Raw genomic sequence first — 42,324 nt, 5'->3', positions numbered from 1 at the left:
GTGACCTTCGACGTCACGCAGGGCCAGAAGGGTCCGCAGGCGGAGAACATCACGGTCGTCGCCTGAGCGACGCCGTGTGCGTGGTCCCCGGCTTTGGCCGGGGACCACGCGTTTCGGCGGCCACGATGCACCTCCAGCCCTACGGCGAAGTCCGCCGCAACATGGGTAGACGGCTCAAGCTCGCCACACCGGAACCGGAGCCCGCCGACCCCGTCCTACGCACCCCGGCCACCGGCGGGTTACCTGGCACCTGGTCGGCCGCTCGTCAAAGGCACCCCAGCCGGGGGCGGTGCGATTCATGGGTGGTCGCCTGTGAGACACCCGCCCGCCCGGCAGCTCACCTGCGGCGATCAGGTTTAAGTCCGCGTTGTCCGCGCCACGGTCAGGCGCGGGACGGCCGACGGACGCCAGACACGCGGCGGCGTCCCGCCGGGCGGGGATGCCGCTGAGCACCATGGCGGCTGCGCCGTTCAGGCCACCTAGCGGCGTGACATAACAGTGAAATCGCTGGGACGCGTCCGGTACAACCGGCGCGGCACATACGGCGTCATGAGTGTCACACGGCCAATGAGCCGATCTGCGCAGCAAGAAGGGCAACCGCGATGTCATCTCCACTCACGCTCCGGCGAGTATTTCTGGCCACTGGGCTCACCTGCGTTGCGGTGCTCGCCGCCGGCTGCAGCGCGGGCTCAGCCACCTCCTCCGGTGGCACCGCTGCGGCCACGGCTGCCGGCGCGTCGGTCACGAAGGCGCCAGCAGCCACAACGCCAGCAGCCACAACGCCGACCGCGGCCAACACGGCTCAGGCCGGCAGTACGGGCACCAATACCCAGGCACAACCGGCCGGAACGACGCCCAGGCGCACCGCCGCCTGCCCGACCCGTTATCTGAACGCTAGACCTGGTATCAGCCAGGGCACCGCCGGCAGCGTCTACCAGGTGATCGACTTCACCAACATCTCCCAGACCACCTGCACCCTGTATGGCTACCCCGGGGTGTCATTCGCCGGCGGCAGCCCGGTCGATCAGATCGGCCAGGCCGCCACACGGAACACCACGGCCCCCCGCGCGCTGGTGACGCTGGCTCCGGGAGCCACTGGCAACGCCCTGCTGCGGATCTCAAACGCCGGCAACTACCCTACGACGCAGTGCCACCCCACCCCCGCGCAGTACCTGCAGGTCTACCCGCCGGGCCAGACGACCCCGATGTACGTCGCGTACAACTCGACGGCCTGCGCCGGGACCGTCGGACTCCTGAGCGTCAGCGCGGTCCAGCCGGGCTCGGGAAGTGCGTCGTAGTACGCCGGACCAACGGCGGTGCCCCGGCCACCGGGCCACGGCGCGGTGCGCTGCGGTGCGGTGACCGTGTACCCGTCGCCCGTTCGCGGGCGCGGACAACAAGGCCCTGATACAGGGCTTTCTTGGTGGGTTGGCCACCGTTGGCCCATGCCGTCCATAGAGCCCACCTGGACGACGAGCGCTGCGTTGCGGACTGGCAGAAGTGCAGGTTCAGGCGCCTGCTTGGGCTCCCGGAGGTCCGGCTTTCCCGGTTCTGGCGCATCTTGCCCCGCCCATTTGCCGGGTGTGCACTCGTGCGCCTCTGCGTAGGTGGTAGGGGGCGTCGGGGTGGGGGAGCATGTGCGCAGTTGTTGCTCGTTCGTGAGGGATCGTCATGGGTTCCATCCGCCGCGCTGTGCCGCCGGTGCTGCTCTCCTGCCTGCTGCTGGCCGGCTGTTCGCACGTTTCGTCCTCCGGGTCGGGCACCGCGGGGAAGGGCGGAGCGTCGGCGGCGGGGCCGTCGGGGACTGCCGTACCTGCTGGAGTGGCGAAGATCGCGGTGGGTGCGGGGCCGCAGGCGACGTACACGGTGCAGCAGCAGCTGCCCGCGGGCAGTTGTCACTACCGGTACGACAAGGGCGAGCCCCTCGAGGACCTGGCATGCACTCCGGGCGCGATCTCCCCGGCGGCGACGCAGGCGAACCTGGCCACGACGATCTGCCGGAAAGGCGGCTACACCAAGAACATCCGGCCGCCGGAGGCGATCACCCGGAAGGAGAAGCAGGCGAACGCCGCCGCCTACGGCTACAGGGGCAGCCTCGGGGGATGCTGAGTACGATCACCTGCTTTCCCTTCAGCTCGGGGGGCGACCCGAACGACGCCCGCAACTTGGCGCTGGGGTCAACAACAAGAAGGACCCGGTGGAGACGAAGCTGCACACGGCCGTCTGCTCCGGGAAGGTCACTCTGGCGGCTGCGCAGCAGGCCAACGTTAGCGACTGGACCACTGCGCTCAGCCGGCTCGGCCTCAGCTGAGGGCTGCTTCTGCTTCACGAATTGGGTGCGTGTCGGCCGTCGGTGTGGGAACGTGGGGCCGGCTGGGCCCGTCGCTCTCCCCCGTGCGACGGGCCCAGTTGTCGTTGGACGGTGGCGTGGCCGCGCACCCGTTCAAGTGCGCCCCGGCGGACCGCAGGCATGGGGCTGCTCTGCAGGGTTGTGCCCATGGGACCAGTCGGTGAGGCGGTCGCGAGGCATGGAAATGGGGCGCGCGGGCGGGGTGTGCGCCGGGCGGTGCCCGGCGTTCACCGCAGGCCGGTAACCGCGAAGAAGAGAGAGCGGGGAGTCCTGCCCCGGCCACCGGTTCCGAGGCCACCGGCCGGACGGACTCCCCACCATGACGCCATTCGGAAAGGGACGTCTCCCGTGAGCCCTAGCTCCCGCCCGCCCCGCGCGGGCACGAATCGCCTCACCACCGCCCGCGCGCGGGTCACCCGTCATCGGCGCGCCGCGCTGGCCCACATGCTGCGCGGTGCCTGCTACGGCATCGGTACCGGAGCCATCGGCCTCGCCTTTATGCGGGTAGAGCAGCGCCTTTGGTGATTCGGGGGCGTAGTGCCCCGGGCTGCAGCAGTGCTTCGGATTCCTGCGACTGAGGGCAGCTATCGTGTTGGAGCAGGGTAAAGGCGTCTCAACAAACCTCTGGTCAGACTGTGGTGAGGAAGCCCTTGACCGCGTCTGCGAAGCCGACCGGGTCGTTGGCGTACACGAAGTGGTCCGTCTCCAGCTCGACCAGGCGCGTGCCGGGTCGCCGGTCGACCGTCTGCTCCGCCTGGTCGGCCGTCAGCACACCACCGATGGCTCCCCGCACCAGCAGCGTTGGGCAGGTGGAGGCGATCCAGTCGGCTCAATGGTCGCGGTGCACCCGCTCCTCAGAGTCGTAAATGTCCTGGGGGTGGAAATGCTGATCGGTGGAGTGCTTGCGCCGGGTGGACTCTTTTTCTGCTTCGTTGGCCTGATCTATGCATAGAGCGAACTGAGAGGCACACCCGGGCGGACGTGTACCAGGACCGGCCTGCGTACACGTGGGACGACGACGCCGACACTGCGATCTTGCGCGACGACCGCGACCGCGTCGACGCCGTCTCATGGGGCCACGACCGCGACCACCGCAGAGACGATCGTGGCCGCCGCGGCTGGCACCGCGGTGGCGAGGGCGACCATCGCGGCGGATACCGTCACTGACCTCATGGCCGACGGCACAGCCGCCTGCCGGTGAGCGGGCCTCCGCTGGTGGGCCGACCATCCCAGGCGGCCCAGCTCTTTGCTGCAGAGTTCCGCCGCCTGCGCCTCATCCGTGAGGCACGGGAAGGGTCGATCGCTAGACGTCGCGTGAGGGAACGCGGGCTGAAAGTTCGACGGCGAAGTGGCGGGCCTGGGCTCCCCAGTCGTGGTCCATCGTGCCGAAGTGCTGCAGGACGTCCAGCAGCTGATGCGCCTCGGTGAGAGTGAGCAGCGGCAGGCGCGGCTCGTACAGCTCCGGCATACCGAATGCGAGAAGTTCGTCCATGCAAGGCGCAACGGACACACCCTGCGCCGGTCACGCCAGCCGGCCAACCCCTGAACAGGCATTTACCCCGGCTCGCGGCCCGCGAGCTGCGCTCAGATCAGCGCCAATCCCGCCTGCTGAATGTCGGCCGCCCTCAACGGGAGTGGAGTTCGGCTTCATGGCTTTCGAACAGTCGCCGGACTCTGCGCCTCCTGAAGTGGTGAACAGGTGGTGCTCGTTCGCGTGAACGAAGCCACCGGCATGACGTACTGCCGGGACATCGCTGAGATCCATGACGCCGTGATCCACCTCTTACAGGAAGGCCGGCGCCGTATCCGGCTCGCGGAGCAGCTGGGCGACGACGTCCTGGGGAAGGAACCCTGGCGCGTCGGCCCACGGCTGGTGATCCTGCTCGAAGAGGTCAACGCCATCATGGCGCAGCTCAAGCGCTACTGGGAGCGGATCCGCTGGAGCGGCGACCCGAAGGTCTCCCCGGCCGTCGACGCACTCGTCGAGATCCTCGGCAGGCACGGTCTTCCACTCGGATCATGGGGCGTTGAGAACTCCATGATCTTCGAAGCCCGTGCGCGGGCTGGCGCCGGCACCGGTGACGCGCAGCGCGCACCTGCGCGAGCTGCCTGGCCTCCCTCGACGAACAGCGCTGTGGGCAGGTCGGACAACGCCTGGATCCGCACCTAACCGAGTGCCGGAGGGTGCTCGGCTGGACGGCGCCCCCAGGCCGAGATCAGCGGCGCGAGTGTCAGGTCGAGTTTGCCCGCGTGGATGGCGGCCAGGTGCGCGTCGATCTCGGCGTCGTCGGCCAGGCCGGCCGCGAGCAGTTCGCCGCGCACGTGCCGGATGGTCGCCGCCTCCAGCCGATCGCAGGCCGGCCCGCCGACCGGGAAAGAGCCCGCCGCGGCGACATCTACCAAGCCGGCCTCACGCAATGCCCGCGGCAGTGTCCGGCCGTAGCGCAGGTCCGCGCCGCGGCGCGTCAGCAGCTCCCGGACCGCGTCGCGCAGCCGGTTGGCCCGCCGCTGCGCAGGGTCGCTGTCGTCCAGGCATGCCAGTGGCTGCAGAGCGGTATCGGCGTCCTCGACCAGCAGCCAGCCGCCGGGCCGTAGCGCTGCCGCCATCGTGGCCAACGCGCGAGCCCGGTCGGGCACATGGACCAGCACGAGCCGGGCGTGCACCAGATCGAACGTCCCCGGCTCCGGGGGCGGATCAGCGGCGACGTCGTGCTGGCGCACCTCGTACCCGTCGCCTGCCTTCAGCCACGACGGGTCGATGTCCGTGGCCAGCACGTGCCCGGTCGGACCGACGGCCGCCGCGAGCGCCTCCGGGATACGGGGGCCACCGGCCCCCACTTCCCAGCAGCGCGAGCCAGCCCTGACCCCCAGTCGGTCGAAGTGCCCGCGCGTCACACCGTCGAACAGCTCGGCCAGCCAAACGAATCGCTCGCCCGCCTCGGCGCGCGCATTGTCCAGCAGGTACCCGCGGGCGGGAGCGGAGTCTCCACCGAGCGCGGTAGTCCCGCCTATCAGATCCGGTCGGCCACCGACGTGCGGGGGCCGGGGCAAGGAGGTCATGACTACATGGTCAACCTTCCCAGGCCACCAGCGCCACGACGACGGGAGAGGGACGTCTCACACAGCCAGCGAACCCCGCACGTCCTACAGCACGGTTCTGCACCGTGACGCGCCGGAAGGGGTACATGTATTCGGCCAGCACACCAGGCACGGGACAGCGCGCTGACCGGACGGTCGGCTATGGCGGGCTCGACCTCGTACCGGACGCCTTCGATCACGACTAAAGTCGGGGCCAGCGGATCCAGCAGATGTACGTCCCCGTTCGTGACGGGTGGTATCTCTTCTCCAGTTCGGGGTCCAGGGCTGAGACCGCACACACCGACACTGTCTTACTCCTAAGACTTCCCACCCGGCAGACCGTCATGAGCCGGACACCATACGGCTACGCCGAAGTCCTGCCTGACCGGCGGAGGCAATCGTCGCGCACCGCGCGGATCACCCTCAGACCGCCTACGCCGCCATAAGACGTCGTTTCATTTGGTGAGTCGGCGGTGGCAGATGAGGGCTGCTGCTATGCCGACGAAGGCGAGGAAGTGTTCCGGCTTTCGCTCGTAGCGGCGGTGCAGGCGTCGGCAGCCGGCCAGCCATGACACGGTCCTCTCGACCACCCAGCGGTGACGGCCGAGCCTTGTGGAGGACTCGATGCCCTTGCGGGCGATGCGGTGCCGAATGCCTCGTTCACGGAGCCATTTCCGCAGGTGGTCGTAGTCATAGCCCTTGTCGGCGTGGAGCTTGGCGGGGCGTCGGCGGCGGGGCCCGCGGCGGGAGCGGATGGGCGGGATCCCGCGCACGAGTGGCTTCAGGCCGAGGCTGTCGTGCATGTTGGCGCCGGAGATCCCCAGTGACAGGGGCAGTCCGCTCCGGTCCGTGATGAGGTGGATTTTCGATCCCAACTTGCCACGGTCGGTCGGATTCGGTCCGGTCAGTGGCCCCCTTTTGTGGCCCGGACACTGACCGAGTCGATCGCGCACCGTGACCAGTCCAGCTCACCACAGCTGCCGAGTTCGTCCAGGATGACGCGGTGGAGCCTGGCCCAGACCCTGTCCCGGCTCCACTGGGCAAAGCGTCGGTAGACAGTGGGCCAGGCCGGTCCGAACACCGGCGGCAACTGCCGCCAGGTACAGCCCGATGTGGCCACGAAGATGATCGCAGCGAGCGTTTCGCGATCACCCGCCCGACGTCGACCCCCGCCCTGGGGACGCTTCACCTCCGTCGGCGGCACCACCCGCCGGAACAACACCCATAACTCGTCCGGCACGAGCCGCTCAACCAGATCCGTCATGCATGATTCAACGAACGATCACACCAAAAGAAACGATGTCGTAGTGCTGTGATCCGTCGACCTCCAGGACGACGCGCTGTCCATGAGGCAGCAACAGGAGAAAGTCGATGCGGGAACGCAGCAACGCCTCCGGGCCGCGTTCTTGAACGGTCCTGTGGTCCCAGTGCAGCCAGACTTCGGGCAGGAGGGCGGGATCCCCGGGGGAGGGTCCGAGAATCTGGTGGTAGGCGATGAAGAGGTTCTTCTGGCCCTCTGAGTTGTCCGGTGAGCTGTTGAGGAGTCGTTGGTATAGATTCCCCCTGGCCTCGGTCTCATTGCTGATCTCTTTGATCGGGTCTCTCAGCGTCACCGGACGCATCCCGTTCAGCAGCAGGTCCTCCACCTCCTCGAAGGACAGGTCTCCGTCCTCGGATATCCAGAATCGGTCCAGAAGCCGCAGGAAACGGTCGTGATGCTGGGTCAACTCCGACAGGTCCAGGGCGCGCGCCAGCTCACGGCGGGCCTTCTTGGGTATCTCGGGCGGTGCGTCCTCTGCACACAGCAGGTCCTCGAGTTGGTAGCGGCGCGACGGACTCACATGGACGTGGCTCTGTTCCAGGATGCGTCGGGTGACCTGTGACAGGTCGGCATCGGGTACCTGGCTGAAACTCAGCTCGATCCGCTCGCGCTTGCTCCCAGCATCATCAGGGACCGGTCGCATCCCCAGCTGTTCGAAGGCCGGGTTTAGCTCCCGGTGCGTCAGGCTGCCAAGCCCTGCGGGACCTCGCCGATCAGTGTGCGCAGCGCTGAACGATTCCTGCTGTCGACCATGGCCAGATGGTCGCAGAAACCGACAGGATCCGGCATCGGCACCCGCACCCAGGCGATGGGCCAAATCGCGTGCGTCTGGGCCACGTCACACGACGTCCACCCGTGTCCTCTGGGCAACCGCCTTGGTCCCACTGCCGGGCTGACGGCGGACGGGAGCTGATGGCGAGGGCGGCGGGGTAGAGCACCTGGCGCCCGTAGCGGGCGCGATCGGCGACGGCTTCGATCGCGAGGGGTTTGTCGTCGCCCGCCTCAAGGATGAGCTGCCGGGTGGCCCGGTCGGCGGGCCGGAGCGCGTCCGCACGTAGGGCAATGCTGCGAACCCGGGCGCGCTGGTGACCGAGGGAGTCGTACACCGCGTATGCGGCCCGGTAAATCCCTGCAGGTGTCGCGCGTGTGGCGTACGGTGGTGTCACCGACGCGGGGTGGAGCAGCTCGGTAGCTCGCTGGGCTCATAACCCAGAGGTCGCGTGGTTCAAATCCCGCCCCCGCTACGAGCGAAGGGCCCGGCAGCAGCCGGGCCCTTCCCCGCTTTCATCGGCTGCTGGCACATTTTGGGCTGGGCCGGGGGCTTCGCAGTTATGCCCACTTCATACCCAGCTCCCGTAGTCCGTTCAGTTGCTCTTGGGTGAGTTTGTCGCGCCTCGCGCAGGTGTTGGAGATCCACACTCCCAGCCGCACAGATACGGGGTCCGTGTCGCCGTCGACGGTGATCTGTTCGGCCTCGGGCCCAGCCCTGCTCGCCGTCACCGCTGCCCGCACACCGGCGCAGCACTTTGCCCGGCCGAATTGCATTGCTTCTGGTTTCGATGCCGGTCCACCCTCTCAGCACACCTTTATTTTGAAGAGAGGTTCCGATGAACGGCTCGCTCAACTTGCCCAATGGCAACACACTCTGACTGGAGGGAGCCCCCAAGGACCTGCGGCTTCAGCCCGTACTCGGTGGCGCCCGCATCGAGCTGTCCCTCCGCACGTGGGCAAACCAGGCGGCCACGCCGCAAACCAATCTTCTGCTCTCGGCGACGCTGCTGGTGGGCAAGAACCCGAGCCAGGACCTCCGGGAACTGGCCTTGGTCTCCGTGCAGCAGGCAGTCGGCGTCACGGTCTCTCCCAGCCAGACGGTCTTCGTCGGCCACGTGAGCAGCCAGGCCCTGCTGGAGACGGAGGAATTGCGTGCTGGCGGCGCGCTGTGGCTGGTGTTGCGAGATCTCCGCGGCATGTCGGTAGGCGGCGATCCAGTCGGCTTCGAGCTCTCGTCCGGCGGCGACCTGCAAGTCGAGGTCTTCTCGGAGCAGTGGAGCACCCAGATGGAGAAGGTCAGCGCGGCCTCGTACATCGACGTGATGGTGCCGGTCACCGACGATCCGGAGCTGCAGAAGGTGGCGGGAAGATTGCGGACGGCGCGCAGCTACATCCGCGACGGCATCGTCAACGCGGTCGCCGCCGAGCTGCGCCAGGCGCTCGACGCGGTCCGTGTCGCCCACGACACCAAGAAGCTGGCGCCGGCGATCCGGGACAAGAAGTCCCGGGACCGCAGCGTCTCCGAGCGCTGGATGCTGGAGGTGGAGGACACTTACTCGCACCTTAGCGCCTTCATCCACGACAACGAGGAGGCCATCGCCGGTGCCGCACTCGACCGGGCCCAGGCCGTAGAGCTCCTGGCGAACGTCGCAGGCAAGGTGCACCGGCTGGCAGCGGACCGTCGGGCTCAGCTGATCTGACCTGCCAGTTCGCTGGAGCCGCCACTCGAGCATGGGCCATGCAGGGGGTCAGGGCTAGGCTCCAGCGTCATGACAGAGCCTCCGCTTGCCGCTGCCCGTATCGACGACGGTCTGAGTAGCGGGGTGCCCCGCGTACTGGAGGTGCCAGCGCTGGCCTCGCTCTACCTCCAACCGTTGACCCCTACCGGTCAGGTGGAGCGGGGCAGGGCGGCGACCGGGTTCGTCGTGCGCAACAGTGCGGCTCGTCCCTTCCTGGTGACGAACCGCCACGTCGTGACCGGCCGGGACAGCAAGAACAACGACAAGGTGAAGGACGGAGCGAACGTCTCGGCGATTCGAGTGCTGCTGCACAGCGCCGGCAGCTTCGGGGAGTGGATCGCGCTGGTCCTGGAGCTTGGTGACGAGGAGGAGCGACCGCTGTGGCTCGAGCATCCCGAGCACGGATGGAAGGTGGACGTGGTCGCCATCGCGCTGCCGGACTTCGTGGAGGAGAAGGCCGACCTGATCGCATACAGGCCGGGGGGCCCGGCTCTGGCTCGGATGGACCTGACGAGTGAGCTGCATGTGATCGGCTTCCCGGTGGGCTTCGACCCGTTCCGGACTCATGCCGCACTTGGCGTCTGGGCCCGCGGCACGATTGCCTGGCCTCCCAGCTTGGACTGGGAGGACCTGCCCTGCACTCTCATCGACTGCCGGGCCAGGCCGGGCCAGTCCGGATCGCCCGTGGTCTTCTACGCTGACGAGCTGGCCCGGTACCGGGCGGCCGATGGTGAACTGCGATCCGGCCCGGCTTGGGACCTCATCGGGATCTACAGTGGCCGCACCCACGACGACAGTGATATCGGCATCGTGTGGAAGCGCTCGGCAATCGAGGACATCGTGGAGCGCGGTCGACGCCCCCCGGCCTGGCGGCCTGGCGACGAGCACACCGGTCGGCCACGGGTCACCCCGCTGGTCGATGGGGTTGACGCCGCCGGACTCGCTGAACCCGACTTCTACGTCCACTCGACCGCACCAGCATAGTGAGTGCCTGCAAGCCCGAGGCAGCCCGGGCGGCCCCGCCCCGACCCGAGCAGATTCACCGGGTCGGGCGGGGCCGTCCGGGACGACGCCCATCGCGGACAGGACGATGCCCGCCGTGCGGCAGTCCCGGGCGACGGCGGCACCGTCCACGCCGACGGCAGCGATCCACGCCTGCATCTCCTCGGGCCACAACCCCACCCGGGCCCAGGCCCGCGCCCGGCACCTCAGCTCGGAGGTGCGCAGGTGCGGGGCCCGGCGGCTGACCAGGGTAAAAGCGTGGGACTCCAGCGAACGTCCATCGCCGCGGCGGCGGCCTGACCGGTCCGTGCGCCGCCGGGCAGCGGCGGCGCGGGCTGTGCGCCGGCGGACCGCGGCGAGGTCGTCCGCCAGGTTGAGGCCCTCGCGGGCGGCGATGGCTTCAGCGGTGTCGGCTGGCGCGCCGGTCCTGGCAGGGGCGAGGCAGTCGTAGACGGCCTGCAGTTCCGGGTGATCCAACTGCGCGACCATCTGGTAGTCGACGTGGCGCACAACTGGAGGGGCAGCCGCTGACCGCCTGATCGACCGCGGTTGCGGCATGTTGGAGGAGCCAGCTGGTGGGCGCGGCCCGTGGGAGCGGGCAGCGCCCACATCGGCCCGTCGCCGGCGGGCACAGCTCGGTCGCCCTGCGGCGGGCTGTGCGCTACGGCGAAAGGGCCGGCCGTGCCCGCTGCCTCAGCCGCGCGCCTCCGTCTACCTGCCGACCTACCTGAAGACCGGCTACGGCCTGAGCCAGGCGGACGCGGCGAACCGCATGGCCGGCTTCGTGCTGCTGGCAGTGGTGATGCGCCCGGTGGGCGGCTGGCTGTCGGACCGCATCGGCCCGGTGCGGGTGCTGGCCGGTGTTTTGGCCGTGGTGTTCGCCGGAGCCGTCGTCCAGTCGTTCACGCCGGATCTGGCCCCCATGGGCACGATCGCGCTCCTGGCGATGGCCGCCGCGCTTGGCGCGGGCAGCGGCGCTGTGTTCGCCCTGGTCGCTCTGCTGGCCCCGGCGAACAAGGTCGGCTCGGTCACCGGTGTCGTCGGCGCTGCGGGCGGACTGGGAGGCTTCGTCCCGCCGTTGGTGATGGGCTCGCTGTACGGCGCCTACGGCTCGTACGCGATCGGTCTGGCCCTGCTCGCGGTAGTGGCGGGCGCAGCCCTGGCCTTCACTGGCACGGGCGTGCGCCATGCGCTCACCCGCTGCGTCCCTGCCGCTCACGTCCACTGATCGGGACAGGACCGCAACGATGTGTGAGTACTGCGGCTGCCAGGCTGTGGAATCCATCGGCCGGCTGACCAAGGAGCACGAGACGGTCGTGAACCTCATCAGCCGCATCCATGACGCCCACCGCAACGGTGAGGTCACACGCATGGCTTGGCTACCGGCAGTAAGCGGCCTGCAATAGATCCGGGCCAGCGGCAATCCCGCCCCGACAAGCCTAACGAGCTGCCCGTCCGCAAAGCCACCTGGCTGATCACCGCGCACCCCGACAAGATCGACGAGAACAACGCGCTCAAGCTCAAGCTCAAGCTCAAGCTCAAGCAACTCCGCTCCCGTTGCCCGGAATTGGGAGTCGTCACCGACTGCGTACAGGCCTTCGTAGGTGGATCAAGGTGAGCCGTTCACGTGCGCCAGGATGGTCTCCTCAGAGACGCCGACCTTCCGGGCCAGGGCCAGCGACCTGTTGCGGAGGTCGGATGCCTCAGCTGGCCTGCACAGTGCATCAAGGCTGACAGCGCTCCCCATCAAGCTCAGAGCCTGGAAATACTCATCACCTATCCTCAGACTGACCCCGTGCTGCTCTTCGAAGTGGCGTAGCGCCCTCTCGTGTTCTCCGGTGCTGCGATGCAGGATGGCTATGTTCCCGAGGAGGATGGCTTCACCACGCGCTTCGTCCGCTGCCCGAAGGTCGGCTATTGCTTTGGTGTAGTGGTCTAGGGCCCCGATGTAATCGCCCACCAGGTGGCGAAACCATCCAGCGTTCAGGTGAATCACGCCACGGTGCCGCTGGTTGTCGTCCACGTTCTCGATCACGGCCAGCGCCTCGTCGTAGACGGCGACAGCTGCATGGTAGTCCCGGCGCGCCTCGTGAATCAGGCCGATGTCGGCGAGGGCGCCCGCTTCAAGTCTGCGCTCACCGGTGGAGTGAAGGAGTTCGACCGCCGAACGCAGGTGGGTCTCGGCATCCTCCAGGTGTTTTAGTTGGCTGTACGCAACACCCATTCCGTGATGGGCTCGGGCTTGGGCGTACTGGTTGCCCAACTCGTTCCCGGCGGCCAGCGCGAGGGCATGACTTTGGACGTATTCCTCCAGCCGCCATCGAAGCAGGAAGTGGCCCTTTTGGTGGAGCGCGATCCGCCATACGTGCTCAGGCAGTCCATTGGCCGCGGCCCAACGGATCACAGAGCCGAGGTTCGCCCCCTCCTCGTCGAGCCAGGTTAGGGCCTGCTCGTATGTCTGGAATTCGAGCGGGGACACGGTGGCTCCGGAAGGCTCGATCTCCGGCAATTCCACGGTCCTGATCGCGAGGGCCGCACGGTATGTCGTGTGGAGGTACCAGTCGGCGAGTCGTCGTCGTGAAGCCTGGCGCGCATCCGGCTCGTCGTCGCTGCTGAGCTCGGCTACGAAGAGCCGGAGAAGGTCGTGCAGCGCGTATCGTCCAGCGCTCCTTAGCTGAAGCAGGTTCTCGTCGACGAGGGTTTCCAGCATCGCCTCCGCCTGCACGAGACCAATGCCCTGCAGGGCCGCCGCGGAGGCAGCGGTGAAATTGGCGCACGGATGCAGCCCGAGGCTGCGGAATAGCGCCCTCAGCGGTTCGGGGAGGCTGCGGTAGGAGAGGTCGAAGACCGGGCGTATCGCGCGGCCGCCGGCGCGGATCGCCTCCAGCCGGCCGGTCTGCAGCCGGTCGGCCAGCTCCGCAAGGCTCCAGGCAGGGCGGGAGCGTAGCCGTGCCGCGGCCAGGGCGAGGGCCAGCGGGAGGCGGTCGCAGTACTCGACGATCCTGGCGGCGGCTTCGGGCTCGGCCTCCACGCGGTCGCGTCCCGCGATTCGCATCAGCAGGTCCAGTGACTCGGCTTCGGAGAAGGTATCGATCAGGTGGGGGGAGACGCCGTCGAGGCCGGCCAGGCTGCGGCGGCTGGTGATGAGGACCAGGCCGGTGGGACTGGATGGGATCAGGTCGCGGACCTGGTCCTCGTCGGCGGCGTTGTCGAGTAGAACCAGCGCGCTGCGTTGACGCAGTCGGTCGCGGTACATTGCCGCCCGCTCATCGCGGCTTGCGGGGATCCGTTGGGCGGGCACGCCCAGATGCCGCAGGAATGCCTCCAGCACCGCGGACGGGTCTGCGGGCGGGAGCTCGGGGTCGAAGCCCCTGAGGTTCACGTGGAGCTGGATGTCCGCGAAGTGGCCCGCGCGTACCAGTTCGTGGGCGGTGTGGATGGCGAGCTGGGTCTTACCCACCCCGGCCATTCCCTCGATCGCGGAGATGACCACCGTGTTCGCGTGCTCACCGTCGTGACGGTGTGTCGCCGCTTCGATTAGGCGGGCGATTTCCTGGGTGCGTCCGGTGAACGTCGCAAGATCCGTGGGGAGCTGACCGAACACCCCGACTGGGCCGCCGGTCTTGGCCAGCCGGTGCACCGTGATGCATGCCTCGCGCCAGCGGCTGACGGCCTCGTCGTTCAGGCCGAGGGCTCGGACGATCGCCACTACCAGGTCCAGATCCAAGCGGCGCCGCTCGACCTTGAAGGCGTCCACGACCGTGAAGGGCGAGACGACGCGCGGGGGCCGCATGAGCGGTCCGACCCGTTTGGCCAGCGACCGGTACGACGGGGTCCCTGCCCACGCACGCAGTTCACCCAGCAGACCGATGAACTCCGCCAGATCAGTTGCCTGGCCCGGATCTGGCATTCCGCCCCGCAGATTGCCCACGACGCCCCCCCCTGCGAAGTCGTGCCCCTGACAATCCGAGTCTAGGAGGCGGGTGTGTGGGGTTGTGTGGGAAACGGGACTTCATCAGGCCACCTCGGCCAGCCTTGATCCGTCAACAGCGGGCTCGCTCGCACGCTAAGGGCGCTGACTGAACCAGCTCAGATATGCCCTCTACCTGTCACTATCTCCGAAGGAGCAACCGTGAAGATCGGACGCACGATCAAGTTCGCTGCGGCAGGGATTGCCGCAGCAAGCCTCGTCGCCGTCTCGGCCAGCACTGCGTCAGCAGCCAGCCTGGGCGGGGATGCGTTCGCCGGCAACTGCCATGCGTACATCCTCCCCTACTCTGACATGTACGCCTACGGTCACGTCGACGGGCCCGCCAACGAGTGCAAGGTGGACCTGTGGCAGGTGAACACTCAGACCGGCGGCCGCACGCACACCGGCTGGGGAGGCGGGGTGAACACGTGGCCGGAGTACCACAACGACGGTGTACACAAGCTCTACGTAGAGGTCTTGGACATCAACACCAACCAGGTTGGCTGGGGTCCTCTGGTCTTCTGATCTGCCCGAGCTGAGGGAGAGTGAGCATTCTCCTCCCTTGGGGCTGGTACGCATCCAGGTGCCGGGCCGGAACCGTGCCGGCCCGGCACCAATGATGGGGGCCAAGGTGCTCGTCCTGTCGGACGCGAACGGACTGCCCCTGGTCGTCGGCGTCTCGGCTGGCAACACCCAAGACAGCGAAGGCCTGAAGCCCATGGTGGCGGGTCACCAAACGAGACACGACCCGAATCGCGGCCGCCACTTCAAGCCCGAGCGCCTGCACGCAGACAAAGCCTATGACCGCCCGGACCTGCGGAAATGGTTACGCGGCAAGCGCATCGGCGTCCGTATGGCCCGCAAAGGCATCGAGTCCAGCGAACGATTGGGCCGTCGCAGGTGGGTGATCGAGAGGACGATGTCGTGGCTGTCCGGATACCGCAGACTCAGCCCCGCTACGAGCACGATCCCCGCAACTACCTGGCCCTTCTCGGTCTCGCCGCAGCCATGTGCTGCTACAAGCGACTCGTCCGCCTCACCACGTAGGACACGGTCTTAGTGCTCCGGCAGGGCTTCGATGTTTTGTCTGTTCGGAGGGTGGGTGGTGGGTCCTGGTGGGTTGCTCTGGGTCCAGCGCGCGGTCAGTCGGCTCAAGCGCCGCTCAGGCGGCCGTGGCTAGCCTCCCATCGCATCGCACGGCTCACCGCTCCACCAACCACCCTGAGGAGATCGACATGAGCGCTGCCACCCTTCCGGTCCTGGTCGACACCCAGCTCGATGACCTCTTCGATCTGGACGTCCGCATCGAGTTGGACGACACCCACTCGGCCGAGGCCGCGTTTACGTCCATCACCTGTTCTTCGTGTTATCCCACCTGGTGTTGCTGAGCGCGGCTGCCGACCGGCGCCGGCACCGCTTTCCGCACTCCCGTAAGACCGACGGCGCACGGCTCGGCACTCCACCAACCACTCTGAGGAGATCGACATGAGCGCTGCCACCCTTCCGGTCCTGGTCGACGTCCAGCTCGATGACCTCTTCGATCTGGACGTCCGCATCGAGTTGGACGACACCCACTCGGCCGAGGCCGCGTTCACCTCCGTCTCCTGCAGCTTCACTTGCTGGTCCACCTTCCCCACTCAGTGCGGCTGCTGAGCCGGGCCGCAGGCCGGCTCCGTCCACCGCGTACGCCCGACGGAGCCGGCAGCTGAGGGCCCACGGGCCGGGGCTCCCAAGGCTGTCGGCCCCAGGCCCACCCGCGCGTCCGGCCGCCACCGCGCCCGACGCGCCGACCACGCCAGGGACCGCCACCGAGGGACTGCCACCGATGCCGTTGCCGCCCGCCCCCCAGCCGCTCTTCCGCACCGCGCCGGTCGCCCTGCTGCGAGCCCCGAGCCGCAGCTACGAGCACCGCGCCGCCTGGGCCGCCGCCTCTTCCACCGACCGCGCGGCCTGCGAGCAACTGCTGAGCGGTGCGGCCGGCGACGGCGTCTTCATGGACGCCCTACGGGTCGCCAGCCCCAGTCTGGCGAGCCTCGTGGCCGCGAGCACCGACCACACCGGGCTCGCCGGTCGCACCGACGCCCAACTGCGCCGCGCTGTGGTCTCCGTGCTGCGCTACGAGATCCGGCTGCGCTCCCGTTGCACCCCGTTCGGGCGCTTCGCCGGCGTCGCCCCGGTCCGCTTCGCCACAGCGGCCGACGGCCCGGCGGCGAAGGTGTCCTGGTCCGGCCCGGCCCGCAGTCGTACCCGGGTCGATCTCGACTGGCTGCTGCGCGTGGTCCAGCACCTCGAGCAGGACCGCGACCTGCTCCCTCACCTGAGCCTGCACGTCCATGCCGGGACCATCCCGCGCGGCGGCCGGCTGGTGACGGCCGCGCCCTCCAACCCCGGTGCCACGGCGGGCGACAGCACCCGCAGCGAGGTCTCGGTCCGGCTCACGCCGGTGGTCGCCGCCGCGCTGGAACTGGCCGCCGCCGGCACGACCGGCAAGGAGGCCGCCGCGGAGCTGGAGCGGCGCTACCCCACGGCACCACCCGGCGCGGCCGCCGCCCTGCTGGCCACGCTGGTCCGCCAGGAGTTCCTGATCACCGGGCTGCGGCCGGTACTGGACGGCGGCGACCCGCTCAGCCGTGTGATCGACGTACTGACCGCCGCAAAGCGGTCCGCCGGCCGGCCGCTGCCGCTACTGGCGGCCCTGCGCGCGATAGCCGCCGACCGCGACCGCTACGACGCCGCCGCCACCCCGGGCGAGCGCGGCGCGGTGCTGGCCGCGCTGGAGGAGAGGATGCGTCAGCTGGCCGACGCCGACCGGCTGGTCCACGTCGATCTGGCGCTGGATGCCGAGGTGCGGCTGCCGCACACGGTCGCCGAGGAGGCGGCCCGCGGGCTTGGCGTGCTATGGCGGCTGTCCGTGCCCGGCCCGGCACCGCTGCGCGGCTACCACCGGGACTTCCTGGAGCGCTACGGACCCGATCGGGTCGTCCCGGTGCTGGAGGTGCTGGACGACACGGTCGGCCTCGGCGCGCCGGCCGGCTACACCTGGCCGGCCTCGTCCCGCAGCGAGGACCCGGCACCGCGGCCGGCCCGCGAGCTGGAGCTGCTGCTGGGCCGCCTGGCCGCCGAGGCGATACGCGACGGCGCCCGGGAGGTGGTGCTGGACGACGACCTGGTGGCGCGACTGGCCCCCGGTCAGCCGGACCGCGAGCTGCTGCCACGCTCCTGCGAGCTGTTCTGCACTCTGGTCGCCGCCAACGAACAGGCGCTGGCCGAGGGCGACTTCCTGCTGGTCGGCGGTGGCGGACCGGGTGCGCTGGAGGCCGGCGGCACCTACGGCCGGTTCGCCGGACTGGCTGGCTCGGTCAACGAGGAGCTGGCCGCCTTCGCCTTCCCCGAGCAGCCGGACGCGATCCACCTCGCTGTCGCCTACCAGCCGCGGCTCACCCGGGCGCTGAACGTCGCCAACAGCCCACGCACCGCGGAGCACGAGGTGACCATCGGGCTGCCGCCAGACCCCGCCGCGACCGCCGTACGGCTGGACGAGATCGGCGCGGCCGCCACCTTCGAACACCTGTATCTGGTGCACCTGCCGACCGGGCGCCGGTTGCTGCCGCACGCCCACCACGCGATGGACCTGCGCGGCCAGGCGCCGAACGCCGCCCGCTTCCTGATCGAGGTCGGTCGGGACGCTCACCGCTCGTATGCGCCCTGGGACTGGGGACCGGCCACCAGCGCGCCGTTCCTGCCCCGGGTGCGCTACGGCCGGGTGGTGCTCGCCCCCGCCACCTGGCGCCTGGACGAGCTGCGCGAGCACACCGGGCTCGACCCGGCCGGCTGGGCCGAGGCGGTGCGGCACTGGCGGGAGCGCTGGCGGGCGCCGCAGCAGCTGGTGCTGACCCGCGCCGACCTCCGGCTGCCGGTTGACCTGTCCGAGTCCTGGCACCGCGAGCTGCTGCGCGACGCGCTCTCCAAGGACCCCCATCTGCTCGCCGTCGAGCTGCCCGGCGGGCAGGAGCGGGCCGACGGCTGGCTGCGGGACGCCGAGGACCGGGCGCACCACTGCGAACTTGCGCTGGCCTTCGTCCGGGAGCCGACGGCCGCGGCGCTCGCCCCCGCCGCACCCCGGGTCCCGGCGGTGCGTCCGGCCGAGCCGCGGCTGGCCGAGCCCGGCGGCGAGTGGCTGTACGCCAAGCTCTACCTCGCGGGCCGGCAGGCGGACTCCTTCCTGACCGAGCAACTCGCCCCGTTCCTGGCTGAACTACCCGATTCAGCCCGCGAGTTGATCGACCGATGGTTCTTCATCCGGTACCGGGACCCGGACGACCACCTCCGGCTGCGGTTCCACGGGCCCGCCGACAGCCTGTGGCCGGAACTGCTGCCGCCGCTGCACACCGCGGTCCGGCAGTGGACGGCCCAGGGACTCGTCGGGCGGTTCATACTGGACGGCTACGACCCTGAGTGGGAGCGCTACGGCGGCCCCGAGGCCCAGGCGGCCGCCGAGCGCTTCTTCGCCGCGGACAGCCGTACCGCGCTCACCATGCTGCAAATCGCCCGGCAGGCCGACAGCGGGAGCGGTGACGTGCCGTGGAACAAGGAGACGCTGGCCGCGCTGTCGCTCGCCGCCATCGCTCACGCCTTCGGCCCGCCGCCCGCGGTGAACGCGCCGACGCGCTACCAGGAGCCGGGCGCAGCCTGGCTGGTAGGCACCGCCGCCGGCGAGCAGCCGCCCGCGGGCTTCCGGATTCACCGGGTGCAGTGGTTGCGGCTGATCGACCCGGCAGGCGGCTGGCCCGCTTTGGCCGAGCATCCGCTGGGCGACCGGCTGGCGCAGGCCCTGGCCGACCAGGCCGGACATCTGCGCGCCTACCGCGAGCAGTTGGACGCCCTCGCCGCCCGCGGCGCCGACTGGTCGCCGCTGCCCGGGGTGCTGGCAAGCCTGCTCCACATGTCCTGCAACCGGCTGCTCGGGCCCGACCGGGAGGCCGAGCTGCGCGCACACGCCCTCGCCCGCGCCTGCGTGACCGCAAACGCCGACCGAAGGAAGCACCAGCGGTGACCACAGCAGCAGTGCCCGGCAGCACCGAGCGTATCGCGGCGGCCGTCGACCGGGTGGCCGACGCCCTCACCGACGACCCGCGCCCGACCGGCCCCGCGGTCGCACTGGAAGGCGGTTCCGGCGTCGCCCTGCTCCTCGCCGAGCTGGCCCGCCGCGATCCGGGCCGGCTGCCCGCCGCGCACGGCCGACTGAAGGCGGCGGCCAAGGCCCTGACCAAGACGGCCTCGTTCGGCGTGCATCACGGCCCGGCCGCGGTGCTGACGGCCGTTCAGGCGGCTGCCCGGGTCGGCGGTCACTATCCGGGCCTGCGCCACACCCTGACCGCACACGTCGCGGCCGAGCAACTCGCCCGCCTCGCGGCCGAGCCCGCCGGACCAGGGGTGTCCTGGTCCGGTTACGACGCCATCACCGGCACCGCCGGCGTCGGCCGGGTGCTGCTCGGTGCGGTCACCGACGGCGACGCCGAGGAGCGGGCCGCGGCCGAGCCCGCGCTGCGCGCCACCCTCGCCCACCTCGTTGCGGTCAGCCGACCGGTGCGGATGGACGGCCATGAGGTGCCCGGCTGGTGGGTGCCCGGCCACCGCCAGGCGACCGAGGCGGACCGGGCCCGCTTCCCACGTGGTGATCTCAACCTCGGGACAGCCCACGGCATCGCGGGCCCGCTGGCGCTTCTCGCCCGCAGCGCCGAGCTGGGCGTGGCGGTCGACGGGCAGTCGGCCGCCCTGCGACGGATCGGCGGCTGGCTGGCAGAGCGGGCCGACCGCGACGCTTACGGGCCGTACTGGGAGCGGCGGCTCCCGCTGGACGACGAGTTGGCCCGGGCCCGCGGCGAGCGCCCCCTGCCCTCCTCGCCCCGCACCGGCGCCGCGGGCGCCGCCTGGTGCTACGGCACGGTCGGCATCGCCAACGGCCTGCTGCGCGCGGCCCGGGTGACCGGCGAGGAGACCTGGAGCCGACTCGCGCTGGCGAGTAGCCACGCGGTGCTGGCCCGCCCAGGCACCCTGGACGGTTTGAAGGGCCCCACTGTCTGCCACGGCGAGGCTGGTTTCCTGCAGAGCCTGTGGAGGCTCGGGCAGCAGGCCGCCGACCAGACGCTGCTCGACCACTGCGACCGGCTGGCCGACCGGCTCGCCGCAGCCTGGGATGAGCAGGCCGACTACGGCTACCGGCACCTCGCCGGGCCCCGCGGCGCCACCGGCCCGCAGCACGGCCGACCACTGGCCGAGGACAACCCCGGGATTCTGGAGGGCGCGGCCGGCGTGACCGCCGCACTGCTCTCGGTGCTGCCCGGCGCGGGCGGGCCGGGCAGCGAAGAGCACGAGCCCGTCTGGGACCGCGTGCTGCTTCTGTCCTGATCGGGTCCGCACCGCGCGGGCACCCCGAGACGCCTTCACCGCTTGTCCGGCCCCTGAGGCAACACGGAGAGTTGACGCGCACCCGAGGGCCGGAGGTCGTGCGCGATGTCCCGTCCCTGATGGCCCATCAGCCCACTGCAGTCACCACGAAGCCCTGAGCAGGCAATGATCACGGCACCTGTGCCTGCCCCCCTCCGCCCGCAGCCTCCCCGCCGCTTCTCTGCAAAGCGTCGAACGCTGCTCAGCCGATCCGCGTGCGCAGGTGCTCCAGCGCCGCTTTCAGCGCGTCCCCGGCCGCGACGGCCAGGTCGGGCTCGACACCGATGCCTTCTGAGTTGGTGCCGGTGACCGGGTTGATCGCGCGGGCGGCGGGAACGGTCACGGTAACTTGCGGGGCGAGCGCAATACGGTCCGTAGGGTGAGCGCCCCCGCGGGTGGTCTGGCCGATCAAGGTGGCGCGCCCCAGCACCTTCAGGTTGTAAGTCAGCTCCTCTCCGCCGGAGAAGGTGAGGTCGCAGGGCAGTACGGTGACGGTGCGGTCCAGGTAGCGCGGTGCGGCCAGGTGCCCGAGGGGCCAGTACTGGCGGGTTGAGCCAGTGGCCCGCTCGTAGAGGTCGTTCAGGTGCACCCCGTCGTCAGCGAAGAAGTAGCTGCACCACAACTGCACGCCCTCCGGTGAGCCGCCCCGGCACTGCCGCAGGTCGATGACCAATGCCTTGGTGGGAGCGAGCAGTTGCATGGCGGGGGCGGTCGCGGGACCACCCAGATCGGCGGGGGCGATCATGCGCAGGTCGAGGTAGCCGATGTTGTCGTCGAGCTGCTCCACCCGCCGGCTGTCGTAGTTGCTCTCCCTGGCGTACTGCGCGAAACGGGCGCGAGCGACGAACTCCGGCTCCTCGTCCATCGACTGCGGCTCCTCGGTCCACAACAACCGCAAATGACTTGTCAGGACAGACATTCTGGAGGTCGTCCGTGACTCGCTCTGGCGTCCCGGCGGTAGGGCCGGCCGGCACCTATTGGGTCCGGCATCTGGCGCCTCGGGCTCAAGGTATCCGCCCGGCAGGCCACACTCCGCCCCTTTCGCGGGGTGTCTTGCAGTTTCACCGGCTGCACCGCTGGGAGTCCGGTGCAGCCGGGCGGGCGGTCCCGCAGGCTGCGTGGGTGTCTGCGGGCTGCGCAGGCGCCGCCGGGGAACCGGGCCCGCTACCCCGCCCGCCCTGGTGACCATCCTGCCGCCTGCCCGTGTGCTGGCCGGCCGTGGCGCGCCAGCACCGCCTCATTGGTTGCCCGGATGATTCACAGACGTTCACTGCGAAAGGCTCGACACCACCGCGGTGATCACAGTGGCCGTGGAGATGCCGACTATGACCATCCGCGCGGTGAAAGACGCAGGTCGCTTGGTTCGGTGTCCCCATCCCGCGGCACCGTTTTGATCGTCGGCCTCTGGCCGGTACCAGTAAGCCCCCAGCAGAGTTGCACAGGGGTCCGCGTTGCCGTAGCGAGCAGCCATGTATGACTCAACGAACGATCAAGGGATCCGAAACAGCTGCCGATTGATCATCACCGCAGCCGGTGGTGCCGATCTTGATCACGGCCAGCGAGGTGCGCCTCAGGCGCTACCGGCGGAGATCCAGGTGGCTGGTCAGGAGGCGGTGGGCATGGCGCGGGCCAGCGGCGCCAGATTTCCGTGCAGGGCGGTGTGCAGGGCGGCCGCGAGTTCGCGGGCCCGCTGCTCGATGGCCACGTCGTACAGCGCGAAGTAGACCGGTGCCGCGGAGGAGTCCGAGCGGATGTCGCCGGGCGTGGATCAGCTGGATGACCGCGGTCTGGACGGCGTCGTACACCGAGTCGGGCACGGTGTGCTGCGGAGCCGTGATCATGTCGGCCTTCACCTCCCAGCGCTCGCTCAGGGACTCGACGGCGACGAATACAGCAACCTGCTGCTTGGCCTGCCGGTATGCCGCTTTTGAAGGCCGCGATGCCCCGTGGCGTCGGGGATGAGGTCCAAGGGGCAGGGGGTCGGCAGTGCCTGCATACGAAGCATCGTGCCAGGCCAGGGGTGCCGACGCGGGCGTTGGCATGGGCCCACGCCCCGCCGCTGGAGGCTCCCGAGCTGGAGATCTCCGACAGCCGCCGCCTTCGCGGCAGCGGTATCCAGAAGGGGGAACGCCTTCTTGAACGGTTCGCGCCCAGCCGCTGAGCCGAGGCGCGTCATCGTGGGAGGCGGGCGTGGATGATCTTGCCTTCCCCGGGGCCGGGGGCGATGGTCACCTTGTTGGCCAGGCGCCGGACCAGGGGCCATCCGAACCCGCCGGCGTCGCTGTTGAGGCGGGGGCACGTTCCTGCAGGGGTGCGGGGCTGAGGTCGCTGACCGCGACGGTGATCGCGTCGGTGGTGGCCACGAGGTGGAGGGTGTACCGGCCGCCGCCGTGGCGCACGGCGTTGGTGGCGAGCTCGGAGACCACCAACGCGAGGGTTTCCGCTATCCCAGGGGGCGCAGCCAGCTCCAGACCGTCGGCGAAGGCGCGGGCGACATCACGCGCGCGGGCAATACCGGCGGGGTTGTCTCCCTCCACCATGACAGGCGCCCTGGGGGCTTGCCTGAGCGCCGTGTCCATGTCGGTCATGCGCCACCACCCCGCATTGGATCGGTTGTGCCGCCAGGCCCGGCGTGTGCCCGCAAGGCGGGGCTTCAACCCGCAACGACACTCTTCCGGGTGTATTCGCGACAGGAGTGCATGCACCGACGCAAAAGAAAACCTGTCGCTGTCACAGTAGACATTCGCCCGCCGCAGTACTACCGTCTTCTTCGTACCAGGAAGTCGAAGTGAGCGCGGCAGACATGAACTGCCCGCGCACGCACGTCAGACAGGACGCGGCCCCCCGGGGCCGCGAGCAGTACCCGCGTTATCCAGCAGTACAACCCGTGTAACCGAAAGTAAGGAGCCAAGGCGCCATCAGGATCGCCCGGGCGAGCAAGTCCGCCCGGGTAGCGCAGGCCCCGGATTGGAAGGTGGTTCCCGGTCACGCATCAGCGATCCCCGCAGCCCCGCCCTCCCAGGCGGAACCTGCGGACACAGAAGGCCGGCGCAGTTCGCCGGTAGATGGTGTTGAAAGCTCGGGGCCCGGGCGCCAGGACGGCACCCGGGCCCCCCGACGCGTCCCCGGAAGAAGAGGTCTATGCCCCCTGCCAGTTCCCGTCCCGTCGGCCCTCTCGATGATGACGACTACCCCGCCTACACCATGGGCCGGGCCGCCGAGATGCTCGGCACCACCCCCGCCTTCCTCCGCACACTGGGCGAACACCGCCTGATCACCCCCCTGCGCTCCGAAGGCGGCCACCGCCGCTACTCCCGCTACCAACTGCGCATCGCCGCCCGCGCCCGCGAACTCGTCGACCAGGGCACCCCCATCGAGGCCGCCTGCCGCATCGTCATCCTCGAAGACCAGCTCGAAGAAGCCCAGCGCATCAACGAGCAGCTGCGCGCACAAGGCCACCAGCCGCAGCCGAAGACCTCAGCTTGATAGGTCCGCTACCGGGCCCGCATCCGTGTCGCAAGCGTCCAACCGGTGCGGGGAGCGCGTGCCGCGCCTGAACGGAGGGCTCCGAGGTACGCGCGTTGCGTATGGGCCCGGGGCATTCAGGGAGAGGGCGGTGGGCATGGACGAGGCTGCCTGAAACCGAGACCGCCCTCAGGTGGTCTGCCGGCCGCTGGTTACCGCGTCGGCGGCGTACGAGGGCTGCCCCGCTGACATCACCGCCGCCCGGCATCTCGCCTGCGGCTTCCTGACCCGCATGCAGGCAGACCAGGATCTTCCGGTGTCCGGCCGGGCGATGGGCATGGTGCAGTTGGTCGTCAGCGAGCTGGTCACCAACGCCTGCAAGCACGCGCCCGGGCCGTGCCTGCTCGATCTGGAACTGGACGGCGGCACCATCAAGATCACGGTCTGGGACAGTGAACCGGTGCTTCCGGTGGCACAGGCCGCCGATCCGGGCGGGTGGGCCAGCACGACCTGGATCGTCATGGCCGTGTGCCAGGACTTCGAGGTCTACCGACGCAACCGGTCGGCAAGCGCACGGCTGCGTCGGTGATGCTCGCCGACGACCCCGGCGGAGACGTCTCGGGCCGCCACCGCTGACCCATCTTTTTTGGGGCCTGTCAGGATGTTGCCCGGACCAGGCCGCCCTGCTCTGGCCGCAGTTGCCCTGGTGCAAGGGTCGGAGCGGACCGCGGTGTCCGCCTCCTCCATCGTCCGGCCGACCGATGCTCCTGGCACCAGCCGCTGTGCACCAGGGAGGGCCGCTGGCACGGCTCGGTCGCCATCGATCCGGGTGAGTCGCTTCTGTGCCTGGCCGCTCGTTGGGCTGTGCGCGGATGCTCGCCATGACAGCGCAGAGCCCTGCGCGCCCCGGCCGGGGTCTTCCGGCTTCCGGCGGAATCCGATGATCACAGCAGTGCCACCCGGCGGGCACGTGGGAAACTGCGGCCGAAGGTGTGGGACGGACGCACGATGATGGTCACCATCGCAGTGACCATAGTGATCCTCGCGGTGGTGTCCGTCGCCGTGCGTGACCTTTCGGGTGAGCGTCTATGAGCTGGTCGGGGAGTCGGTGGTGCGGTGCTGTCGCGCCGTGCCGGCCAGCTTCCGGCAAGGCAGCAGGATGACGAACGGGCGGGTGGACCGGCCGGCCCCAGCCCCAGGCGCCTGTGCAGCCCGCAGGATCGCCCGCCCGACTGGACCGTACTTCCAGCGGTGCAGCCGCACCCGTGCGCCGCATGCCCAGACGGGAAACCGCTCGGGACGTGAAGGCCGCTTCTGCCCCCGGGCCCCATGCCGACCGCGCATCCGCGTGTAGACATCCTCGCAGGTTGGGGTCCCCCTGGACACACACCCCGTCTGCTTCGCCGAACGGGGGCGCCGTGCATGCCCTGCGTGGAGCTCCGCAGACCGGCCCTCGGCTCCGTCCGCAAGGGTCCGGGGGCTTCACGCTTCACGGGGTTGAAGTGCCGCGTTTCGGGTCGCCTGGTGGGGTGTTGTTGCCTGGAGGAGGAGCAGGGCGATGTCGTCCTGGTGTGGGGTCGGGGGGCAGTGGTTGATCAGGGTGTCGGCGAGGGCGTCGACGGTTTGGTGGGGTGCCTGTGCGAGGCAGGTGACGAGGTCGGCGGTGGAGTCGTCGATGTCGGTGCCGGGGGTTTCGATCAGGCCGTCGGTGTATAGGGCGAGGAGGGTGCCGGGTGGGAGCGGGATCTCGGTGGTGGGGTAGGTGGTGTCGGGGTCGATGCCCAGGAGCAGGCCGGGGGGCAGGTGGAGGATCTCGGTGTGGCCGTCGGGGTGGCGGATCAGAGGTGGGGGGTGTCCGGCGGTGGCGAGGCGGACGCGGTGGTGTGCGAGGTCGAGGTGGGCGTACAGGCAGCTGGTGAACAGGCCGGGGTCGAGGTCGATGAGGAGACGGTTGGTCCGGGCGAGGGCTTCGCCGGGGGGTGTGCCGGCGGTGGCGTGGGCGTGGACGGCGATGCGGACTTGTCCCATCAGGGCCGCGGCGGTGATGTTGTGGCCCTGGACGTCGCCGATCGCCGCGGCTGCGGATGCTTCGCCGCAGGGGATGAGGTCGTAGAAGTCGCCGCCGATGTCGATGCCGTGGCCGGCGGGCTGGTAGCGGGCGGCGGCGTCCAGGCCGGGGATCGTGGGGAGGGTGTGGGGCAGCAGGCCGGTTTGCAGGGTGTGGGCGAGCTGGTGCTTGATGTCGTAGAGGCGGGCGCGGTCCAGGGCCTGGGCGATCAGTCCGGCCAGGGAGGCCAGGATGGCGCGTTCTGGCGCGGGGAAGGGGCGGGGCCGGTCGTAGCCGAGGATGAGAGTGCCGACGGTGCGGCCGGAGGCGATCAGGGGCAAGGTTGCGCAGGCGGGCAGCTCGTCCTTGTGGATGGCTGGGGGGTAGGCGCGTTTGAGGTCGGCGAAGGTGGCGTAGAAGCCTGGGTCGCCCGTGAGCAGGGCCCGGACGGCAGGGGTGTCGGAGGCCAGGCGCTGGGAGTCGAAGATTTCGGTGAGTTCGGCGCTGAAGCCGCAGGTGCCGATGACGCGCAGCCGGCCTTCTTCCGCGGTCAACAGGGCGAGGGCTTGGGGGCCGAATCCGGGGACGATCTGGTCACAGGCCAGCTGGACCACGTCGTCGGCCCTGACGGCCTGCGTGAGGCCGGCCGCCAGGTGCGTGAGGTGGTACAGGGCCGTCGCCCCGACCTCTGGCGCCGGTGGCGTGTGCTGCCACGGCATGGTGGGCTTGGCGTGCTCGGCCGGGATCGGGGTGATCTGGATGCTGATGCCGCTGTCGTCCGGGTGGAGCTGGAAAAACAGCCACTGGTCCGGCGGGCACAGGATGGTGCAGGAGGTGGGCCAGCGGCTGACCACCGCCGCCCGGTACCGGTCTTCGAAGAGGGGGTTGTGCAGCCACGGCAGGCTCTCCCAGGGACGGCTGCCCAGCAGAGCGCCGACCCCCGCGCCGAGCAGGTCGCCGGCCGCGGTGTTGATGAAGGTGACCCGCCCGTCCAGATCGAGTGCGCAGCAGCCCTGCGGCAGCCGTTCAGCGAAGTCGAATGCGGCCGGTGCCTCGCCCGACACCATGCGGCCGGAGCGCACGGGAGCCAAGACCCGCGGCTGGTCTGCGGGCAACAACGGCTGCCCTTGCCCGGCAGCCTGCTGCAGGAGCGCACCCTCGCACTTGCAGCACGTGTCCAGCGCATCCCGTTCACGTGAGCTCAGCTGCGGCGGGTGCCAGATGGGCCACAGCAGTACCAGGGCCCCCCTCACGCTGGTGCCACAGCTGACTGGGGCGGCAGCCAACATGAATTCGTAGGGCAGCACGAGCGCGAGCTGGGGGTAGTAGCGTGCCACCTGCTCTTGGCTGCTCAGCCACACCATGCGCCGTTGTCGTACCGCGTCCGCCGCCGGCAGGGGGGCGCCTACCGTGACCCGCGCCCAGGGGGCTGCGATCTGCTGGGATACCCCCGATATCACCGTCAGCTGCAGCACCCGCTCACCGGGCGGCAGCAGATACAGCAGACCCACCGAGGCACCGGTGTCCCGCATGACGTCGGCCAGGGGAGCATCGAGCTGCTCCAGGGCAGAGCTGGAGCCAGGGGTGAAGTCGGCAAGCTGCGGCACGCCCGTCACCTCCTGCGGACGCCGGAAGGAGTAGGACGCGTGCGCGCGCAGCGAGCGCGAGGGACCTTGCCACCGATCCCAAGTCCGGCACGGATCTGTGCCCAGCCGGCGCGGGGCCCCCGGTCGGCTGGCACCGCCGCTCGCACCAGCTGCCAGGTCGCCTGCCGATGCGCCGGCTTGCGGCGCAGGCGGTAATGCCTCATCGGCTCCTGCGGCGCAGCCCCACACCAGCCGCACAGAGCGTCACCCATACCCGGACCCTACGCCCACATCCGGCGACGGTCGCGCGGCGAGGCGAAAGTCGAACAGAGTCCAGGCCGGGGACAAAGTGCGTGCCTGGCAGGCCTGTGCGCCCCCAACACGGAGGGGATCTTCCCCCCGCTGGCAGGCCCAGCCCCCGACCGCCGCCGACCACGACATAACCGGCGCGCTGACCGCCACCCCCGCGACCTGGGCCAGCTCCTTGCCCTGCGAGCCGCCGCCCTGTACGCCACCCAGACCACCATCGGCGGCGGCAACTCGATCCTCATCGCCGCCAGTGCACGCACGGCGGCACTTGGCGGCACAGTGCATCCAGGGCTTGCTCGTGGGTGGCGGGGCGGCACCGGCCGCTCTTCTTCGCTGCCCAGCAGTCGCCGAGGTGGAAGGCATCGATGTTGGTCCTGTTCAGGCCGTAATTGATCAGCCATTCCGGCTCCGGCGGCTGGCGCTCCTTGCCTTGCCGCCGCTCGCGCTCGAGCCGTTCCTCGTTGGCGATCCACTGGTCGATCAGGGCCAGCTGCCGCGCGGTCTGCTGCTCGACGACGCGGCGGGCGAGCCGCAGCATGTGGAGACGGGTCGGCGGGGAATCGTCGTGCACTTGGGTGCTCCTCCTGTGACTGAGCGGCTCAGTTGGCCACTCTGAGCGTCACAGTTGGCCGCCAGGAGGGGTCAGGTGTTCACGGGCGGGTCGGTGACCAGGTCGTCCGCGTGCTCGCCGGTGACGAGGTAGACCACGCGCTGTGCGACCGCTACGGCGTGGTCGGCGAAGCGTTCGTAGTAGCGGCCGACGAGCGTGGCGTCCACGGCCGTCTCGAAGCCATGGTGCCAACGGTCGTCCAGGAGGTGCTGGAAGATCGTGCGGTGCAGCTCGTCCATGCGGTCGTCGTCTTTCTCCAGCCACGGACGTGCGGGTGGTCATATCGGTGGTCCTTCGGACTCGGAGGGCACAGGCGCCGGATGCGCGTGCGGGGCGGAGCGTGTGGCAGTTGCGGCCTCTTGCGTCGCGGGCAGCGGATCTGACAGTGCCGAAGCGTGGGGGAGCACGGGGTAAGCAGTGCAAGTCCTGACGGAAGGGGCACACTTCTCGGGGGAGACCAGCATTCAAGGAACTTTGACCTGCGGGCCTACCGTTTTCCTACTTGGAGCACTGCCTCTACACAGGGAGAGGTCAAGCCTCGCAAGCCCCTTCATGTGAAGGCCCTCACCGCGACGGAAGAGGGGATCGCAGCACCGGCAGGGCAACGCCGAGGGGTGGGTTAGCGGGGTGGAGCCGAGCCGGTCCGGCGCTGCTCAGCACGCCGCCGTTGCTCGGCGGCCAGGCGCTTGGCCTTGCGGCGGACCCGTTCGCCGAAGGCCTACGGGTCGGTGGCGCCGGCGTACACCGCGGCCTCGGTCCAGGTGGTGCCCTCGCCCTCGGCGTACGCGAACACGGTGTGTCGCTCGTTCTCGGTCAGGCCGTGCAGCACGCGGTTGAGCCGCTCGTCTTCGAGCACCCCGCCCGCGGTGTGCGCGAGCAGGTCGACGTCGGTGGCGACCAGGTCGTACAGCGACAGCCCGTCGCCGAGGTTCGCGTCCAGGGACAGCACCCTGCCGTGCGTGTCCGGCGCCGCCACAGGGGCACCAATTGTCGGTGCACCGCACACGCCTCCGCCTTCAAGGGCCCGAGCCCGGTGGAGGACAGTTGCCCGGTCTGCCACAGGGGATCGCACCAGCTGCCGATCAGTGTGCTGGACACCGCTTCCCGCCAGCGCTCGCTTCGTGGGACGACGAGGACATTGGCGGCGATCAACTCATCCACTGCACGGCTGGGCAGTTGGGAGCTGCCAATGATCCAGCCGCGGGTCTGCACTGCGTGTACCAACCCTGGCATGTAGGGCCGCCCGCCCCATAGCCACGGCCTCTCCGGGGCCTTCTTCGGCGGCGCCGAACCGGGCAGGGTCCCGTCTCGCCGCTGAAGGGCGATGCCGTCATCGGTTACGGCGGCGTAGTCGGACCAGGACTCCGCTCCTGCCTCGGAAGGAGGGGGCAGGGGAGGTGGTGAAGCATGCATTCCAAGGCATTCATTGCACGTTGCTCCTTGCCTGTGCGGGCTGTTCACCTTCCGGTCCTGGGAGGGGGCCCGACCGGCAAAGAATCTTGAACTTCATCTTGGTGGTGGTCTGGTCGTGGCGGTGCTGTGGCCGGTCCCCGAGCCGGCTGTGGCACCGCCCTCCGCGGGGGAGTGCTTGCCGACAGGCCTCGCCCGGCCATTCTCCTGTGTCGTGCCGTGGGAACCGGGGGCTGAGACCCTCCTTCGCGCCGGCCTGCATCGGCGAGCGAGACAGGCTCGGTGGATGCGGAGGGCCGCATCCGTCCGTCACCGGTTCCGGCCGGAGTCTGCCGCAGGCGATCAGGTCCTCGGCCGGCTGTTCCTGTGAAATAGCCGCTGGCCGAGTCTCGTTGCTACGAGCATGACGATGAATGCGCCGCGGCCCGAAATGCTGCGATACACCGCCTTCTCCAGCGTCCCCGAGGGCGGAAACCCGGCTGGCGTTGTTCTGGACGCCACCGCCCTGGACTACAGCGACATGCTGGCGATCGCCGCCGACCTCGGGTACTCGGAGTCCGCGTTCCTGACCGCGCCTCCGGAGGGACTCGGCGGCCATGAGGGGCGGGCGTACAGCATCCGCTACTTCAGCCCGAAGGCCGAGGTGCCGTTCTGCGGGCACGCCACCGTCGCGACCGCCGTCGCGCTCGCCGAGCGGATAGGCCCCGGGGAACTGGTATTCGCGACGCGTGCCGGCACCGTGCCGGTGGAGGTGACCGAGGAGGGCGGGACGGTCAGGGCCACACTCACCAGTGTCGAGCCGCACATCGAGGAGATCGCCGGAGCCGACCTCACGGAGGCACTCGCCGCGCTCGGCTGGCCGCCCGCCGATCTCGACCCGGCCTTCCCGCCCCATGTGGCGTTCGCAGGTGCCCGCCATCTCGTTCTCGCGGCGGCGACGCGCGAGCGCCTCGCAGATCTCGCGTACGACTTCGCGCGCCTCGAAGCCCTGATGCACCGCTTGGACCTGACGACGCTCCAGCTGGTGTGGCGGGAGTCGGCCACCGTCTTCCATGTCCGTGCCCCGTTCCCCGTCGGCGGCGTTGTCGAGGACCCGGCAACCGGCGCCGCGGCCGCCGCGTTCGGTGCGTATGCCCGTGAACTCGGCCTGGTTCCCGAGGACGCTGTCCTCACCCTGCACCAGGGCGAGGACCTGGGCCGCCCTGGCGAGCTCACGGTGTCGCTGCGCGCGGGTGACCCGCGGGTCCGTGTCAGCGGCGCAGGAACTCGCATCAGCTGAGAGCCCGCGCAGGTCAAGGTGCCTGAGGCCAGGTGATCGTCTCGGAGTTGAAGTTGTTTGCAGGGACGGATCGCTGGTCTACCGGAGGGCATCACCGACGGCGCCGCGGACGCCCTGCAGGTCAGCGACCGGTTCCAGCTCTGGCAGGGGCTGTCAAAACGGGTGGTGGAAGTCGTTACCGCCCACCGCGGCTGCCTGTGGAACGCAGTGCCCGATCCCGAACCGGTACCGCAGCGCCCGTCCGCAGGGGCACCATCCGACCGAGCGGATAAACGTCACCACCGGCCTGCGACGTCCGCCCGGCGGGGAGCTCACCCTCACCGGCGGACCGTCAACCGCGCACTCGCCCAAGCCCGAGCTCCCGTCGAACGCGGCATGGCACGGCTGACGTCTGGCAGATCTTCCGCAGATCCCGCATCAGCCCCAACCGCATGACCGCCATCGCCAAAGCCGTCCTCAGCCTGGGAGGCAAAGCTGAAAACGCTCTGAACGGACAGCCGCCCCCAGTAGTCGGACGCCGGTGTACCCGCTGGAGGCACCAACCTCCCGTGGCGCGGCCGCCGCGATCCGCAGCAGCGCCCAAGGGTGTGGTGCCGCTCGGGCTGCTGCAGGCGGTGGTGGACGCGATCACGGTCTCGGCGATCGTGCCTGCCGGTGGCTGGCGGTGCGGCGCTCACCGGCCGGACGCCCCCGTGCGCAGGCCGTCCATGACGAGGTCGAGGAGCCTGGTGGCGCGGGGCCGCCAGTCGTCGCGGGGGTCGAGCTGCCACAGGCCCGCGATAGCGAGGAGGAAATCGTCCCCGGTGACGCCGGACCGGACGGTGCCGGCTTGCTCGTTGGCGCGGAGTAGCAGGTTCGCCGCGTCGATCACCGGCGTGGGGGCCGGCTTCGTCGGACTGCCTGGCGCGCTGGTGACCTGCCGGATTGCGTCGGCCAGGCCGGCCTTGGTCATCGCGAACTCCGAAAGCCGGTCCATCCAGGCGCGCAGGGCCTGCGCGGGCGGCCGGGTCCGGAGCAGGTGGGCGGCACTGTCGGCGACCTGGTGCATCTCGTGCCGGTAGATCTCCAGGACGAGTGCCTCGCGGTTGGGGAAGTTGCGGTAGAAGGTGCCCTGGCCGACGCCGGCCTTCTTGGCGATCGCGCTCAGCGGTGTGTCCGCGCAGCGGGACAACTCGGCGAGTGCCACCTCCAGGATGCGTTCGCGGTTGCGCTGGGCGTCCGAGCGCCGGGGTGCGTCGTTCATCTGCGGCACTCGTCCTTCCTGAGGGTTCGTGGCCGAACCTCGCCCTTGCTAAGCGGACAGCTGTCCGATACGTTTTCCAGTCAGCGGACAGTTGTCCGGTTGTCGTCCACGATAGCTGCGGACGCGTTCCTGCGGCAGTCCGCGGTCCCCTTCGGTTCCAGCACCACGCATCGCCGCCCCACCTCTGCGGCACAGTGCCGCACGACGCGCGCTGCGCACCCGCCCGGTACCCCCGTTGCTGAAATGCCCCATCTGCCCTGGAAATGCGAAAGAAGCTGCTCATGGCCTCATCGACGTCCAGTGTCATCACCCTGAACATCAACGGCGAGAAGTACACACTGCCCGTCGACCACCGCACCACCCTGCTCGACGCACTGCGCGAGCGCCTCGCGCTGACAGGCTCCAAAAAGGGCTGTGACCAGGGACAGTGCGGCGCCTGCACGGTCCTGCTGGACGGCCGCCGGGCCGTTTCCTGCCTGCAACTGGCCGTGGCGGCCGAGGGTCGGGAGATCACCACTATCGAAGGCGTCGCCGAGGGCGATCGGCTGCATCCCGTGCAGCAGGCGTTCCTCGACCTGGACGGTTTCCAGTGCGGCTACTGCACTCCAGGACAGATCTGCTCGGCGATCGGCGTGATCCAGGAGCACGCGGCGGGCTGGCCCAGTGCCGTCACCGACGACATCCGGCCCGAGGCCGGACCACCGCCGCTGACCGCCGAAGAGATCCGCGAGCGCATGAGCGGCAATCTGTGCCGGTGCAGCGCCTACGTCTCGATCGTCGAGGCCGTGGCCCAGGCGGCTGAGGCGCAGCCGGACGCGGGGCGCGCGGGCCTCGGGACGGAGCCGAAGGAGGCCGTGGCATGAGGGAGTTCGACTATCGGCGGGCGTCCGACGTCGCCGGCGCCGTCGCGCTGCTCGGCGGCGATCCGGATACCCGCTTCCTTGGTGGCGGCACCAACCTCGTCGACCTCATGAAGGCCGGCGTCGAACGCCCTGCCCGGCTCGTCGACATCCGCGAACTCCCGCTGGATCAGACCGAGCCGACGCCGGAAGGGGGCCTGCGCATCGGCGCCACCGTCACCAACGGCGACCTGGCCGCGCACCCCGAGGTCCGCCGCCGCTACCCGGCGCTGGCCCAGGCGCTACTGGCCGGCGCCTCCGGACAGTTGCGCAACATGGCCACGGTCGGTGGGAACCTGCTCCAGCGCACCCGCTGCGGTTACTTCACCGACGTCACCAATCCCTGCAACAAGCGTGTCCCGGGCAGCGGTTGCCCCGCCGTCGAGGGCGAGCACCGCAACCACGCGATCCTGGGCGCGTCGGAGAACTGCGTGGCCGTACACCCCTCCGACATGGCCGTCGCGCTCGCCGCCTTCGATGCGGTCGTCCACTTCGAGACCGCCGACGGGCCGGGCGAGGTGCCCCTGGCGGACTTCTACCTGCCCGTCGGCGACACCCCGCACCGCGAGACCGCCCTGCCGCCGGGCGCCCTGATCACCGGCGTCGTCCTGCCGCCGGTCCCGGTCGCCGCCAACTCCCGCTACCGCAAGGTGCGCGAGCGCGCCTCGTACGCGTTCGCCATCGGCTCGCTCGCGGCCGCGCTCGACGTGAGGGACGGCGTCGTACGCGACGCGCGCCTGGCCTTCGGTGCTGTCGCCTCCCGGCCCTGGCGGGCCCTCGTCGCCGAACGGGTCCTGATCGGCGCACCGGCCGACGCCGAGACCTACGCCGCCGCGGCGGACGCCGAACTGGCGGCAGCACGGCCACTGCCCCAGAACGGATACAAGGTGACCCTCATGCGCAACCTCGTCGTGGCCGAGCTCACCCGACTCGCAGAGGAGGCCGCCCGATGACCACCGTCACCACCGCGACACACACGCAGGCGCCTTCCGTCGGCACCGCCCACACCCGCGTGGAGGGCAGGGACAAGGTCACCGGCGCGGCCCGTTACGCGGGTGAGATCCCCTTCGCCAACCTCGCACACGGCTGGCTGGTGCTCTCCACGGTCGCCCATGGCCGCATCCGCGCCATCGACAGCGACCCCGTCCTCGCCATGCCGGGGGTCCTCGCCGTGCTCGACCACCGCAACGCCCTGCGCGTGAACACCGACTACACCGGTCTGCTGGGCATGAAGCCGGACCCGACCTGTGCCGTCTTCCAGCACGACCGGGTGCCGCATCTGGGCTGGCCGGTGGCGCTGGTCGTGGCCGAGTCGTCCGAGCAGGCCAGGGAGGCCGCCGAGGCGCTCGTGGTGCACTACGAACAGGAGCCCCACGACATCGACTTCAACGCGGGTCACCCGGGCGCCTACCCGGTGGACGGGCACATGCCGGCGGTGACGGAGAAGGGGGACCTGGACGCCGAACTGGCCGCGTCGTCCGTCGCCGTGGACGCCGAGTACCGCACCCCCGAAGAGCACCACAACCCGATGGAGCCGCATGCGGCGACCGCCCACTGGGACGGCGGCCGGCTCGAGGTGGTCGACTCCAACCAGGGCGCCACCTGGGTCATCGGCGAACTCGCGAACCTCTTCTCGCTCGACCCGGCGTCGGTGCGGGTGCGCTCCGAGCACGTCGGCGGCGGCTTCGGCAGCAAGGGCGTACGGGCCCACCAGGTGGCCGCAGTGATGGCCGCGACCGTTCTGCAGCGCCCAGTGCGAGTCGTCCTGACCCGCCGCCAGATGTTCTCGCTGGCCGGCTACCGCAGCCCCACCATCCAGCGGGTCAGGCTCGGTGCCGACGCCGAGGGGCGGCTGCGCGCGCTGGCGCACAGCTCCCTCAGCCTCACCTCCACCGTGCACGAGTTCGTCGAGCCGAGCGCCGGGGTGGCACGGGTGATGTACGACGCCGACGCCCACCACACCGCCAACCGCGTGGTCCGGCTCGACGTGCCCACCCCGACGTTCATGCGGGCCCCGGGTGAGGCGCCGGGCTCCTTCGCGCTGGAGGCGGCGCTCGACGAACTCGCCGAGAAGGGCGGCATCGACCCGGTCGAGCTGCGGCTGCGCAACGACCCCGAGCGGGGGCCGGTGTCCGGCCTGCCGTTCGCCGGCCGCAACCTGGCCGCCTGCTTCCGGGAAGGCGCCTGCAGGTTCGGCTGGGCGGACCGGGACCCGCGCCCCGGCCTGCGCCGGGACGGCCGCTGGCTGCTCGGCACCGGCACCGCGGCGGCGTCCTTCCCTGTGGGCGCGGCGCCCTCCACGGCGACCGTGACCGCGCACCCGGACGGCGGCTTCACCGTGCGGATCGCCGCGGCCGACATCGGCACAGGCGCCCGTACCGCGCTCACCCTGGTCGCCGCCGATGCGCTGGGCGTGCCCCCGGAGAGGGTCCGCGTCCGCATCGGTGACAGCGACTTCGGACCGGCGATGATCGCCGGCGGTTCCATGGGCACCCGCTCCTGGTCCTGGGCGGTCGCGGCCGCGGCCGAGGAACTGCGCGACAGGCTGGGCCTGGGCGCCGACATCCCCCCGGAGGGCATCACGGTGCGGTCGGACACCACCGAGGCCATCGGCTCGCTCGCGCCCGCCGAGCGCCACTCCTTCGGAGCCCAGTTCGCCGAGGTTGCCGTGGACGTCACCACCGGCGAGGTGCGCGTGCGGCGCATGCTCGGGATCTTCGCGGCGGGCCGGATCGTCAACCCGCTCACCGCGCGCAGTCAGCTCGTCGGCGGCATGATCTGGGGCATCTCCATGGCGCTGCACGAGGAGGCCGTACGGGACCGAGCCTCGGGCGGTCCCGTCGGCGCCGATCTCGCGGGCTACCACGTGGCCACCCACGCCGACGTCCCGCACGTCGAGGCCGACTGGATCGACGACACCGACCCGAACGACCCGGTCGGCATCAAGGGCATCGGCGAGGTCGGCATCGTGGGCGCCGCGGCCGCCATCGCTAACGCGGTCTGGCACGCGACCGGCGTGCGCCACCGCGCCCTGCCCATCCGGCCGGACCGGGTCCTGACCGCGGCAGCGGGAGCGCTTGATGCTTGACCTGGCCGAGGAGCTGGACCGGTGGGTCGAGGAGGGCCGGGAGTTCGCCGTCGCCACCGTAGTGGCCGTCGGCGGCAGCGCACCGCGCGGTCCCGGCGCCGCCCTCGCCGTGGACGGTGCGGGCACCGTCATCGGCTCGGTCTCCGGCGGCTGCGTCGAGGGCTCGGTGTACGAACTGTGCCTGGAGGCGCTGCGCACCGGGGAGAGCGTCCTCGAACGGTTCGGTTACAGCGACGAGGACGCCTTCGCCGTCGGACTGACCTGCGGCGGCACGATCGAGGTGCTGGTCACGCCGGTGTCCGGCCAGGCGCCCGCCCGGGCGGTCCTCGCGGAGGCCGTGGCAGCCGCCGCCCAGGGCCGGCCGACGGCCCTGGCCCGGGTCGCCCGCGGACCGGCCGAGCTCCTGGGCCGGGCCCTGCTGGTGCGGCACGACGGCACGCACGAGGGCGCTCTCGGTAGCCACCCGGAGCTGGACCATACGGCGGCGGCCGCGGCCCGCCCCCTGCTGGAGGCGGGCCGTACCGGCACGGTGGAGATCTCGGCGGACGGCTCGCACTGCCCCGGCGTCCTCACCCTGCTGGTCGAGTCGAACGTGCCGCCACCGCGCATGATCGTGTTCGGGGCGGTGGACTTCGCCTCGGCGCTGGCGCGGGCCGGCAAGTTCCTCGGCTACCACGTGACTGTGTGCGATGCCCGCCCGGTCTTCGCAACGCGGGCCCGCTTCCCAGACGCCGACGAGGTCGTCGTGGACTGGCCGCACCGCTACCTGCGGGGCACCGGGACCGACGCCCGCACGGTCCTGTGCGTCCTCACCCACGACGCGAAGTTCGACGTGCCCCTGCTGAAGCTGGCCCTCGGCATGCCGGTGGCGTTCGTCGGCGCGATGGGCTCGCGCCGCACCCACGAGGACCGCAACCGGCGTCTGCGGGCCGAAGGCGTGAGCGCGCGGGAGCTGGCCAAACTGCGCTCTCCGATCGGCCTCGACCTCGGTGCCCGTACGCCCGAGGAGACCGCCCTGTCGATCGCGGCAGAGATCGTCGCCGCCAGGCGGGGCGGCACCGGCGTACCGTTGACCGGCTCCCGGACACCGATCCACCGCGACCTTCAGACCGCCGGAGCGACGGTGGGATAAGTTCCATCGACCGATGAATTACTAGGCTCACTTTTCCAGCAGCCACTCGGGCGCCCGGCGGCCGAGCTTCTTCGCCGCGTTGCTGCTCCGTCTGCCGGCGTTCCTCGTCGGCGATCCACTGGTCGATGACGGCCAGCTGACGGGCGGTGCGCTGCTCGACGACGCGGCGGGCGAAGCGCAGCGCTTCCAGACGCGAGAGCGGCTCGTCATCTGTTCTGTGCCACCGAACCTTGAGTGTGTGCCAACCACGTTTAGTGGCCTGGGGCACTCACTCGTGATGTGGTCTGCGTCGACGGTCGGCGGGTTGGCCTGGTCGGCGTAATGCGTGTTCAGGAGCTCGCCAGCCAGTCGGTGTACCAGGTGCGAAAGCCGGGGCTGACTGGTACGAAGCCACCCCAGCCGGGATCGATCTGCCAGACCTGGCCGGCTCGCGGGCCGTTCAGGACCAGCCGCGTGAAGATGCCGCAACCCTGTTCGGCCAACATCAGCGTGCCCCGGGTCAGCGCATCGGCCGCTGCGTCGATCCGGCCCGGCACAGGTGCGGGGAGAGGGAACGGCTCAGCGAGTCGGCCCGGCAGTCGGTCTTCCCGCCACTCGGCGTCCACGGCCCACTCCTCGTAGGCCTCCGGGCAGGCGACGGTCAACGGCATCAACCCATGGCTGGGGCCGGCGGGGCCGTTGCCCACCCCTGCGACGAAAGACCGGTACTCCACCGGCAGATCGATGCCGTGGGATTCCTCGAACGCTCGGATCTCCGCCTCCGGCAGCCGAGGCGCCAACTCGTACCGGTGCGTGTCCGCCCCGAAGCGCACCAGCCCCGGATCCCGTGCTGCCATCGCCGTATCCGTGCGCGTACGCCGTCCCCGTCCCAGCCCTCCATCCAGCGACCGTAACAAGGGTGTCCGCCCCCCGGTCCGCCGAGCCCTCTAGCTACACGGCTGCCAGTGGCGGGTTTCGGCGGCTGCGCCTGCGACCAGGGCGCTCAGACTTCCCTACGTTCTTCTCCGGGACCGGGTGAGCCCTTCGTATGGTCTTGTCAAGTTACCTATGTGGTAGGCGAGTTGAGGTATGCCAGGTGTCCTGGCGAGTGTCTGGTTCAGGCGGTCGTGGCCATGAGTGTGGTGCCGGTGACCTGGTGCCAGACGGTGAAGCGGTTGGTCATCTCGGTGCGGTAGGTGGTGGCGGTCATCAGGTGGCGGCGGGGGCGGAAGTGGGGTGAGGTCCGGGAGAAGGATGCGAGGAATCTCTGGGTGGTGCCGACCCTGCGGAAGCCTTTCATGCCGCGCTCACGCTCGCATGTGGGGATATGCGAGCTTTCTGCCTGGTTGTTCAGATACGTCGAGCTGCGGTGCTCGACCGGGGGGGCATAACCTGGCGGTGGGCGGCACCGTAGGAACGGAGCCGGTCCGTCACGACCACCCGGGGCACGGCCTCGGTGGCCTTGAGGAGCTTGCGGAAGAACCTCTTGACGGCCTTCGCGTCGCGCTTGTCGGTCACGAGGATGTCCAGCACGTTCCCGTCCTGGTCCACCGCGCGCCATGAGTACCGCATCCGCCCGTTGACCTTGATGTAGACCTCGTCCAGATGCCACCGGTCACCCGGGCGGGGCTGCCGGCGGCGCAGCCGGGCGGCGTAGGCGGGGCCGAACCTCTCGCACCACAGCCGGACCGCTTCATACGAGACCTGGATGCCGCGCTCGAACAGCAGTCCTTCCACGTCACGGAAGGACAGCGGGAAACGGTGGTACAGCCGGACCGCGTGCGCGATCACCTCCGGCGGGAACCGGAAGCCCTTGTACGACGGCACAGCGGTGTCCACCAGCACGCCCCTCCCGCGACGATCGACACCAAGATCATCCCACCCCGCTCCCCAACTTGATAACGCCGCCAGCACCTCGTCGAGCACGCAGCCACCCTCGGCATCGACATGGAAATCACCGCCCGCACCCCTGGGACCAGGGGATTCACCCCGATCGAAGCGGTGGGCGGTCGAGCGGATCTACGGCTGGCTGATGCTCCACCGACGTCTGGCCCGTGACTACGAAACCTTGTCCGCCCGCTCCGAAGCCATGATTCACCTTGCCATGACCGACCTCATGACCCGCCGCCTCACCAGCGAGAACACCATCTCCTGGCACGACCCGACACCACAGATCAAGCACCGGATTCCGGGATAGAACACCGGGATAAAACGACCTCTTAAAGAGCGTTTTGTCCCGGCGAGGTTGTTTGGTGGTGCTTCGGGGGACGAGTCGGTCTGCGACTGCTGAGGCGAGAGTGGTCAATGCGGGATGTGAGACAGGAGACTCCGTAGCTCCGCCCGTTTGAGTCGAGTCGCTCCTGTCTGATCCCAAAGCGCCCCCGGTTGACGCTGTTTGCGCCCTGGGGGTGCGTCGTGCCCGACGGTACTACCGAAACGATACGCGACAGTGCCCGTATCCCAGCGACCTCTCCGATGCGCGCTGGGAGTTGATCGGCCCCACGCTCACCGCCTGGCGGGCCGAGCGCAGAGGCAAGGGCCTGGGCATCGGCCGCCCACCCGAGCACGACCTGCGCCGCATCATGGACGCCATCCTCTACGTCGACCGCACCGGGATCCCGTGGCGGTACCTGCCGCACGACTTCGCACCGTGGGAGACGGTCTACGGCTACTTCGCCGCCTGGCAGAAGGAAGGCATCTTCGAGGTGAAGCAGGCCCTGGGCCTGGCGCACTTCGAAGGCCGCACATGGAGAGGCTGGCACCACCACGTCACCCTCGTCTCCGTCGCGCACGCCTTCTGCACCCTCCAGCGCATCGCCCGGTCCGCAAAAGAGACGGCGCTGGCCTGACCCTCTACCGGGTCGTCCGCGAACTGCAGTTACTCCTCGCGGTCTGGACCGGCGCCTGCCCCACATGTCACCGCAACATGCCGGAACCGATATCAACCTGACCAAGCACTAATAGTCCACGTCGCGATGATCGACCTCATAAGCCGACGACTCACCAACGAATCCACCCCGAACTGGCGCAATACCTGAACCTCAAACCAAACAACCTCGCCGGGACAAAACGCTCTTTTAGAGGTCCTAACAAAGGCGTCGGACGTGTCTGTAGGTGATGAGACATGTGGCGAGCCCGAGGAAGGCTTCGTGGATGTCGTACCGTCGCTCCCACCGTATGCGCAGGCGTCGGAAGCCGTGCAGCCAGGCGATCGTTCGTTCGACGACATGCCGGAAGACGCCCAGGCCAAGGCCGTGTGGCTCGCCTCGCCTCGCGATCACGGGACGGATGCCGCGCTGCCACAGCAGGCGCCGGTACTTGTCGTGGTCGTAGCCGCGGTCGGCGAGCAGTGCGTCGGGCCGGTGCCGGGGCCGGCCGACAACCCCGGCGACGGCGGGGATCTTGTCGAGCAGGGGCAGGAGTTGGGTGACGTCGTTGCGGTTGCCGCCGGTCAGCGACACCGCGAGCGGGATGCCTTGGGCGTCGGTGATGACGTGGTGCTTGCTGCCCGGCCGTGCGCGATCGACCGGGCTGGGACCGCTTTTGGGCCCCTGTGGGCCGCCCGCACGTGGGAGGAGTCGATCACCGCCCGGGACCAGTCGAGCTTCTTCGCCGACCGCAGCTTCTTCAACAGCAGCACATGCAGCTGGTCCCACACCCCGGCCTCGTTCCACGCGGCCAGCCGCCGCCAGCAGGTCATGCCCGAACCGAAGCCCAGCTCCTGGGGCAGGTACTCCCACTGGATGCCGGTGTGCAGCACGAACAGGATCCCGCACAACGCCTGCCGATCCGGCACCCTCGGCCGTCCCTCGACCAGCTTCGGCCCCGGCTTGGGTAGCAACGGCTCGATCAGCACCCATAGTTCATCCGACACGATCCACGGCCGCGACTGATGTTTCCCCACGACCAGATCAACGAGCGCATGAGCCAACTGTCACATGATCGGCCACTTCTGTTAGGACCTCTAAGTGGGCAAGGATGTGGTCTCGTCGGGAGGGTGCAACCTGACAGCCGGGATCTCAACACGGCGACCTCGGGCGATGGGGCCGAAGCCGTGCTCGACCGGCCAGCGGACCGCCCCCACGCTTCTCAACGACTACCACGCGCGGATCACGTCGAGGCCGACGTCGGTGCCGTAGCCGGCGATGACGTCGCCAGGATGCTCCCCGTGTCCGAGCGTCAAGATGGCGAGAAGGCGGCGAGCGCGAGCACGGGCGGCTTCCGCCAAAGGACCTCCGGAGTTAGGGAGCGGCGCCATAGCCATCGCCTCGAGGTCGGTGCGCCTCTGATCAGCGTCGATCTTCAGGAACACGTCGCCGATGCGCAGGGTCGCGCGCTCGTGATGGGCGACGACGGCCTCGACCTCCTCCACATCGGCCATTATCGCGGATGACCACCGACGTCGCCGGGGTTTATCGCCTGCGACCGCGCGGCTGACCGCGCCCGCCCCGCACACCTACTGTGCGCCCTGCTCGTCCTGACGGGCCTCGAAGTCAACCGCTGGCAGACGATCTACAACGCAGATTGCCGCCCACCAGCAAGAGCACCCCGCACCACCATCACGCCACCTTTCCCCCAGCCATTTCAAGATGGCGCAGG

34 protein-coding genes, 1 tRNA gene and 9 pseudogenes are annotated in these 42,324 nt (G+C 69.9%); 26 read left to right on the top strand and 18 right to left on the bottom strand.

What is annotated here, in order from left to right; all coding sequences use genetic code 11:
• Window positions 1-602: 602 nt before the first annotated feature.
• The 3 genes from ACWGJ5_RS38135 to ACWGJ5_RS38125 all read left to right on the top strand — a co-directional run bounded on the left by ACWGJ5_RS38135 (window position 603) and on the right by ACWGJ5_RS38125 (window position 2,875).
• Window positions 603-1,298 (top strand): DUF4232 domain-containing protein, encoded by a 696-nt coding sequence (locus tag ACWGJ5_RS38135; protein WP_453314202.1) that lies wholly within the window; start codon window positions 603-605, stop codon window positions 1,296-1,298.
• Window positions 1,299-1,671: 373 nt separating this feature from the next.
• On the top strand, window positions 1,672-2,109 hold the full coding sequence (locus tag ACWGJ5_RS38130; RefSeq protein ID WP_453314201.1) for a hypothetical protein: 438 nt from the start codon (window positions 1,672-1,674) through the stop codon (window positions 2,107-2,109).
• Between the two features lie 589 nt (window positions 2,110-2,698).
• Window positions 2,699-2,875, top strand: a complete 177-nt coding sequence (locus ACWGJ5_RS38125; protein WP_453314200.1) for a hypothetical protein — start codon at window positions 2,699-2,701, stop codon at window positions 2,873-2,875.
• Between the two features lie 103 nt (window positions 2,876-2,978).
• Here the strand turns inward: ACWGJ5_RS38125 and ACWGJ5_RS38120 are convergent, their stop codons facing one another.
• The gene (locus ACWGJ5_RS38120) at window positions 2,979-3,122 is read right to left on the bottom strand and encodes a hypothetical protein (RefSeq protein ID WP_453314199.1); all 144 of its coding nucleotides are present in this window, start codon (window positions 3,120-3,122) and stop codon (window positions 2,979-2,981) included.
• 531 nt (window positions 3,123-3,653) lie between these two features.
• The gene (locus ACWGJ5_RS38115) at window positions 3,654-3,842 is read right to left on the bottom strand and encodes a hypothetical protein (protein ID WP_453314198.1); all 189 of its coding nucleotides are present in this window, start codon (window positions 3,840-3,842) and stop codon (window positions 3,654-3,656) included.
• 222 nt (window positions 3,843-4,064) lie between these two features.
• Between ACWGJ5_RS38115 and ACWGJ5_RS38110 the strand changes: the two genes are divergently transcribed.
• On the top strand, window positions 4,065-4,520 hold the full coding sequence (locus tag ACWGJ5_RS38110; protein ID WP_453314197.1) for a hypothetical protein: 456 nt from the start codon (window positions 4,065-4,067) through the stop codon (window positions 4,518-4,520).
• Here ACWGJ5_RS38110 and ACWGJ5_RS38105 read toward each other — a convergent pair.
• The 4 genes from ACWGJ5_RS38105 to ACWGJ5_RS38090 all read right to left on the bottom strand — a co-directional run bounded on the left by ACWGJ5_RS38105 (window position 4,517) and on the right by ACWGJ5_RS38090 (window position 7,586).
• Window positions 4,517-5,410 carry a methyltransferase domain-containing protein gene (locus ACWGJ5_RS38105; RefSeq protein ID WP_453314196.1) on the bottom strand — a complete coding sequence of 298 codons (894 nt, stop codon included), beginning with the start codon at window positions 5,408-5,410 and terminating at the stop codon, window positions 4,517-4,519. The two genes, ACWGJ5_RS38110 and ACWGJ5_RS38105, sit on opposite strands and share 4 nt — an antisense overlap.
• Before the next feature lie 473 nt (window positions 5,411-5,883).
• A protein-coding gene (locus ACWGJ5_RS38100; RefSeq protein WP_453314195.1) for an IS5 family transposase occupies window positions 5,884-6,692 on the bottom strand; the annotation gives its coding sequence in 2 pieces (ribosomal slippage) (window positions 5,884-6,342 and window positions 6,345-6,692; 807 coding nt in all).
• Window positions 6,693-6,699: 7 nt separating this feature from the next.
• Complete coding sequence (locus ACWGJ5_RS38095; RefSeq protein ID WP_453314194.1) at window positions 6,700-7,392, bottom strand: hypothetical protein; 693 nt, start codon at window positions 7,390-7,392, stop codon at window positions 6,700-6,702.
• A gap of 38 nt (window positions 7,393-7,430) precedes the next feature.
• Window positions 7,431-7,586, bottom strand: coding sequence for a hypothetical protein (locus ACWGJ5_RS38090; RefSeq protein ID WP_453314193.1), 156 nt, complete (start codon window positions 7,584-7,586; stop codon window positions 7,431-7,433).
• Between the two features lie 332 nt (window positions 7,587-7,918).
• Here ACWGJ5_RS38090 and ACWGJ5_RS38085 point away from each other — a divergent pair.
• From ACWGJ5_RS38085 to ACWGJ5_RS38065, 5 genes and pseudogenes are all read left to right on the top strand, one after another.
• Window positions 7,919-7,993: transfer RNA gene (locus ACWGJ5_RS38085), tRNA-Met, on the top strand.
• Window positions 7,994-8,530: 537 nt separating this feature from the next.
• On the top strand, window positions 8,531-9,220 hold the full coding sequence (locus tag ACWGJ5_RS38080) for a hypothetical protein (protein ID WP_453314192.1): 690 nt from the start codon (window positions 8,531-8,533) through the stop codon (window positions 9,218-9,220).
• 69 nt (window positions 9,221-9,289) lie between these two features.
• A complete protein-coding gene (locus ACWGJ5_RS38075) occupies window positions 9,290-10,243 on the top strand; it encodes a trypsin-like peptidase domain-containing protein (RefSeq protein WP_453314191.1) in 954 nt (317 codons plus the stop codon).
• 724 nt (window positions 10,244-10,967) lie between these two features.
• A pseudogene (locus ACWGJ5_RS38070) lies at window positions 10,968-11,489 on the top strand (MFS transporter); the annotation flags it as partial.
• A 147-nt stretch (window positions 11,490-11,636) separates the two neighbouring features.
• On the top strand, window positions 11,637-11,879 hold the full coding sequence (locus ACWGJ5_RS38065) for a hypothetical protein (RefSeq protein WP_453314190.1): 243 nt from the start codon (window positions 11,637-11,639) through the stop codon (window positions 11,877-11,879).
• Here the strand turns inward: ACWGJ5_RS38065 and ACWGJ5_RS38060 are convergent.
• On the bottom strand, window positions 11,871-14,192 hold the full coding sequence (locus ACWGJ5_RS38060) for an NB-ARC domain-containing protein (protein ID WP_453314189.1): 2,322 nt from the start codon (window positions 14,190-14,192) through the stop codon (window positions 11,871-11,873). The genes ACWGJ5_RS38065 and ACWGJ5_RS38060 overlap by 9 nt on opposite strands.
• 201 nt (window positions 14,193-14,393) lie before the next feature.
• Between ACWGJ5_RS38060 and ACWGJ5_RS38055 the strand changes: the two genes are divergently transcribed.
• The 6 genes and pseudogenes from ACWGJ5_RS38055 to ACWGJ5_RS38030 all read left to right on the top strand — a co-directional run bounded on the left by ACWGJ5_RS38055 (window position 14,394) and on the right by ACWGJ5_RS38030 (window position 20,639).
• Window positions 14,394-14,756: a hypothetical protein gene (locus tag ACWGJ5_RS38055; RefSeq protein ID WP_453314188.1), complete on the top strand. Its 363-nt coding sequence runs from the start codon at window positions 14,394-14,396 to the stop codon at window positions 14,754-14,756.
• Window positions 14,757-14,859: 103 nt separating this feature from the next.
• A pseudogene (locus tag ACWGJ5_RS38050) lies at window positions 14,860-15,278 on the top strand (transposase); the annotation flags it as partial.
• Between the two features lie 188 nt (window positions 15,279-15,466).
• Window positions 15,467-15,619, top strand: a complete 153-nt coding sequence (locus ACWGJ5_RS38045) for an FDLD family class I lanthipeptide (protein ID WP_453314187.1) — start codon at window positions 15,467-15,469, stop codon at window positions 15,617-15,619.
• 97 nt (window positions 15,620-15,716) lie between these two features.
• Window positions 15,717-15,884 (top strand): FDLD family class I lanthipeptide, encoded by a 168-nt coding sequence (locus ACWGJ5_RS38040; RefSeq protein ID WP_453314186.1) that lies wholly within the window; start codon window positions 15,717-15,719, stop codon window positions 15,882-15,884.
• A gap of 172 nt (window positions 15,885-16,056) precedes the next feature.
• Window positions 16,057-19,284 carry a lantibiotic dehydratase gene (locus ACWGJ5_RS38035; RefSeq protein ID WP_453314185.1) on the top strand — a complete coding sequence of 1,076 codons (3,228 nt, stop codon included), beginning with the start codon at window positions 16,057-16,059 and terminating at the stop codon, window positions 19,282-19,284.
• The gene (locus tag ACWGJ5_RS38030) at window positions 19,281-20,639 is read left to right on the top strand and encodes a lanthionine synthetase C family protein (protein ID WP_453314184.1); all 1,359 of its coding nucleotides are present in this window, start codon (window positions 19,281-19,283) and stop codon (window positions 20,637-20,639) included. The genes ACWGJ5_RS38035 and ACWGJ5_RS38030 overlap by 4 nt, the downstream gene beginning before the upstream one ends.
• A 241-nt stretch (window positions 20,640-20,880) precedes the next feature.
• Here the strand turns inward: ACWGJ5_RS38030 and ACWGJ5_RS38025 are convergent, their stop codons facing one another.
• On the bottom strand, window positions 20,881-21,543 hold the full coding sequence (locus ACWGJ5_RS38025) for a S41 family peptidase (RefSeq protein ID WP_453314183.1): 663 nt from the start codon (window positions 21,541-21,543) through the stop codon (window positions 20,881-20,883).
• 1,363 nt (window positions 21,544-22,906) lie between these two features.
• The gene (locus ACWGJ5_RS38020) at window positions 22,907-23,266 is read right to left on the bottom strand and encodes an ATP-binding protein (RefSeq protein ID WP_453314182.1); all 360 of its coding nucleotides are present in this window, start codon (window positions 23,264-23,266) and stop codon (window positions 22,907-22,909) included.
• Between the two features lie 553 nt (window positions 23,267-23,819).
• On the opposite strand from ACWGJ5_RS38020, the gene ACWGJ5_RS38015 reads away from it, so the two are divergent.
• Window positions 23,820-24,164 carry a MerR family transcriptional regulator gene (locus tag ACWGJ5_RS38015; RefSeq protein ID WP_453314181.1) on the top strand — a complete coding sequence of 115 codons (345 nt, stop codon included), beginning with the start codon at window positions 23,820-23,822 and terminating at the stop codon, window positions 24,162-24,164.
• A 187-nt stretch (window positions 24,165-24,351) separates the two neighbouring features.
• Window positions 24,352-24,779: pseudogene (locus ACWGJ5_RS38010) on the top strand (ATP-binding protein).
• Between the two features lie 846 nt (window positions 24,780-25,625).
• Here the strand turns inward: ACWGJ5_RS38010 and ACWGJ5_RS38005 are convergent.
• The 4 genes and pseudogenes from ACWGJ5_RS38005 to ACWGJ5_RS37990 form a co-directional block, all read right to left on the bottom strand.
• The gene (locus ACWGJ5_RS38005) at window positions 25,626-27,797 is read right to left on the bottom strand and encodes a SpoIIE family protein phosphatase (protein WP_453314180.1); all 2,172 of its coding nucleotides are present in this window, start codon (window positions 27,795-27,797) and stop codon (window positions 25,626-25,628) included.
• Between the two features lie 526 nt (window positions 27,798-28,323).
• The gene (locus ACWGJ5_RS38000; RefSeq protein ID WP_453314179.1) at window positions 28,324-28,656 is read right to left on the bottom strand and encodes a DUF6233 domain-containing protein; all 333 of its coding nucleotides are present in this window, start codon (window positions 28,654-28,656) and stop codon (window positions 28,324-28,326) included.
• A 71-nt stretch (window positions 28,657-28,727) separates the two neighbouring features.
• Window positions 28,728-28,955 (bottom strand): annotated as a pseudogene (locus tag ACWGJ5_RS37995) (phosphate signaling complex PhoU family protein); the annotation flags it as partial.
• A gap of 458 nt (window positions 28,956-29,413) precedes the next feature.
• A complete protein-coding gene (locus ACWGJ5_RS37990; RefSeq protein ID WP_453314178.1) occupies window positions 29,414-29,671 on the bottom strand; it encodes a hypothetical protein in 258 nt (85 codons plus the stop codon).
• Between the two features lie 837 nt (window positions 29,672-30,508).
• On the opposite strand from ACWGJ5_RS37990, the gene ACWGJ5_RS37985 reads away from it, so the two are divergent.
• Together ACWGJ5_RS37985 and ACWGJ5_RS37980 are read left to right on the top strand one after the other, a co-directional pair.
• The gene (locus ACWGJ5_RS37985; RefSeq protein WP_453314177.1) at window positions 30,509-31,384 is read left to right on the top strand and encodes a PhzF family phenazine biosynthesis protein; all 876 of its coding nucleotides are present in this window, start codon (window positions 30,509-30,511) and stop codon (window positions 31,382-31,384) included.
• A gap of 274 nt (window positions 31,385-31,658) precedes the next feature.
• Window positions 31,659-31,848: pseudogene (locus ACWGJ5_RS37980) on the top strand (transposase family protein); the annotation flags it as partial.
• Between the two features lie 209 nt (window positions 31,849-32,057).
• On the opposite strand, the gene ACWGJ5_RS37975 reads toward ACWGJ5_RS37980, so the two are convergent.
• A complete protein-coding gene (locus ACWGJ5_RS37975) occupies window positions 32,058-32,627 on the bottom strand; it encodes a TetR/AcrR family transcriptional regulator (RefSeq protein WP_453314176.1) in 570 nt (189 codons plus the stop codon).
• Between the two features lie 281 nt (window positions 32,628-32,908).
• Here ACWGJ5_RS37975 and ACWGJ5_RS37970 point away from each other — a divergent pair, with 281 nt between their 5' ends.
• The 5 genes from ACWGJ5_RS37970 (at window position 32,909) to ACWGJ5_RS37950 (ending at window position 38,068) form a co-directional block, all read left to right on the top strand.
• Complete coding sequence (locus tag ACWGJ5_RS37970) at window positions 32,909-33,490, top strand: (2Fe-2S)-binding protein (RefSeq protein WP_453314175.1); 582 nt, start codon at window positions 32,909-32,911, stop codon at window positions 33,488-33,490.
• The gene (locus ACWGJ5_RS37965; protein WP_453314174.1) at window positions 33,487-34,479 is read left to right on the top strand and encodes an FAD binding domain-containing protein; all 993 of its coding nucleotides are present in this window, start codon (window positions 33,487-33,489) and stop codon (window positions 34,477-34,479) included. Before ACWGJ5_RS37970 ends, ACWGJ5_RS37965 begins: the two co-directional genes overlap by 4 nt.
• Window positions 34,476-36,614 (top strand): xanthine dehydrogenase family protein molybdopterin-binding subunit, encoded by a 2,139-nt coding sequence (locus ACWGJ5_RS37960; protein WP_453314173.1) that lies wholly within the window; start codon window positions 34,476-34,478, stop codon window positions 36,612-36,614. Before ACWGJ5_RS37965 ends, ACWGJ5_RS37960 begins: the two co-directional genes overlap by 4 nt.
• Window positions 36,607-37,746: an XdhC family protein gene (locus ACWGJ5_RS37955; protein WP_453314172.1), complete on the top strand. Its 1,140-nt coding sequence runs from the start codon at window positions 36,607-36,609 to the stop codon at window positions 37,744-37,746. The genes ACWGJ5_RS37960 and ACWGJ5_RS37955 overlap by 8 nt, the downstream gene beginning before the upstream one ends.
• A 79-nt stretch (window positions 37,747-37,825) precedes the next feature.
• Window positions 37,826-38,068 carry a hypothetical protein gene (locus ACWGJ5_RS37950; protein ID WP_453314171.1) on the top strand — a complete coding sequence of 81 codons (243 nt, stop codon included), beginning with the start codon at window positions 37,826-37,828 and terminating at the stop codon, window positions 38,066-38,068.
• 7 nt (window positions 38,069-38,075) lie between these two features.
• Here ACWGJ5_RS37950 and ACWGJ5_RS37945 read toward each other — a convergent pair whose 3' ends face one another.
• Both ACWGJ5_RS37945 and ACWGJ5_RS37940 read right to left on the bottom strand, forming a co-directional pair.
• A complete protein-coding gene (locus tag ACWGJ5_RS37945; RefSeq protein ID WP_453314170.1) occupies window positions 38,076-38,582 on the bottom strand; it encodes an SMI1/KNR4 family protein in 507 nt (168 codons plus the stop codon).
• A 260-nt stretch (window positions 38,583-38,842) separates the two neighbouring features.
• Window positions 38,843-39,564 (bottom strand): annotated as a pseudogene (locus ACWGJ5_RS37940) (IS6 family transposase).
• A gap of 66 nt (window positions 39,565-39,630) precedes the next feature.
• Here ACWGJ5_RS37940 and ACWGJ5_RS37935 point away from each other — a divergent pair.
• Window positions 39,631-39,922, top strand: a pseudogene (locus ACWGJ5_RS37935) (transposase); the annotation flags it as partial.
• A 211-nt stretch (window positions 39,923-40,133) separates the two neighbouring features.
• Window positions 40,134-40,427: pseudogene (locus tag ACWGJ5_RS37930) on the top strand (transposase); the annotation flags it as partial.
• A gap of 384 nt (window positions 40,428-40,811) precedes the next feature.
• On the opposite strand, the gene ACWGJ5_RS37925 reads toward ACWGJ5_RS37930, so the two are convergent.
• Both ACWGJ5_RS37925 and ACWGJ5_RS37920 read right to left on the bottom strand, forming a co-directional pair.
• A protein-coding gene (locus tag ACWGJ5_RS37925) for an IS5 family transposase (protein ID WP_453314169.1) occupies window positions 40,812-41,629 on the bottom strand; the annotation gives its coding sequence in 2 pieces (ribosomal slippage) (window positions 40,812-41,278 and window positions 41,278-41,629; 819 coding nt in all).
• 60 nt (window positions 41,630-41,689) lie between these two features.
• A pseudogene (locus ACWGJ5_RS37920) lies at window positions 41,690-42,097 on the bottom strand (hypothetical protein).
• Window positions 42,098-42,324: the final 227 nt, after the last annotated feature.

Source organism: Streptomyces sp. NPDC054783, from assembly GCF_053611725.1.
The sequence above is the reverse complement of the archived record's forward strand: the minus strand, read 5'-3'. Positions and strand labels throughout refer to the sequence as shown.

Bases quoted from the DNA above. Each gene is read 5' to 3' on its own strand.
- ACWGJ5_RS38135 (WP_453314202.1), top strand. From the start codon at position 603: ATGTCATCTCCACTCACGCTCCGGCGAGTATTTCTGGCCACTGGGCTC.
- ACWGJ5_RS38130 (WP_453314201.1), top strand. From the start codon at position 1,672: ATGGGTTCCATCCGCCGCGCTGTGCCGCCGGTGCTGCTCTCCTGCCTG.
- ACWGJ5_RS38115 (WP_453314198.1), bottom strand. From the start codon at position 3,842: ATGGACGAACTTCTCGCATTCGGTATGCCGGAGCTGTACGAGCCGCGC.
- ACWGJ5_RS38105 (WP_453314196.1), bottom strand. From the start codon at position 5,410: ATGACCTCCTTGCCCCGGCCCCCGCACGTCGGTGGCCGACCGGATCTG.
- ACWGJ5_RS38095 (WP_453314194.1), bottom strand. From the start codon at position 7,392: ATGCGACCGGTCCCTGATGATGCTGGGAGCAAGCGCGAGCGGATCGAG.
- ACWGJ5_RS38075 (WP_453314191.1), top strand. From the start codon at position 9,290: ATGACAGAGCCTCCGCTTGCCGCTGCCCGTATCGACGACGGTCTGAGT.
- ACWGJ5_RS38045 (WP_453314187.1), top strand. From the start codon at position 15,467: ATGAGCGCTGCCACCCTTCCGGTCCTGGTCGACACCCAGCTCGATGAC.
- ACWGJ5_RS38040 (WP_453314186.1), top strand. From the start codon at position 15,717: ATGAGCGCTGCCACCCTTCCGGTCCTGGTCGACGTCCAGCTCGATGAC.
- ACWGJ5_RS38035 (WP_453314185.1), top strand. From the start codon at position 16,057: ATGCCGTTGCCGCCCGCCCCCCAGCCGCTCTTCCGCACCGCGCCGGTC.
- ACWGJ5_RS38025 (WP_453314183.1), bottom strand. From the start codon at position 21,543: ATGGACGAGGAGCCGGAGTTCGTCGCTCGCGCCCGTTTCGCGCAGTAC.
- ACWGJ5_RS38020 (WP_453314182.1), bottom strand. From the start codon at position 23,266: ATGACCGACATGGACACGGCGCTCAGGCAAGCCCCCAGGGCGCCTGTC.
- ACWGJ5_RS38015 (WP_453314181.1), top strand. From the start codon at position 23,820: ATGCCCCCTGCCAGTTCCCGTCCCGTCGGCCCTCTCGATGATGACGAC.
- ACWGJ5_RS37985 (WP_453314177.1), top strand. From the start codon at position 30,509: ATGACGATGAATGCGCCGCGGCCCGAAATGCTGCGATACACCGCCTTC.
- ACWGJ5_RS37975 (WP_453314176.1), bottom strand. From the start codon at position 32,627: ATGAACGACGCACCCCGGCGCTCGGACGCCCAGCGCAACCGCGAACGC.
- ACWGJ5_RS37970 (WP_453314175.1), top strand. From the start codon at position 32,909: ATGGCCTCATCGACGTCCAGTGTCATCACCCTGAACATCAACGGCGAG.
- ACWGJ5_RS37965 (WP_453314174.1), top strand. From the start codon at position 33,487: ATGAGGGAGTTCGACTATCGGCGGGCGTCCGACGTCGCCGGCGCCGTC.
- ACWGJ5_RS37960 (WP_453314173.1), top strand. From the start codon at position 34,476: ATGACCACCGTCACCACCGCGACACACACGCAGGCGCCTTCCGTCGGC.
- ACWGJ5_RS37955 (WP_453314172.1), top strand. From the start codon at position 36,607: ATGCTTGACCTGGCCGAGGAGCTGGACCGGTGGGTCGAGGAGGGCCGG.
- ACWGJ5_RS37945 (WP_453314170.1), bottom strand. From the start codon at position 38,582: ATGGCAGCACGGGATCCGGGGCTGGTGCGCTTCGGGGCGGACACGCAC.